The 57671-nt window shown below is 73.6% G+C and carries 52 protein-coding genes (2 of these 52 running past the window's edge); 27 read left to right on the forward strand and 25 right to left on the reverse strand.

Annotation, left to right across the window (positions count from 1 at the left end):
* Positions 1–654: the end of an endopeptidase La gene (gene lon / locus WHI96_RS21950; protein WP_345654843.1), read on the forward strand. 1689 nt of this gene lie to the left of the window's left edge; 654 of the gene's 2343 nt are visible here — the last part of the coding sequence; its start codon lies off the left edge, out of view; it ends in the stop codon at positions 652–654.
* A gap of 69 nt (positions 655–723) precedes the next feature.
* Here the strand turns inward: lon and WHI96_RS21955 are convergent, their stop codons facing one another.
* The 3 genes from WHI96_RS21955 to WHI96_RS21965 form a co-directional block, all read right to left on the reverse strand.
* Positions 724–1641 (reverse strand): type IV toxin-antitoxin system AbiEi family antitoxin, encoded by a 918-nt coding sequence (locus WHI96_RS21955; protein ID WP_345654845.1) that lies wholly within the window; start codon positions 1639–1641, stop codon positions 724–726.
* 191 nt (positions 1642–1832) lie between these two features.
* The gene (gene purU, locus WHI96_RS21960; RefSeq protein ID WP_345654848.1) at positions 1833–2705 is read right to left on the reverse strand and encodes a formyltetrahydrofolate deformylase; all 873 of its coding nucleotides are present in this window, start codon (positions 2703–2705) and stop codon (positions 1833–1835) included.
* Positions 2705–3202 (reverse strand): DUF2505 domain-containing protein, encoded by a 498-nt coding sequence (locus WHI96_RS21965; RefSeq protein WP_345654851.1) that lies wholly within the window; start codon positions 3200–3202, stop codon positions 2705–2707. Before WHI96_RS21965 ends, purU begins: the two co-directional genes overlap by 1 nt.
* A 56-nt stretch (positions 3203–3258) precedes the next feature.
* Here WHI96_RS21965 and WHI96_RS21970 point away from each other — a divergent pair, with 56 nt between their 5' ends.
* From WHI96_RS21970 to WHI96_RS21980, 3 genes are all read left to right on the forward strand, one after another.
* Positions 3259–4275, forward strand: coding sequence for a UDP-N-acetylmuramate dehydrogenase (locus WHI96_RS21970; RefSeq protein ID WP_345655041.1), 1017 nt, complete (start codon positions 3259–3261; stop codon positions 4273–4275).
* Positions 4276–4370: 95 nt separating this feature from the next.
* Positions 4371–5612, forward strand: coding sequence for a L,D-transpeptidase (locus tag WHI96_RS21975; protein ID WP_345654854.1), 1242 nt, complete (start codon positions 4371–4373; stop codon positions 5610–5612).
* 15 nt (positions 5613–5627) lie between these two features.
* On the forward strand, positions 5628–5801 hold the full coding sequence (locus WHI96_RS21980; protein ID WP_345654857.1) for a hypothetical protein: 174 nt from the start codon (positions 5628–5630) through the stop codon (positions 5799–5801).
* Here WHI96_RS21980 and WHI96_RS21985 read toward each other — a convergent pair.
* Together WHI96_RS21985 and WHI96_RS21990 are read right to left on the reverse strand one after the other, a co-directional pair.
* The gene (locus tag WHI96_RS21985) at positions 5798–6535 is read right to left on the reverse strand and encodes an SDR family NAD(P)-dependent oxidoreductase (protein WP_345654860.1); all 738 of its coding nucleotides are present in this window, start codon (positions 6533–6535) and stop codon (positions 5798–5800) included. The genes WHI96_RS21980 and WHI96_RS21985 overlap by 4 nt on opposite strands.
* Positions 6536–6552: 17 nt before the next feature.
* Entirely contained in the window at positions 6553–6861 is a 309-nt protein-coding gene (locus WHI96_RS21990) for a DUF2530 domain-containing protein (RefSeq protein WP_345654863.1), read from the reverse strand.
* 65 nt (positions 6862–6926) lie between these two features.
* Between WHI96_RS21990 and WHI96_RS21995 the strand changes: the two genes are divergently transcribed.
* Positions 6927–8360 (forward strand): NCS2 family permease, encoded by a 1434-nt coding sequence (locus WHI96_RS21995; RefSeq protein ID WP_345654866.1) that lies wholly within the window; start codon positions 6927–6929, stop codon positions 8358–8360.
* A gap of 159 nt (positions 8361–8519) precedes the next feature.
* Here the strand turns inward: WHI96_RS21995 and WHI96_RS22000 are convergent, their stop codons facing one another.
* From WHI96_RS22000 to WHI96_RS22030, 7 genes are all read right to left on the reverse strand, one after another.
* The gene (locus tag WHI96_RS22000; RefSeq protein ID WP_345654869.1) at positions 8520–9431 is read right to left on the reverse strand and encodes a glycoside hydrolase family 16 protein; all 912 of its coding nucleotides are present in this window, start codon (positions 9429–9431) and stop codon (positions 8520–8522) included.
* 146 nt (positions 9432–9577) lie between these two features.
* Positions 9578–11122: a glycoside hydrolase family 16 protein gene (locus WHI96_RS22005; RefSeq protein ID WP_345654872.1), complete on the reverse strand. Its 1545-nt coding sequence runs from the start codon at positions 11120–11122 to the stop codon at positions 9578–9580.
* 24 nt (positions 11123–11146) lie between these two features.
* A complete protein-coding gene (locus WHI96_RS22010) occupies positions 11147–11713 on the reverse strand; it encodes a hypothetical protein (protein ID WP_345654874.1) in 567 nt (188 codons plus the stop codon).
* 4 nt (positions 11714–11717) lie between these two features.
* Positions 11718–12842: a VldE C-terminal domain-containing protein gene (locus tag WHI96_RS22015; RefSeq protein WP_345654877.1), complete on the reverse strand. Its 1125-nt coding sequence runs from the start codon at positions 12840–12842 to the stop codon at positions 11718–11720.
* A gap of 3 nt (positions 12843–12845) precedes the next feature.
* Positions 12846–13361 (reverse strand): hypothetical protein, encoded by a 516-nt coding sequence (locus WHI96_RS22020; protein WP_345654879.1) that lies wholly within the window; start codon positions 13359–13361, stop codon positions 12846–12848.
* The gene (locus tag WHI96_RS22025) at positions 13358–14548 is read right to left on the reverse strand and encodes a hypothetical protein (protein ID WP_345654882.1); all 1191 of its coding nucleotides are present in this window, start codon (positions 14546–14548) and stop codon (positions 13358–13360) included. The genes WHI96_RS22020 and WHI96_RS22025 overlap by 4 nt, the downstream gene beginning before the upstream one ends.
* A 144-nt stretch (positions 14549–14692) precedes the next feature.
* Positions 14693–16180, reverse strand: a complete 1488-nt coding sequence (locus tag WHI96_RS22030) for a glutamate-cysteine ligase family protein (RefSeq protein WP_345654885.1) — start codon at positions 16178–16180, stop codon at positions 14693–14695.
* Positions 16181–16347: 167 nt separating this feature from the next.
* Here WHI96_RS22030 and WHI96_RS22035 point away from each other — a divergent pair, with 167 nt between their 5' ends.
* Complete coding sequence (locus WHI96_RS22035) at positions 16348–17157, forward strand: TrmH family RNA methyltransferase (RefSeq protein WP_345654888.1); 810 nt, start codon at positions 16348–16350, stop codon at positions 17155–17157.
* A 65-nt stretch (positions 17158–17222) separates the two neighbouring features.
* Here the strand turns inward: WHI96_RS22035 and sepH are convergent, their stop codons facing one another.
* From sepH to WHI96_RS22050, 3 genes are all read right to left on the reverse strand, one after another.
* A complete protein-coding gene (gene sepH / locus WHI96_RS22040) occupies positions 17223–19127 on the reverse strand; it encodes a septation protein SepH (protein ID WP_345654891.1) in 1905 nt (634 codons plus the stop codon).
* 318 nt (positions 19128–19445) lie between these two features.
* Complete coding sequence (gene serC, locus WHI96_RS22045) at positions 19446–20579, reverse strand: phosphoserine transaminase (protein WP_345654894.1); 1134 nt, start codon at positions 20577–20579, stop codon at positions 19446–19448.
* A 63-nt stretch (positions 20580–20642) separates the two neighbouring features.
* Positions 20643–21605 carry a GlxA family transcriptional regulator gene (locus WHI96_RS22050; protein ID WP_345654897.1) on the reverse strand — a complete coding sequence of 321 codons (963 nt, stop codon included), beginning with the start codon at positions 21603–21605 and terminating at the stop codon, positions 20643–20645.
* Positions 21606–21675: 70 nt separating this feature from the next.
* Between WHI96_RS22050 and WHI96_RS22055 the strand changes: the two genes are divergently transcribed.
* From WHI96_RS22055 to WHI96_RS22070, 4 genes are all read left to right on the forward strand, one after another.
* Positions 21676–22953 carry an MFS transporter gene (locus tag WHI96_RS22055; RefSeq protein WP_345654900.1) on the forward strand — a complete coding sequence of 426 codons (1278 nt, stop codon included), beginning with the start codon at positions 21676–21678 and terminating at the stop codon, positions 22951–22953.
* A gap of 74 nt (positions 22954–23027) precedes the next feature.
* Positions 23028–24431 carry a sensor histidine kinase gene (locus WHI96_RS22060; RefSeq protein WP_345654902.1) on the forward strand — a complete coding sequence of 468 codons (1404 nt, stop codon included), beginning with the start codon at positions 23028–23030 and terminating at the stop codon, positions 24429–24431.
* Positions 24428–25084, forward strand: coding sequence for a response regulator (locus tag WHI96_RS22065; RefSeq protein WP_345654905.1), 657 nt, complete (start codon positions 24428–24430; stop codon positions 25082–25084). Before WHI96_RS22060 ends, WHI96_RS22065 begins: the two co-directional genes overlap by 4 nt.
* A gap of 115 nt (positions 25085–25199) precedes the next feature.
* On the forward strand, positions 25200–25967 hold the full coding sequence (locus WHI96_RS22070; protein ID WP_345654907.1) for a cupredoxin domain-containing protein: 768 nt from the start codon (positions 25200–25202) through the stop codon (positions 25965–25967).
* Positions 25968–26071: 104 nt separating this feature from the next.
* Here WHI96_RS22070 and WHI96_RS22075 read toward each other — a convergent pair whose 3' ends face one another.
* Positions 26072–27211, reverse strand: coding sequence for a citrate synthase 2 (locus WHI96_RS22075; protein ID WP_345654910.1), 1140 nt, complete (start codon positions 27209–27211; stop codon positions 26072–26074).
* A gap of 199 nt (positions 27212–27410) precedes the next feature.
* Here WHI96_RS22075 and pdxH point away from each other — a divergent pair, with 199 nt between their 5' ends.
* From pdxH to WHI96_RS22095, 4 genes are all read left to right on the forward strand, one after another.
* Positions 27411–28064, forward strand: coding sequence for a pyridoxamine 5'-phosphate oxidase (pdxH, locus tag WHI96_RS22080; protein ID WP_345654912.1), 654 nt, complete (start codon positions 27411–27413; stop codon positions 28062–28064).
* Between the two features lie 50 nt (positions 28065–28114).
* Positions 28115–29509, forward strand: a complete 1395-nt coding sequence (locus WHI96_RS22085; protein WP_345654915.1) for an MFS transporter — start codon at positions 28115–28117, stop codon at positions 29507–29509.
* Between the two features lie 89 nt (positions 29510–29598).
* A complete protein-coding gene (locus WHI96_RS22090) occupies positions 29599–30909 on the forward strand; it encodes a citrate synthase (RefSeq protein ID WP_345654918.1) in 1311 nt (436 codons plus the stop codon).
* A 108-nt stretch (positions 30910–31017) separates the two neighbouring features.
* Positions 31018–32409: a cryptochrome/photolyase family protein gene (locus tag WHI96_RS22095; RefSeq protein ID WP_345654921.1), complete on the forward strand. Its 1392-nt coding sequence runs from the start codon at positions 31018–31020 to the stop codon at positions 32407–32409.
* On the opposite strand, the gene WHI96_RS22100 is transcribed toward WHI96_RS22095, so the two are convergent.
* Positions 32390–33562, reverse strand: a complete 1173-nt coding sequence (locus tag WHI96_RS22100; RefSeq protein ID WP_345654924.1) for an ABC transporter permease — start codon at positions 33560–33562, stop codon at positions 32390–32392. The two genes, WHI96_RS22095 and WHI96_RS22100, sit on opposite strands and share 20 nt — an antisense overlap.
* On the reverse strand, positions 33559–34470 hold the full coding sequence (locus tag WHI96_RS22105; protein WP_345654927.1) for an ABC transporter ATP-binding protein: 912 nt from the start codon (positions 34468–34470) through the stop codon (positions 33559–33561). The genes WHI96_RS22100 and WHI96_RS22105 overlap by 4 nt, the downstream gene beginning before the upstream one ends.
* A 226-nt stretch (positions 34471–34696) precedes the next feature.
* Between WHI96_RS22105 and WHI96_RS22110 the strand changes: the two genes are divergently transcribed.
* Positions 34697–36022, forward strand: coding sequence for an MFS transporter (locus tag WHI96_RS22110; RefSeq protein WP_345654930.1), 1326 nt, complete (start codon positions 34697–34699; stop codon positions 36020–36022).
* 58 nt (positions 36023–36080) lie between these two features.
* On the opposite strand, the gene WHI96_RS22115 is transcribed toward WHI96_RS22110, so the two are convergent.
* Genes WHI96_RS22115 through WHI96_RS22125 form a run of 3 tightly spaced genes read right to left on the reverse strand, consistent with a single transcriptional unit; the run spans position 36081 to position 39398 of the window.
* Positions 36081–37163: a gamma-glutamylcyclotransferase gene (locus WHI96_RS22115; RefSeq protein ID WP_345654933.1), complete on the reverse strand. Its 1083-nt coding sequence runs from the start codon at positions 37161–37163 to the stop codon at positions 36081–36083.
* A 44-nt stretch (positions 37164–37207) separates the two neighbouring features.
* A complete protein-coding gene (locus WHI96_RS22120; protein WP_345654935.1) occupies positions 37208–37456 on the reverse strand; it encodes a hypothetical protein in 249 nt (82 codons plus the stop codon).
* 10 nt (positions 37457–37466) lie between these two features.
* Positions 37467–39398, reverse strand: coding sequence for a sigma-54-dependent Fis family transcriptional regulator (locus tag WHI96_RS22125; protein WP_345654937.1), 1932 nt, complete (start codon positions 39396–39398; stop codon positions 37467–37469).
* 345 nt (positions 39399–39743) lie between these two features.
* On the opposite strand from WHI96_RS22125, the gene WHI96_RS22130 reads away from it, so the two are divergent.
* The 9 genes from WHI96_RS22130 (at position 39744) to WHI96_RS22170 (ending at position 51072) form a co-directional block, all read left to right on the forward strand.
* Positions 39744–41381: a ferritin family protein gene (locus WHI96_RS22130; RefSeq protein WP_345655044.1), complete on the forward strand. Its 1638-nt coding sequence runs from the start codon at positions 39744–39746 to the stop codon at positions 41379–41381.
* 206 nt (positions 41382–41587) lie between these two features.
* Positions 41588–42649 (forward strand): FAD-binding oxidoreductase, encoded by a 1062-nt coding sequence (locus tag WHI96_RS22135; RefSeq protein ID WP_345654940.1) that lies wholly within the window; start codon positions 41588–41590, stop codon positions 42647–42649.
* On the forward strand, positions 42646–43854 hold the full coding sequence (locus WHI96_RS22140; RefSeq protein WP_345654942.1) for a ferritin family protein: 1209 nt from the start codon (positions 42646–42648) through the stop codon (positions 43852–43854). Before WHI96_RS22135 ends, WHI96_RS22140 begins: the two co-directional genes overlap by 4 nt.
* Positions 43851–44207 carry a propane 2-monooxygenase effector subunit MimD gene (gene mimD, locus WHI96_RS22145; protein ID WP_349302437.1) on the forward strand — a complete coding sequence of 119 codons (357 nt, stop codon included), beginning with the start codon at positions 43851–43853 and terminating at the stop codon, positions 44205–44207. The genes WHI96_RS22140 and mimD overlap by 4 nt, the downstream gene beginning before the upstream one ends.
* Before the next feature lie 179 nt (positions 44208–44386).
* Positions 44387–46075: a chaperonin GroEL gene (gene groL, locus WHI96_RS22150; RefSeq protein ID WP_345654945.1), complete on the forward strand. Its 1689-nt coding sequence runs from the start codon at positions 44387–44389 to the stop codon at positions 46073–46075.
* Between the two features lie 93 nt (positions 46076–46168).
* Positions 46169–47326, forward strand: a complete 1158-nt coding sequence (locus WHI96_RS22155) for an amidohydrolase family protein (RefSeq protein ID WP_345654948.1) — start codon at positions 46169–46171, stop codon at positions 47324–47326.
* A gap of 64 nt (positions 47327–47390) precedes the next feature.
* Complete coding sequence (locus WHI96_RS22160; protein ID WP_345654951.1) at positions 47391–48407, forward strand: iron-siderophore ABC transporter substrate-binding protein; 1017 nt, start codon at positions 47391–47393, stop codon at positions 48405–48407.
* A gap of 44 nt (positions 48408–48451) precedes the next feature.
* On the forward strand, positions 48452–49831 hold the full coding sequence (locus WHI96_RS22165; protein ID WP_345654954.1) for a carotenoid oxygenase family protein: 1380 nt from the start codon (positions 48452–48454) through the stop codon (positions 49829–49831).
* Between the two features lie 20 nt (positions 49832–49851).
* Positions 49852–51072 carry an MFS transporter gene (locus WHI96_RS22170; RefSeq protein WP_345654957.1) on the forward strand — a complete coding sequence of 407 codons (1221 nt, stop codon included), beginning with the start codon at positions 49852–49854 and terminating at the stop codon, positions 51070–51072.
* Between the two features lie 116 nt (positions 51073–51188).
* Here the strand turns inward: WHI96_RS22170 and WHI96_RS22175 are convergent, their stop codons facing one another.
* Entirely contained in the window at positions 51189–51815 is a 627-nt protein-coding gene (locus tag WHI96_RS22175; RefSeq protein ID WP_345654960.1) for an MBL fold metallo-hydrolase, read from the reverse strand.
* Positions 51815–52903 (reverse strand): S-(hydroxymethyl)mycothiol dehydrogenase, encoded by a 1089-nt coding sequence (locus tag WHI96_RS22180; protein ID WP_345654963.1) that lies wholly within the window; start codon positions 52901–52903, stop codon positions 51815–51817. The genes WHI96_RS22175 and WHI96_RS22180 overlap by 1 nt, the downstream gene beginning before the upstream one ends.
* Before the next feature lie 267 nt (positions 52904–53170).
* Between WHI96_RS22180 and WHI96_RS22185 the strand changes: the two genes are divergently transcribed.
* Positions 53171–54346, forward strand: a complete 1176-nt coding sequence (locus WHI96_RS22185) for a fumarylacetoacetate hydrolase family protein (RefSeq protein WP_345654965.1) — start codon at positions 53171–53173, stop codon at positions 54344–54346.
* A gap of 33 nt (positions 54347–54379) precedes the next feature.
* Here WHI96_RS22185 and WHI96_RS22190 read toward each other — a convergent pair whose 3' ends face one another.
* Positions 54380–54817 carry an acyl-CoA thioesterase gene (locus tag WHI96_RS22190; RefSeq protein WP_345654968.1) on the reverse strand — a complete coding sequence of 146 codons (438 nt, stop codon included), beginning with the start codon at positions 54815–54817 and terminating at the stop codon, positions 54380–54382.
* Between the two features lie 29 nt (positions 54818–54846).
* Positions 54847–55635: a MerR family transcriptional regulator gene (locus WHI96_RS22195; protein WP_345654971.1), complete on the reverse strand. Its 789-nt coding sequence runs from the start codon at positions 55633–55635 to the stop codon at positions 54847–54849.
* A 179-nt stretch (positions 55636–55814) separates the two neighbouring features.
* Here WHI96_RS22195 and WHI96_RS22200 point away from each other — a divergent pair, with 179 nt between their 5' ends.
* Together WHI96_RS22200 and WHI96_RS22205 are read left to right on the forward strand one after the other, a co-directional pair.
* Positions 55815–57035, forward strand: coding sequence for an acetyl-CoA C-acetyltransferase (locus WHI96_RS22200; protein ID WP_345654974.1), 1221 nt, complete (start codon positions 55815–55817; stop codon positions 57033–57035).
* A gap of 14 nt (positions 57036–57049) precedes the next feature.
* Positions 57050–57671: the beginning of a 3-hydroxyacyl-CoA dehydrogenase NAD-binding domain-containing protein gene (locus tag WHI96_RS22205; protein WP_345654977.1), read on the forward strand. The gene runs 1556 nt beyond the window's last position; only the first 622 of its 2178 coding nucleotides appear in the window; the start codon lies at positions 57050–57052; its stop codon lies off the right edge, out of view.

Below are 57671 nucleotides of genomic sequence, written 5' to 3' on the forward strand. Positions count from 1 at the left end.
GCGCAGCGCCCGGTGCACGTCGACGCGGACGCGCTGGTCACCTACCTCGGCCGGCCGCGGTTCACGCCGGAGTCCGCGGAGCGGACCTCGGTGCCGGGCGTCGCGACCGGGCTGGCGGTGACCGGTACCGGTGGGGACGTGCTGTTCATCGAGGCCACCGCGATGGACGGCGAGCCGGGCCTGCAGATCACCGGGCAGCTGGGCGAGGTGATGACCGAGTCCGTCTCGATCGCGCTGTCCTACCTGCGCTCGCGCGGGCTGGCCGGTGACCTCGCGTCGCGCAAGCTGCACGTCCACGTGCCCGCGGGCGCGGTCCCGAAGGACGGCCCGTCCGCCGGCGTCACCATGACGACGGCGCTCGCGTCGCTGGCCTCCGGGCGCCCGGTCCGGTCGAGTGTCGGCATGACCGGCGAGGTGACGCTGCAGGGCAAGGTCCTGCCCATCGGCGGGGTGAAGCAGAAGCTGCTCGCCGCGCACCGGGCCGGACTGACCGACGTGATCATCCCGAAGCGCAACGAGCCGGACCTGGACGACGTCCCGGCCTCGGTCCGCGAGGAGCTGCGGGTGCACCCGGTCGCCGACGTCTCCGAGGTCCTGGCGATCGCACTGGAGCCCGCCCACGACGCGGCGACGGCCGGGCAGTCCGCGGCCTGACCCCCGTCCGACCCGCGGCGCGCCCCATCCACGCGCAGCTGCTCGCCGGGTAGTTCGCCGAGATGCAGCTCAGTGGGAATTGTCGATCTTCGCGCCCCGCTGAGCTGCATCTCGGCGAGTGTGGTCGAGGGCCCGGCCCACCTCGGCGACGATCTCGTCAGGCCGTCGATGCATGTCCAGGGCGGTGTAGCGCAGCACCCGCCACCCCGCCGCGACGAGGCGGGTGTGCCGTCGGGCGTCGGCGCGGGCCGCCTCGGGCGTCGCGAAATGGCCGCCGCCGTCGTACTCGACGCCGAGGTGGTGGTCCGGGTAGGCCAGGTCCAGCCACAGCGCCGTGCGCCGGGCGTCGTCGAGGACCGGGTGCTGGGGTACCGGCCGCGGGAGGCCACCCCGGACGAGGACCAGCCGGAGCCGGGTCTCGGGCGGGGAGCCGGCGCGCGGGTCGGCCCACACCGACGCGTCGACCACCCGCCGGACACCCCGGGCGTGGGCGTGCCGGACCGCGAGGTTCAGCAGCACGTCCGGTGCGAAGGAGCCGCGGGACAGCGCGTCGACGGCGACGACACCCTCGGTCGGGGACAGGCGCCGCGCGAGGTCGAACGCGGTGCGGACTCGTGTGGTGACCCGGACGCCGCGGACCTCGGTCACCTCGTCGGGACGCAGGACGTCGCGGCGGACGAGCACACCGTCACGGGAGCGGGCTCCGGGGTGCGCCGCACCGACGGTCACCTCGGCCGGTGCAGCCCGCGGGGCGCACGACGCGCCGAGCAGCTCGGCGGCGGAGTACCCGCTGAGCACGGCGTCCGGTCCCGCCCAGCGGTGCGCCGCGAGCGAGCGGAGCCGCAGGTCGGGGCGCAGGTCGGCCGGTGCGTAGGTGTCCGGCAGCAGCCGGCGGTAGCGGGGCCCACGCAGGAGGTCGGGTCTGACGAGACCCGCCACCACGGCCGCGGTCCCGCGGAACACCTCGGGCCATCCGGGGATCGTCACGCGCCGATGGTGCGCCGGGTGCGGTGACCGTCGGACCGGATCGGCCGGACTCCGTCGCCATCGCGAACGAGGACGTACGCCGAGATGCAGCTCAGCGGGCCACAGAGATCCACAATTCCCGCTGAGCTGCATCTCGGCGACGTTCCGCCGCGCGCGACCCGGCCGGGCGAGCGGCGCGCAGGGCTGCGGGCTCAGCGGAAGACGACGGTCCGGTTGCCCTGGATCAGCACCCGGTCCTCCAGGTGCCACCGCAGCCCCCGGGCCAGCACCAGGCGCTCGATGTCGCGTCCCCGTCGCACCATGTCGGTCGCGGTGTCCCCGTGGTCGACGCGGGCGACGTCCTGCTCGATGATCGGACCGGCGTCGAGGTCGGCGGTCGCGTAGTGGCAGGTCGCGCCGATCAGCTTCACCCCGCGCCGGTGGGCCTGGTGGTAGGGCCGCGCCCCGGCGAAGGACGGCAGGAAGCTGTGGTGGATGTTGATCGCCCGCCCGGCCCACGCCTCGCACAGGTGTGCGGGCAGGACCTGCATGAAGCGGGCGAGGACGATCGCGTCGGGGGAGTCGTCGTCGACGAGCTTGCGGATCTCCTCGAACGCGGTGACCTTGCCCTGCTCGCGGGCCGGGTCGCCGGGTGCGGGGAAGGGCACGTGGTGGAACGGCACCCCGTGCGCGGCGACGACCGGCTCCAGCGACGTGTGGTTGCCGATCACGCGGGTGATCTCCACCGGCAGCTCGTCGGCCCACACCCGGCCGAGGATGTCGTGCAGGCAGTGCTGGTCGCGGGTCACCAGCAGCACGGCGCGCTTGCGGACGCCGGTGTCGGAGATGCGGTGCTCACCGCCCAGCTCGGCGGCGACCGGGGCGAACCGGGCGCGGAGCTCGTCGAGGCCGCAGGGGACCGACGCGGCGTCGACGACCTGGCGGGTGCAGAACACCCCGGCCTCGACGTCGGCGTGGTAGGCGGCCTCGGTGATCGAGGCGCCGAGCTCGGCGAGGAACGTGCTGATCCGCGCGACGATGCCGGTGCGGTCCGGGCAGGACAGGGTGATCACGTAGTGGGACATCAGGAGATCCGGGAGAGGGTGAACTCGGTCTCGGCCGCCATCAGCTGCTCGATCTGCCCGGCGACGGCCTGCTCGATCTTCGCCCCGATCAGCGGGACCTTCACCGTGACCTCGGCCCGGATCCGGATCTCGGAGCCGCCGTCGACGTCGGCGATCCGCATGACCGACCGTGCGGTGGCGGGGGTGCCGATGACCTTCACGGACCCCGTGCCGTCGTAGACGCCCGCGTCGCCGGCCCGCCACTGCTCGCTGCGGTCGATCTGCAGGTCCCCACCGGGCACGAACGACGACACGATCGACGGCAGGTGCTCGCCGGGGATCCCGTGCCGCAGCGTGTAGCGGACGCCCTCGGCGGTGGTCTCGTACGCGGTCACCCCGGCCCCGGGGCCGCCGATGTGACGCAGCTGCTCCTCCAGGAGATCGCGGTCGACCATCGCCGCGTAGACGGTCGAGGCCGGGTGCGCGGACGTTGCGCGGTAGTCGATCGAGCGCGGCATGGGCGAAGGCTACCGTTGCGGTCGTGAGTTCCCCCGCTCCGACAACGGTCGACCCGATGCTCAGTGCGCACACCACGCTGCGCCTCGGCGGACCGGCCTCCCGCATCGTGCGCACCGAGGGCGCGGCCGAGGTGGTCGACGCCGTCGCCGCGGCCGACCGGGCCGGGGAGCGGGTGCTGCTGGTCGGCGGCGGGTCGAACCTCGTCGTCGCCGACGCCGGGTTCGACGGCACCGTCGTGCTGCTGGCCGGGCGCGGGATCGGTCACGAGCGCGACGGCGACCGGGTGCTGCTGACCGTCGAGGCCGGCGAGGACTGGGACGACGTCGTCGCCGCGACCGTCGCCGACGGGCTCGGCGGGCTGGAGTGCCTGTCCGGGATCCCCGGGCGGACCGGCGCGACCCCGGTGCAGAACGTGGGCGCCTACGGCGTCGAGGTCGCCGACCTGCTCGTCGACGTCGACCTGTACGACCGGCGCACCGGTACCGTCCGCGAGCACGTGCCCGCCTCCGACCTGGGGCTCGCCTACCGCACCAGCGTCCTCAAGGGCGGCGACGACGCGATCGTCCTGCGGGTGCGCTTCGCGCTGCACGCCGACGGCCGGTCCGCCCCGATCCGCTACGGCGAGCTCGCCCGCACCCTCGGGGTCGACCCGGAGACGCGGACCGACCCGGCCGCCGTCCGCGAGGCGGTGCTCGGGCTGCGCCGCGGCAAGGGCATGGTCCTCGACGCCGACGACCACGACACCTGGTCGGCCGGCTCGTTCTTCACCAACCCGATCCTGCCCGCCGACCGCGCGCCGCAGGTCGACGGCCTGGCGGCCTGGCCCGCGGCGGAGGGCCGGGTCAAGCTCAGCGCCGCCGGGTTGATCCAGAACGCCGGGTTCGGCCGCGGTCACGCCGGCCCCGGCGGGCGGGTGTCGCTGTCGACGCGGCACGTCCTGGCCCTGACCCACCGCGGCGGCGGGACGACGGCCGACCTGCTGGCCCTGGCCCACGAGGTGCAGGCCGGCGTCGCCGAGCGGTTCGGCGTCACCCTGCATCCCGAGCCGGTGCTGGTGGGCTGCACCGTCTGAGACCCTCTGTGCGTGTGCGTCCGGTTCGTGTTGCGCCGCACGGGGGAGCACCGTCCTCCTGCCGATCACACGTACCGGATCTCGGCGTACGGTCGGTGCGCAACGCACGGATCGAGTACGCGGGGGAACGGTTGCGACGGGTACTGATCGTCGTGGTGGCGCTGATCGGCGCGCTGGGCATCGTCGGGGCGGTGGCCCTCGCGGCCTCGCCGCAGGACCCGGCGGCGTCGCAGGCCGCACCGGCCCCGGCCGGGCCGCTGGTGAGCTACCAGCCGCCCGTGCGCGGCGCAGACGGAGCGGGCATCGACACGGTCTCGGCCGCGACGGCGAACCCGGCGCAGCCGGTCTCGGTCCGGGCGGCGGGCGGCATGCTGGACGGGGTGTCGCTGACCGACCCGGACGGCCACGCCGTCGACGGCGCGCTGTCCCCGGACCGCAGCACCTGGACCAGCAGTGGTGACCTGGACTTCGCGACCACCTACAGCTGGCACGGGCGCGCCGTCGCCCCGGACGGCACGGCGACCCCGGTGCAGGGCACCGTCGCGACGCTGAAGCCCGCCCACACCGTGCGCGGCACCCTGAACATCGGCGACGGCCGCACCGTCGGCGTCGCCGCGCCGATCGAGATCCAGTTCGACCGGCACGTCGAGGACCGCGCCGCGATCGAGAAGGTCCTGAAGGTCACGACCTCGAAGGAGGTCGAGGGCGCGTGGGGCTGGCTGCCCGACGAGAACGGTGGTTCGCGCGTGCACTGGCGGCCGAAGGAGTACTGGCCGTCGGGCACGAAGGTCACCGTGGACGCACCGCTCGAGGGCGTCGACTACGGCGGCGGCAGCTACGGCGCCGAGGACCTGGCCACGTCGTTCGCGATCGGCCGCGCCCAGATCGTCAAGGCCGACGCCCGCTCGTTCCGGATGATCGTGATCCGCGACGGCAGGCAGATCGCGGACTACCCGGCGTCCTACGGCCTGGCCGACGACCCGAACCGCAACACGCGCTCGGGCATCCACGTCGTCACCGAGAAGTTCACCGACAAGCGGATGGTCTCGCAGCAGTACGGCTACGACGTCGTCGAGAAGTGGGCCGTCCGGATGAGCAACAACGGTGAGTTCATCCACGCCAACCCGGTGTCGGCCGCCGCGCAGGGGGCCGCGAACGTCACCCACGGCTGCGTGAACCTGTCGATCGAGAACGCCGAGGCGTACTACGACACCGTCCTCTACGGCGACCCGGTCGAGGTCACCGGCACCCCGGTGCAGCTCTCCGCGCGCGACGGCGACCTGTGGGACTGGACGCTGTCCTGGGAGAGGTGGAAGGGGTTGTCTGCGCTGCCCTAGCGGGTACCCGCGGGCATGACCGCCCCCGAGAACCCCGACCGGCCCGACGGCGACCGCCCGACCCCGCTCCAGGAGGAGGGGGCCGAGCAGATCCTGCGCGAGTCCGAGGAACGGATCGCCGGCGCCGCCCGTGGCGACAGCCCCGGTGACGACGCCGACCAGAACCGCCGGTCGGAGGAGACCCTCTAGCGCCGGTGCCGCCGCGTGCCCGACGCCTGGTCACGCGGCTTGAGCACGATCTGGTCCAGGTTGACGTGCGACGGCCGGGTCGCGGCGAAGACGATCGTGTCGGCGACGTCGTCGGCGGTCAGCGGGGTCAGGCCCTCGTAGACCTTCGCCGCCTTCTCGGCGTCGCCGAGCCGCACTTCGGAGAACTCGGTCTCCACCATGCCGGGGCAGATCTCGGTGATCCGGATCGGCTCGCCGAGCAGCTCCCCGCGCAGGGTGCGGTGCAGCATCGCCTGGGCGTGCTTGGCGCCGGTGTAGCCGGCGCCGTTGTCGTAGAAGTCCAGCGCGGCGATCGAGGTCACGGTGACGATGTGCCCGTCGCCCGACGCCCGCAGCCTCGGCAGGAACGCCTGGGTGAGGCGCAGCGTGCCGGCGACGTTGGTCTCCCACATCCAGCGCCAGTCGTCCTCGTCGGCGTCCGCGACGGGCTCCAGACCCTTCGCGCCGCCGGCGTTGTTGACCAGCAGCTTCGCCTCGGGCACGGCGTCGGCGAACGCGCGGACGGACTCCCGGTCGGTGACGTCGAGGGTCAGCGCGGTGCCGTCGATCTCCTTCGCGATCTCCTCGCAGCGCTCCACCCGGCGGGCTCCCAGCACCACGTGGAAGCCCGCGGCACCGAGTGCGCGGGCGGTGGCGGCGCCGATCCCGGAGGAGGCGCCGGTGACGACGGCGGTCGGACGGTCGTTCGCTGTCATGCCGCCGAGCCTATGACCTACCTCGGCTCGACGCCGCGCTGCGCCGACCGGTCCCCGCGCCGGGCCGCGGCCCGCTGCGCCGAGAACACCGCGGCGCCGAACAGGCCCACCCCGACCCCGGCGATGCAGGTCCAGAACCAGGCGCCGGCACCGTTCGCCGGATCGAACCCGGAGCCGGTGACCATCGCGAACACGGCGGCGACGCCCGCGCCGACGGCCCACAGCAGCATCCCGCCGAGGATCACCGGCGGGGACTCGTAGAGGCGCGCCGGCAACGGCGGCGGGGGCGGTGGGTCGCTCGCGCGCTCGCTCTCGTGGGCCGTCACGGGGCCGTAGCCTAAACGGTGCACGGACGGAACCCGCAGCGTTGCGCCGCGTCTAGGGTGTCGCCGTGATCGAGCGCCTGTTCCGCGTGTCCGAGCGCGGCTCCACCGTCTCCCGCGAGCTGCGCGGGGGTCTCGTCACGTTCATGGCGATGGCCTACATCATCGTCCTGAACCCGCTGATCCTCGGAAGCGTCACGCCGGGCGACCCGTCGGCCAAGGCCGACGCGCTGGGCGGGATCCTCCCGGTCGCGCAGGTCGCCGCGGTGACCGCCCTGGTCGCGGGCGTGATGACCATCCTCTTCGGCGTCGTCGCGAACTACCCGTTCGCGATCGCCACCGGCCTGGGGATCAACACCCTGCTGGCCGTGACCATCGCGCCGCTGATGACCTGGCCCGAGGCGATGGGCCTGGTGGTCGTCAACGGCGTCATCATCGTGATCCTCGCCCTGACCGGCTTCCGGACGGCGGTGTTCAACGCCGTACCCACCGAGCTCAAGACGGCGATCGCGGTCGGCATCGGCGCGTTCATCGCGCTGATCGGCCTGGTCGACTCCGGCTTCGTGCGCCGGCTGCCCGACGCGGCGAACACGACGGTCCCGGTCGGGCTGGGCACCGGCGGCTCCATCGCCTCATGGCCGACGTTCGTCTTCGTCGTCGGGTTGATCATCGTCGGCGTGCTCGTCGCCCGCGGTGTCCGTGCGGGCATCCTCATCGGCGTCGTGGTGAACACGATCATCGCGATCGTCGTCGAGGCGATCGTCCGGGTCGGCCCGGGCGGCCCGACCAACCCCGGCGGCTGGTCGCTGGCCGTGCCCGCCATCCCGGACCGGATCGTGGGGCTGCCGGACCTGTCGCTGGTCGGGCAGGTCTCGCTCGGGGCGTTCACCCGGCTCGACGTCATCACGGTCGTCCTGCTGGTCTTCACCCTCGTGCTGGCGAACTTCTTCGACGCCATGGGCACGCTCACCGGCCTCGGCCGCCAGGCGGGCCTGACCGACTCCGACGACAAGCTCCCGAACGTCGGGAAGGCGCTGGTCGTCGAGGGTGCGGGTGCGGTCGCCGGTGGTGTGGGGTCGGCGTCGTCGAACACGATCTTCGTCGAGTCCGCGGCCGGCATCGCCGAGGGCGCACGGACGGGTCTGGCGAACGTCCTGACCGGTGTCCTGTTCCTGCTGGCGATGTTCTTCACGCCGCTGTACTCCATCGTCCCGGTGGAGGCCGCGGCCCCGGCGCTGGTCGTCGTCGGAGCGCTGATGTTCCGGCAGATCACCTCGGTCTCCCTCGACGACCTGCGCACCGCGATCCCGGTGTTCCTGACGATCACCGTCATGCCGTTCACCTACTCGATCGCCAACGGCATCGGCGCCGGTTTCATCAGCTACGTCGCGCTCGCCGCGGCCACCGGGCGCGCGCGGCAGGTCCACCCGCTGATGTGGGTCGTGGCGGTGCTGTTCGTGGGCTACTTCGGCGTGGGACCGTTGCGGGAGCTGCTCGGCTGAGAACGCGCCCTTGCGAGTCGACGAAGGTTAGGCTAACCTCAATCTCGTCGCTTCGTGGTGGGAGCGGCGCGTCAGTTCGGGACAGGAGAAGGCCCCGGACCCCACAGGGTCCGGGGCCTCCTTCTTTCCCCAGTCACACCCGACCCGCCGCCGAGCGGGTCAGGGCGCGTAGATGCGGACCCAGTCGACCTGGAAGTCCAGCGTCTCGGGCGAGGTCGCGTCCGGCGCCGGGATCCAGTCGTCGCCGTAGGGGCCGATGTCCTGCTGCATCGCCAGGTGCATCGACCGCGGCGGGATCTGCTCCGGGTCGGTGGTGCGGAAGACCTCGGCGCCGTCGATGTAGAACACGACCCGGTCGGGCAGCCACTCGACGGCGTAGGTGTGCCACTGCGTGAAGTCGCCGCGGACGGTCTTGCCGACCTGGCTGTTGTCCTCGCCGTAGTGGACGATCGTGTGCGTCTCGGCGCGCTCGGGCTTCGGGATCTCCATGAAGTTGAGCTCGCCGCCCTCGGGCCAGTCCTCGGCGTCCGGCCAGAGCAGCGCGACGTCGCCGTAGCCGACGCCGGGGTTGGTCTTGGCCCGGATCTCCCAGCGGCCGTACTGCTGTCCGCCGCGCCAGGCCAGGCCGGCGGAGGTGCGCCCGCGGCTGGTGAGGACGAGCTCGCCGTCGCGGACCGAGATGTTCTCGGCCCGGTGCCGGCCGTTGCCCCCGGTGGTCTCCCCGGTGTACGGGCTCCAGCGCGTGCGGTCGAGCGCGGTGCCGTCGAACTCGTCGTGGTCGGTGAGGCGCCAGCCGTTGCGCACCGCCGCCTCGGTGTCCGAGCGGGACGCGGGGTCGAGCTCGCCGACCTCGGTCGGGCGTTCCTGGTCGTGCATCCCGCCCGGTCCCGGCGGCGCCGCCGGTGCGGGCGTCGGGCCGGACGAGCCGGTCAGCAGGGTCGGGTCCACGGCGACCGTGACGACCCCGGCCAGGACGGCCAGACCCGCCACGAGCCCGACGACGGCGGGCCAGCGGCGTCGCGAGGGGGCCTCGGGGTCGTGCTCGGGCTCCTGCTCCGTCTGTTCCGGCACGACCCCCTCCTCAATCGTCGACGGCGGGTCGTCGGCAGCCTAGGAGGGGACGGCTGTGGGGCAGCTGAGAGGGGCCCGGCGCCCGAAGATCGACCGTTGTGGAGGATCCGGCCCGCTGAGCGAGCGCCGCGCCCCACAACCGGTGATCATGAACCGCTCGACGCCTGACCCGACCCGGTCCCGGCGCCGGCGGCGCCCCCGTCGAGGGTGTACTGGCGGACCCAGTCGACCTGCATCTGCGTCTCCTTCCCCGACCCGCCCTGGGGGAACCAGTCGAGCTGGATGCACAGGTGCATCGGCCCCGGCGGCTGCACCTTCTGCTCGGTGGTCTCGAACCACTCCTCGCCGTCGACGTAGGCGGTGATCCGGTCCGGCGTCCACTCCAGGGCCCAGTTGTGCCACTGCGTCGCGTCGACCTCGACCGAGCCCTCGACCTGGGAGTTGTCCGCGCCGTAGTGGAAGAACGCGTTGGTCTTCTGCCGCTCGGGGTCCATCATCTCCATGAAGTCGAGCTCGCCGCCCTCGGGCCAGTTCTCCGCGGTGGGCCAGAGCAGCAGCAGGGCGTTGTACGACGGGTCCCCGACCGGCGCGCGCACCCGGCCCTCCCAGCGGCCGTACTGCTGGGAGCCCTCCTTCCACGCCATGCCCGCGGTGTTGCCCTGGCCGTCCCCGGTGATCGTCAGGACGCCGTCCGCCACCGCGGCCGCGTCCGGGGTGCGACGGCCGTTGCCCGCGTGCCCGGCGCCGTCGTAGATGCTCCAGCCGTCGGTGCCGTTGTCGAACTCGTCGGCGCGGACCGGCTGTCCCCAGCCCAGCGTCGCCGCCGCGGTGGTGCCCTCGCCCGCCGTCGCACCGTCCGCCGTCGGGGCGCTCCCGGTGGCGGGTGCGGGCGCGGCCGCGCCGCCCGAGCCGGTGGGGCAGGGCGCGGGGGTGGTCCGGTCGCCGGTGCCGGTGCCGCCGGTGAGGAGGCCGGCGGCGGCGTCGTCGCTGGTGCCGTAGGCGGTGGCACCGGACTCGTCGGGAGCGCCGGAGGCGGTGGCGCTGCCGGACGAGCCGCTTCCCGACGGGGTGCCGCCGCTTCCCGAACCGGTGTCGCCGGAGGCGCCGTCGTCGGAGCCGCTGCCCCCGAAGCCGCTGCCCCCCGAGCCGCTGCCCCCCGAACCGCTGTCGTCCGAGCTGCTCTCGCCGCGGGAGCCGTCCGAGCTACCGGACCGGCGTTCGCCGTCCGGGTCCCCCGACCCGTCGGACCCACCGTCACGACCGTCCTCCGACCCGCCGGACCCGGAGCCGCCGGAATCGCCGGATCCGGACGCGGCGGAGGACCCGCCGGACCCGGAGCCGCCGGAACCGTCGCTGCCGTCCCCACCGTCGCGCTCGCGGTCCACGCCGCCGGAGCCGTCGGAGCCCGACCCGGAGCCGCTCCCCGACCCGGACCCGCCGGAGCCCGAGCCGGTACCGTCCCCGGACCCCGAGGACCCGCCCGACCCGACGCACACCCCGCCGTCTGCCCCCAGCTCCAGGTCCGGACGCGGCGCACCGGCGGCGTCCTGCCCCGAGCTCACCGACGGCGTCGCGGGGCCCCCGGGTTCCACCCCGGCCAGCTCCCCGGCAGGCCCCAGTGCCAGCAGGACGACCGTGACCCCCTTGGCCAGCAGGGACTTGAGCAGCTGCTCCAGCTCGTCGGCGGTCATCGCCCACTCCAAGGTTCGGTCACGTCAGTCGTCCACGTCGGGGGTGTCGGTGGTGATGGGGGTGTCGGCGGTGACCAGCCAGTGGCCCGCCGCGTCGAGCTGCAGGACCACGCGGGTGCGCCAGCGCCGGACCTCGGGGGCCGCGCCGGGCCCGGCCGTCGTCGTGCGGACGGTCGCGACGAGCCCGGTGCGCCCGCGGGCCCAGTCGGTGGCGCCCTCGTCGAGGTCCTCGACCTCGGCGGTCCGTCCCGCGCCGGGCGGCGGCGGGTCGAGGACGGGCGCTCCGGCCGCGGCCGGGCTGCCGGGCAGCGCGTACGGGGTGCCGTCGAGGGTGGTGCCCGCGGCCGCGCCGGCCCGGGTGCCGTGCGCGGCGACCAGGTAGGCGCGTGCCACCGCCCCGGGCGACGACGGCCGTGTCGCCGGCACGGGTGGCTCCGCCCCGCGGACGGGACCGGGATCGCCGAGGGCGTCCCGGTCGGCCGAGGTCAGCACGGCCTGCGACGGCGGTCCGGGCAGCAGCGCCGGCACCAGCAGGGCCAGGGGCACCGCGAGGACCGCGGCGAGCACGAGCAGCGGCAGGGAACGTCGCACGGGGTCACTCCGCGAAGCTGATGTGGACATGGTCGTAGTGGCCGCCGGTCGCGTCGGAGGTGTCGTAGACCCCGCCGCCGGTGTAGCGACGGCCCCAGCCGGAGCCGTCGCCGCGCACCGAGGGGTCCCAGTAGCGGCCCTGCCAGATCAGGTACTGGACCTTCAGCGGGGCCGCGTTGCGTTCCAGCCAGCGTGCGATCGCCCAGCCCTCGTCGAGGTCGGCGCCCGTCGCGAACGCCCCGGCCTTCCCGGTGAACACGTCGCAGGCCCTGCCCTTCGGATGGTCCGACCGCGGGTTCTGCAGGTGCTCGTCCCAGCAACCGACCGTCTCGATGGTCGGGCCGAAGACCGCCCGGACCGCGTCGAGACCGTGCTTCGTCGCGCCGGTCAGGCAGCCGCCGGAGCGCACCGGATCGGGTTCGTGGCAGCCCGTCGCGCCGCCGGTCCAGGCGGGTGCCGGTGCCGCCGCGGCGTCCTTCGCCGGGGCGGCCTTCTGCGGCGGTGGCGGGGACGACTCGCGGTCGTCGACGGTCGTCGTGCCGGAGTAGTCCGCGACGAAGCCGTGCACCGCGTCGAGGTAGCGCCGGATCGCCGACGCGCACGCCTGCGAGCAGTCCGCCTCCCCGCCCGTCGGCACCCCCGACGCCGAACCGGTGACCCGGCTGCAGCCCGCGATGTGGCAGACCAACATCGCGTCGAGCACCGGCACGTCCTTCGGGGTCGTCGCCAGGTACCCGGCGGCGGCGCGCAGCGTCGAGCAGAGCCACGGCACGACGACGCGCAGGTGCCCCTCGGGCTCGGTCAGCGCCGCGTCCGGCCACGGTGCGCCCCCGGCCGCGACCCAGGTCCGTTCCGAGACCTGCAGCAGCCCGGCGGCGGTGTCGGTGCGCAGCTCCGGGTCCCAGCCCGACTCGGCCTGCACCTGGGCGACCACCCAGGCCGGCGGCAGCTCCGGGCAGCCCTGCGAGGTCATGTCCGTGACCAGGTCGAGGTGCGGCCGCGCCGCCTCCGGCACCCGCGCCGCGTCGACGCCCGAGGTGACCGGTTCCGCGGCCGGTGCGGCCAGGACCTGTCCCGCCGTCCCCAGCAGGAGTGCGACGACTACCGGCACGATCAGCAGCGCTCGCACGGGTCACCGGACCGGTCCGGTCGGAACGGCCAGCACCCCGCGCATCGGTCGCAGCCCACCGACGCCGGCCGGGGTGAGCGGCCGGTCGAGCCGGCCGGACGTCGTCAGCGCGGCGACGATCCGTCCGATCGCCTCGGCGTAGCGGCGGACCGCGGCCGAAGGGCCGGGACGGGTGAGGACCCCGGCCGCGTCCGACCACGGGTCGGCCGAGCGTGCCCAGCCCGGCACCGCGGGCAGCGCGACGACGGCCGCCCACCCGGGACCCGCGGCGTCGGCGTCGATGCCGTCCGGGTCGGCGGTGCCGGGGTGCAGGACGAGGACCGGAGCGTCCGGCCCGGGTGCCGGGGCGACGCGGGCGGCGGCGGCCAGCCCGGCCGCGGTGTCCCGGGTGACGACGACGTCGGACAGCAGGTCCGGCCCGCACACCCGCCCCAGGTCACGGCCGTGCAGGGCCCGGGCGACGGTCGTCGTCCCGACCCCGCCGGCCAGACCCCCGACGACCGGGATCCGCCCGTTCACCGCGCACCGCCCCGGGCGAGGTCGACCGGCGACGGCCGCCGGGCCGGTTCGGCCGCGGGCCCCGCGTCGACGACGAGCCCGTCGCCGGTGAGGACCACGCCCACCTCCAGCCGGACCCACCGCGCGGCCAGCCCGCGCCAGCCGCGCGCGGCCGGGGCCGGGGCTCCGGCGGGCGCCCCGATCGGGTCGTCGGGCTCGGGTTCCGGCGCGGCCGTCCCGCGGGCGTCGACGCGGCGGTAGGGCACGACCCGCACCCGGACGTCGACGACGGCGCGGTCGCCGTCGGTGCGGACGCGGCCCGGCAGCACGAGGTCGGCCCGCTGGCGTCCGGTCCCGGTCCAGCCGAGCAGCCCGTCGGCCGCGCCCGTGGGCAGGTGGGCGGCGAGGACGCGGCCGCGGCGGGCGACGTCGTCCTCGTCCCAGGACAGCAGGTCCGCGGCGAAGGCCCCGGCCAGCGCGGACGCCTCGGCGGGATCGACGAGCGGCGAGGGGACGGTCCCGGCGGGGGCGTCGGCGGGCCGTGCCTCGTGGTGGTGGGGATCCGGGCCGGGCGCCCGGACCGCCGTGCCCGGTGCGGCCTCGGGGGCCGGGACGCCGGGGTCGGCGAGTTCCGGACCCGCGGTCGCGAGTCCCGGGGCGGGTGACCCGGACGCCCGGTCGGCCGGCCCGCCGCGACCGGACGGTGCCGGCGAGCCCGGGGCAGCGGGTGCCGAACCGGGCGCAGTGGCCGCGGTGTCGGGTACGGACGGCGACACCCCGGGATCCGCGCTGCTCTGCGTGCCGTCGGCCCGCGTCGTCGCGGCAGGCGCCCACGCCGCCCAGGCCGCGGCGACCTCGTCGGAGACGGGGGCGAGGGCCGGGGTGACGGCAGGGGGCGGCACCGGCGGGAAGCCGAAGGGATCGGTGACCGGCTCCGGCTCGGCGACCGGCTCCTGCGGCGGCCTCCGCGGTGTCCAGGCCGCCGGTCGTGCCGACGCGGTCGCGGGGCCCTCCGCCACCGGAGCCGCGGGCGTCCCACCGGTCGACGGGGCCGGGGCGGCCTCCCGGGCCCGGGGCGCGGCGGGGCGCGGAGCCGGGCCGGGGACCGGGTCGTCGAGCCAGGGGTCGGGGCCGTCGTCGAGGGGGCGCTCGTCGCGGGCGGTGCGGCCGAACAGCCGGAACGGGGACATCGTCGTCGTGCGGGTCATCGACGCCGGTCGTGGTGGTGCTGGATGGACATGTCCCTCCGTCCCGTACGCGCACCCGGGGCGGGTGTGCGGAGGGGGACGGTAGGAACGTGAGGGCGGTGAGCGGGCCCGGTCGCGCAGAACGCTTCGCGATGGCGAAGCCGATCAGCCGGGGATCTCCCAGGTGTGGACGGGCTGGTTGGCGGCCGAGTGCGCCAGGTAGCGCTCGAGCATGCCGCGCAGCGCGCCCATCCGGTCCGCGCCCCGCGCCTCCAGCGCGGCGACGGTGTCGATCTGCCACGACGACCCGGTCTGACGCGTGACGCAGCGCCGCTCCAGCACTGTCAGGTACCGGTCGCAGACCGCGCCGGAGACGCCCCAGCGGGCGAGTCCGTCGTGGGCCAGGGGGAGCAGTTTGCGCAGGGCGAGCTCGTCGGGGAGCACCCAGCCGGTGCCGGGCCAGTACAGGGGGGCGTGCATGCCGTGCTTGGCCGCCGTCTGGAAGTTCTCGCGCGCCGCCTCGAACGACACCGACCGCCACAGCTGCTGGTCGGCCTCGACCAGGGTGCGCAGCAGACCGTAGAAGAACAGCGCGTTGGCGACCATGTCGACGGTCGTCGGCCCCGCGGGGAGCACCCGGTTCTCGAGCCGGACGTGCGGGGTGTCGCCCGTACTGTCGTAGATCGGCCGGTTCCAGCGCCAGATCGTGCCGTTGTGCAGGGTCAGCTCGGGCAGGTCCGGGAAGCCCTTGTCGCGCATCTGGGCCGCCGGGTCCACGTCGGACGTCAGCGGCATCAGCGCGGGGAAGTAGCGGGCGTTCTCGGAGAACAGGTCCAGCACCGAGTCGATCCAGCGCTCACCGAACCAGACCCGCGGCCGTACCCCCTGGTTGTGGAACTCGGGGGTGCGCACGTCGCAGGACTGCTCGAACAGCGGGATCCGCGTCTCCGACCACAGCTGCGACCCGAGCAGGAACGGCGAGTTCGAACCGAGCCCCAGCTGGACACCGGCCAGGCACTGCGCGGCGTTCCAGTAGCGCCCGAAGTTCGCGGGGGACACCTGCAGGTGCAGCTGCATCGACGTGCAGGCCGCTTCGGGGATGATCGTGTCGAAGTCGGCGTTGACCCGCTCCTCGGGCGAGCTACCGGCGATGTCGATCCGGATCGGCTCGCCCCGGGCGTTGAGCATCTGGTCGTTGAGCGCCTCGTAGCGGTCCTCGGGGGAGATCGCCTCGCCGGTCATGTGGCCCGGGTCCAGCGTCGGCAGGATCCCGATCATGACCAGCTGGGTGCGCAGGTCACCGGCCTTCGCCCCGGCGCCCGCGAGCAGGTCGAGCAGTTCGTGCTCCAGCTGGCGCCACTGGTCGCCGGGCAGGGGCCGTGGCGGCAGGTTGAGCTCGAGGTTCCAACGGCCGAGCTCGGTCTGCCACTCGCCCGAGTTGATCGTGTCCAGCACGTCGCTCCCGTTGAACGACGGCGCCAGCTCCGGATCCACCAGGTTGAACTCGATCTCGACGCCGGTCATCGGCTCCGTGTCGGAGAACGGGTAGCTGCCGAGCAGGTCACCGAGAGTGTCCAGACAGCGCTGCACCTTGATCCGGTACCGCTGGCGGTCGCGCCGGCTGAACGTCGTCCGGTCGACCACCTGACCCATGCGCGAACCGACCTCCATCGAACGGGGAGCGCCTTCTCACTCGCACGGCGGAGGACCGTGCCGAAGGAGGCGGCACTACACCGTGTCATATCGCTGGACCGGGCGGTACCGGCTGACCGGGCGACCGGGCGCGGCGAACGGTCAGTGACGTGGGACGATCGGACGTCGTGGCCATACTCACCACGGTTGAGCACCCCGATGACCCCCGCATCGACGACTACCGCGACCTCACGACCGCCGATCGGCGCCCCGATCGGCCCGGTGGGCGCGGGCTGGTGATCGCGGAGGGTGTCGTCGTCGTGCGCCGCCTGCTCGACTCGCCGTATCCGGTGCGCTCCCTGCTGGGGGTCCCGCGGCGCCTCGACGAGCTCTCCGACGACCTCGCCGGCGTCGACGTGCCCGCCTACGCGACCGACGCCGACACCATGGCCCGAGCCGTCGGGTTCCACCTGAACCGGGGGGTGCTCGCCGTCGCCGACCGGGCTGCTGCTCCGTCCCTCGACGCCGTCCTGGCCCGCGCCCGCACGCTGGCCGTCTGCGAGGGGGTGGGGGACCACGAGAACCTGGGGTCGTTGTTCCGCAATGCCGCCGCCCTCGGTGTCGACGCGATCCTGCTCGGCCCCGGCTGCTCGGACCCGCTCTACCGGCGCAGCGTCCGCGTCTCGATGGGGCACGTGCTCCGGGTCCCGTTCACGACCCTCGACGGCGCGTGGCCCGCCGCGCTGGAGCGGCTGCGGGAGACGGGGTTCACCGTCGCCGCCCTCACTCCCTCCGCCGACGCCGAGCCCCTCGCCACGGCGGGCCTGGGCGGCCGGAGGGTCGCCCTGCTGCTGGGCGCGGAGGGTCCCGGCCTCACCGCCGAGGCCCTGGCCGCCGCCGACCGCCGGGTCCGGATCCCGATGGCGAGCGGCGTGGACTCGCTCAACGTCGCGACGGCCGCCGCCGTCGCCTTCCACGCCGTCACCGGCGGAGGCTGACCGCGGGCGTGGTCCCACACGGGACCGGATCCGGTGTGGGAGACCGGAACCCGTGCGGGAACGTGTCAGCGCTGGCCGCGGACGCCGAGCAGGACCTCGTCCCACGACGGCATGACCGGCTTGCCCTTCTTCGTCCGCCGCGATCCGGCCGTGGACGGGCGGCGTGGGGCCGCGCTCTCGGTGTCCTGTGCCGGAGCGGGGTCCGTCTCCTGCTCCGAGCCGTTCGACGACGACGTGGCCGGCGCGTCGGTGGTGGTCGCGGCGGCCCCGGTGGGTGCGTCGGTCCGCTCGCCGGGGGCGTCGCCCGATGCGGTGGGGGAGGCCTCGCCGTGGTCGGCGGGAGTGCTCGTGGATCCCGCGACAGTGCCCGCGGACGCCGCGGTGGTCGGCGCGGTGGTCGCGCGGTCCTGCGCCGCCGTGCCCGAGTCCGCCGTGCCCGAGTCCGGGGTGGTCGGGTCCGTAGGGGCCGGTGTGGCGGTGGCCGGCGCGGAGGCCGCTTCCGACGAGGTCGTCGCCGACGACACGGCCGGGCTCGTCGCGTCGCCCGCCGACCCGGAGTCCGTGGCGGACGTACGTGCACCGGTCGCCGTGGCAACGCCCGCGGCCGTGGCGGCCGGGGGCGGGAGGGTCGAGTCCGCGGCGTCCGAGCCGGCCGTGTTCGTGGCGGCCGTGTTCGTGCCGGTCCCGTTCGGGCCGGTGGAGCCGGTGCCTGCCGACACCGGGGCGCCCGGGGCCGCGGCGGCCGCGTCCGAGCCGGTCGACTCCCGGCCGGTCGAGCCCGTGGCCGGCGCGTCCGAGCGGGTCGGGCCCGCAACGCCCGATACCTCGGAGACGCCGCTCGAGGAGGTGCCGGTCGGCGAGGTGCCGGTCGGGCCTGCGCCGGTCGTGCCCGTCCCCGTGCCGGCCGTCGCGGTCGTGTCGGCACCGGGGAGGTTCGCCGTGGCGGTCGAGGCAGCCGCGCCGTCAGTGTCCGCGGAGTCGGTCGTCGCGGAGCTGCTCTGCGCGGAGTCGGTCGTCGCGGAGCTGCTCTGCCCGGCGTCGGTCTGCCCGGCGTCGGTCTGCGCGGTGTCGGCCACGGCGGACGACCCGGTGTCGTCGGTGTCCCCGACCTGCTCGACGCGCTTCGGGACCACGGGCGCCGCGGCGGCCGGGGCCCGGGTGTCGTCCGGGCGGGTGCCCACGGTGCGGCCGGGGGTCTCGACGCGGGTCCGGGGCGGCGGTGGGCTCGCCCGGCGCTGCTCGGGCGCGATCCCGCGCCCGGCCCAGGCCTCGGGCTGCTGCCCCCCGGCGGCCGCGACGGCGCGCGCCGGAGCGGCGGTCGTCGGCGCCTGAGGCGTGTGGTCCTCGTCGCGGGCCATGTCGACCACCGCGCCGAGCGGGCGCAGCGGACGTGCGGGCAGACCCTCGACGAGGTCGGAGGCGTGCTCGTCCAGCGCGACGACGGTGCCGCCGTGCGCGCCGGGCTGGAACGCCCAGTGCGCGGCGTTGTCCGAGCGGCCGGTCTGCCAGGTCAGGACGACGACCCACTTGCCGTCCTCACCCTTCCAGGAGTCCCAGCCGGCCCCGCCGTAGTCCTGTCCGCGCAGGCCGAAGGTGTGCGCGACGGTCTCACCGAGCGTGCGCGAGTCGGGCCCGTCGGCGCGCTGCGGGTGGGCACCCTGGGCCAGCTCGGCGGTCCGCGACCGTTCGAGCAGGACGGGGTAGGCGAAGCGTTCGATCTTCTGGGTCGGGACGCCGGCCGCGGCGGCGACCTCGTCGACCGACGCGCCACCCCGGATGCGGGCCTGGATCTCCCGTGGGCGCAACTGGCTCTCCAACTCGATCGCGATCTGGCCGAGCCGGGTCACATCACCCCGTGCCGCGGCCCGCAGCTGCTCGTCGGCCGGCACCGTGTAGCGCTCGCGACGCCCCGGGTCCTCGAGGACGACCGAGCCGTCCCCGGTCACCCCCACGACCCGCAACGCGCGCATCGACCTGACCTCCTGCTGTCGTCCCCGTCCGGGTGACGGTAGATGGCGAGGGGTCCGTGCCGGGTGAGGCGCGCCGGGCGAGTTCTGCCTGGTCGACAACACCTACTCGCCCGGGGGACCGCCGAGCCGTTCTCACTCACCGTGCGCAGCGTCGCACAGTATGTGACTCATGAGGAAACTGGGGCAAGTGATGCGGATGTGACTACAACGAGTTGCTATCGATCACGCAACGACGCCGCGCGGCGACGCAACCCCTCACACACGACGGCGGCCGCCCCCGAGCGGGGACGGCCGCCGTGCGTCGTCGACGAGCGGGTGTCAGGAACCCAGTCGCTCCACGACCCAGTCGACGCAGGCGGTCAGCGCCGAGACGTCCGACGGCTCCACGGCCGGGAACATCCCGATCCGCAGCTGGTTGCGGCCCAGCTTCCGGTACGGCTCGGTGTCCACGATCCCGTTCGCGCGCAGCGCCGTCGCCACCGCGGCGGCGTCGACGGCGTCGTCGAAGTCGATCGTGCCGACGACCAGGCTCCGGTGCGCCGGGTCGGTGACGAACGGCGTCGCGAAGCTGCTCTTGTCGGCCCAGGTGTAGAGCCGGTCGGAGGAATCGCGGGTGCGCGCGACGCAGCCGTCGAGCCCGCCCAGCGCGTTCATCCAGCGGACCTGGTCCTCGAGCAGGAACAGCGTCGCCAGCGACGGCGTGTTGTAGGTCTGGTCCTTGCCGGAGTTGTCGACGGCGGTGGCCAGCGACAGGAACGGCGGGATCCAGCGGTCCGACGCGGCCAGCTCGGCGACCCGCTCCAGGGCCTTCGGGCTCATGATCGCGAGGAACAGGCCGCCGTCGGAGGCGAAGCCCTTCTGCGGGGCGAAGTAGTAGACGTCGGACTGGGTGATGTCGACCGGCAGCCCGCCGGCGCCGGAGGTCGCGTCGATCAGCACGAGCTGGTCGTCGGTGGTGCCCGCGGGCCGGACGACCGGCACCGCGACGCCGGTCGAGGTCTCGTTGTGCGCCCACGCGATGACGTCGACCGACGGGTCGCCCACCGGCTCCGGCGCGCTGCCCGGGTCGGCCTTGACGACGACGGGGTCGGCCAGGAACGGCGCGCCGGTGGTGGTGTCGGCGAACTTCTGGGAGAACTCGCCGTAGGTCAGGTGCAGCGAGCGCTCACGGACCAGGCCGAACGCGGCCGCGTCCCAGAACGCGGTGGAGCCACCGTTTCCGAGGACGACTTCGTAGCCGTCGGGCAGTGAGAACAGCTCGGCCAGCCCGGACCGCACCCGTCCGACGAGCTCCTTCACCGGCTTCTGCCGGTGCGAGGTGCCCATCAGGGAGTCGCCGGTCGCGGCGAGGGCGGACAGCTGCTCGGGGCGCACCTTGGACGGACCGCATCCGAAGCGGCCGTCCTGCGGAAGGAGATCGCCGGGGATCTTCAGATCGGCAGGGGAGGTCACCGCACCAGTGTCGCAGCCGGACCGGTGTGACGTGCGACGAGTGCTGCGCGCCACCCGCCGGCGTCACCGGGTGACGGCGGGGGCGCGGTGCGAGCGCCGGTAGGCGAGCGGGGCCATCCCGATGTCGGCGTGCAGCCGCTGGCGCAGCGCGGCGGTGGTGCCGAAGCCGGAGCGGGCCGCGACCTGCTCGACGGGGAGGTCGGTGGTCTCCAGCAGGCGTCGCACGAGGTCGAGGCGGCGCGCGGACAGCCAGCGCCCCGGGCTGGTGCCGGTCTCGGCGCGGAAGCGGCGGGTGAAGGTCCGCACGCTCATCGACGCCCGTTCCGCCAGATCCTCGATGCCGAGCGGCCGGTCGAGGTGCTGCAACGCCCACTCGCGCACGGCGCGGGTGTCGGGGCCGCCGCCGGGGTCGGGGACGTGGGACTCCACGAACTGCGCCTGCCCGCCCTCCCGCCACGGCGCGACGACGTTGCGCCGGGCCGTCGCCGCGGCGGTCCCGGCGCCGTGGTCGCGGCGCACCAGGTGCAGGCAGAGGTCGATGCCCGCGGCGACGCCCGCCGAGGTGAGGATGTCGCCGTCGTCGACGAACAGCACGTCCGGATTCACTTCGACCTGCGGGAACATCCGGCGCAGGCGCCCGGCGTGGGCCCAGTGCGTGGTGGCGCGACGGCCGTCGAGCACCCCGGCGGCGGCGAGGGTGAAGGCGCCGGTGCAGATCCCGACGACGCGCGCCCCGCGCGCCACGGCCCGGCGCACCACCGCGAGTGCCGCGTCGTCGTCGCCGACGCCGGAGCCCCGGATCGCCGGGACGACCAGCGTCCCGGCGCGCTCCAGGGCGTCGAGCCCGTGTTCGGGCAGCACCCGGTAACCGGCGCTCGTGCGGACCGGGCCGCCGTCGACCGAGGCGACCCGCACGTCGTAGAGGGGGGTGCCGTCGGGGGTGGTCGTGGTGCCCAGGATCCGCTCGGGGATCGCCAGCTCGAACGCGATCACCCCGTCGACGGCGAGGACCCCCACCCGGTGCATGGCCGAATTCTTGCACATATCGTCTCGACGGCCACTGTTGCGCGGCGCAGGGACCCCGCACGATGAGCCCATGACGACGGCGCCGACGACACCGGCCACGCGACGACGCCGGGTGCACCCGGCCTGGTGGGCCGCGGCCGCGACGTTCCTCGCGCTGCTCGGCGCGGCCGGGTTCCGGTCCACGCCCGGGGTGCTGGTCGAACCCCTGCACACCGAGTTCGGCTGGGGCATCGGGCCCATCTCCTCCGCGCTCGCGGTGAACCTCGCCCTGTTCGGGGTGACCGCGCCGTTCGCGGCGGCGCTGATGGAGCGCTTCGGCGTGCGCCGTGTGGTCGCGACCGCACTGGTCATGGTGGCGGTCGGCGCGGGCACGACCGTGTTCATGACGGCGGTCTGGCAGCTGGTGCTGCTGTGGGGCGTCGTGGTCGGGCTGGGCACCGGGTCGATGGCGATGGCGCTGGTCGCGACCATGGTGAACCGCTGGTTCGTCGCCCGCCGCGGCCTGGTCTCCGGGGTCCTCACCGCCGCCACCGCCACCGGGCAGCTGGTGTTCCTGCCCCTGGTCGCGGCCGTCGTCGAGTCGGGCGGGTGGCGGCCGGCGGCGCTGATCACCGCGGGCGCGGCGCTGGCCGTGGTGCCGGTCGTGCTGCTGTTCCTGAAGGACCGCCCCGCCGACGCCGGGGTCCTGCCCTACGGCGGTACGGAGGCCGACGTCGTCGCGCCGCAGCGCACGGGTGCCGCGCGGCTGGCGGTGCGGGCGCTGGCCGACGCCTCGCGCACCGGCACGTTCTGGCTGCTCGTCGGCGGGTTCTTCATCTGCGGCGCGACGACGGCCGGGCTGGTCCAGTCCCACTTCGTCCCGGCCGCGCACGACCACGGCATGCCCGCGACGACGGCGGCCTCCCTGCTCGCCCTGGTCGGCATCTTCGACCTGCTCGGGACGATCTGCTCCGGCTGGCTGACCGACCGGGTCGACCCGCGGCTCCTGCTGGGCGCCTACTACGCGCTGCGCGGGCTGTCGCTGTTCCTGCTCCCGCCGCTGTTCGGGACCGACCCGGGCGCCAGCATGCTCGCGTTCGTCGTGTTCTACGGCCTGGACTGGGTCGCGACCGTCCCGCCGACGATGGCGCTGGCCCGCGAGGCGTTCGGCGCCCGCTCGGCGGTGGTGTTCGGCTGGATCTTCGCCTCGCACCAGATCGGGGCGGCGTTCGCCGCACTCGTCGCGGGGCTGGTCCGCGACGCGCTGGGCAGCTACGACATGGCCTGGTACGGCGGCGCCGTCCTCTGCGTCGTCGCGGCCGGGCTGTCGCTGGCGATCCGGCGGACCCGGACCGTCCCGGCCGCCTGACACCCCTGGCGTCCCCGGTCGGCCGGGGCGTCCGTCCCTGGCCATCGGGACGTCCCGGCTGCGATCCTCGGCGGGTGCTCCGGATCCGTCCGCGCGCCGTCCCCGCCTCCGTGGTCGCCTGGCCGGTCGCGGTGTGTTCGCTCGCCCTGGGCGTGGTCGCCCTCGTGCTGCACGCCCGCACCGAGGGCGGCCTGCGCGACACCACCGACCTCCACCTGGCCGACCTCTGGCTCGCGGTCCTCGGGCCCACCGTCGGCGCGGCCCTGGTGGCACGGGACCGCGCGACCGGGCTCGTGCTGCTCGGCACCGCGCCGATCGCCGTCGGCGCCGCCGCCGGGTCCTACGCCGTGTGGGCGGCCGAGGTGGGCGGCGCGCCCGGTGCGACGGCGGCGGCGTGGCTCGCGACCTGGACGTGGGTGCCGTACTTCCTCCCCGTCCTGCTGCTCCCGGTCGTCTTCCGGGCCGGCGCCCGCCTCGTCCGGCTCGCCGTCCCGATCGCCGCGGCGCTGGTGGTGATCGCGGTGCTCTGTGCGTTCACGCCCGGACCGGCCGGGGCGTTCACCGCGGTGCCGAACCCGCTCGGCGTCGAGCGGGCGCCCTGGCTGGGGCCGGTGTCCGGAGTGGTGATCGGGCTGACCGCCGTGGTGCTCGTCCCGGCGGCGGCGGTGCTGGCGGTCGTCCGCTGGCGCCAGGCCGACGGCGACGACCGGTGGCAGCTCGGGATGCTGGCCGCGGGGGAGGCCGCGTTCGTCGCCGCGCACCTGTCGCCGGTCACCGAGCAGCCGCTCGCGGACGTCCTGGTCGCGGTGGGGGCGACCGCCCTGCTCGGCAGCGTGGCGCTCGCGGTGCACATGAGCGGGGTCACCGCAGGTCTGCGCCGGGAACGGGAGCTGCTGGCGACGGCCCGGGAGACCGAGCGGCTGCGGCTGCACCGGGACCTGCACGACGGCGTCGGGCCCGAGCTCGCCGGGATCGCGCTGCGGCTCGGCGCGCACGCCGGGGACGAGCCGGTGCTGCGGGACCTGGAGGCGCGGCTGCGCGGCGTCGTCGGCGAGATCCGCCGGGTGGTGGACGACCTGCGGCCCGCCGGGCTGGACGCCGCCGGGCTGGCCGGGGCGCTGCGCGACCGCGCCCGCACGTTCTCGTCCGGTGCGCTGGCCTGCGACGTCGTCACCGACATCCCGGACGCCCTGCCGCCGGCGGTCGAGGTGGCCGCCTACCGGATCGCGACCGAGGCGCTCACGAACGCGGCCCGGCACGCGGGCGCCCGGACCTGTGCCCTGCGGCTGTCGGCGGACCCGGGGACGCTCGTCGTCGAGGTGGAGGACGACGGCTGCGGGATCGCGGCCGACCCCCGCCCCGGCGTCGGGCTGCCGAGCATGCGCCGGCGGGCCGAGGAACTCGGCGGCACGCTGCGGATCGGCCTCGGGTCGGCCGGCGGGACGCTGGTGCGCGCGACCCTGCCGGTCGGGCGATGAACGACGTCACCGTGGTCGTGGTCGACGACCACCCGACGTTCCGTACGGGGGTCCGGGCGGTGCTCGCCGCGGGCGCGGGCGTCGCGGTGGTGGGGGAGGGCGAGTCCGGTGAGCAGGCGCTCGAGCTGGTCGTGCACACCGATCCCGACGTCGTGCTGATGGATCTCACGATGCCCGGCATCGGCGGTCTGGAGGCGACCCGGCGGCTGGTCGCGGCCGGGAGCAGGACGGCCGTCGTCGTGCTCAGCATGAGCGGCACCGACGACAGCGTGTTCGCGGCGCTGCGCTCGGGAGCCCGCGGCTACCTGCTGAAGGAGGCCCCGCCCGAGGAGATTCTCACCGCGGTGCGGGCCGCGGCCGCCGGACAGGGCTTCTTCGGCTCGGGGGTCGCGGGCCGGATCTCGGCCTTCTTCGCGGGGGCCGCCGCGTCGTCGGTGCGACCGTTCCCCGACCTGTCCGACCGGGAACGCGAGGTGCTCGCCCTGCTCGCCGACGGCGCCGGGAACGCCGCGATCGCGCACCGGCTCGTGCTGAGCCCCAAGACCGTCCGCAACCACGTGTCGAACGTGCTGGCGAAACTGCAGGTCGCCGACCGGGCCGAGGCCGGGGCCCGGGCCCGTCAGGCCGGTCTCGGGCGTGACCGGCCGGGCTGAACGCGGGGTCCCGGGGGGCGTCCCGGCGGCACCGGGACCGCGGTCCGATGCGGCCGGGACCGCGGGTCGCGTGGGGTCGGTGCGACACACCGACCCCGTACGGACGGAGACCCCGATGGACGTCACCACCACCCGCGCCGCGACCGGCGTGCCCTGGCCGCGGTTGCTCGCGTTCTGCGCCGGGCTGACCCTGGCCGGCACGGTGCTGCTGCAGGCCGCGGGCCGCTTCGTCGGGTTCCCGTCGCTGGTCCTGGTCGACCTGGCGATGCTGACCGGCCTGCTCCTGCTGCGCGGCAGACGGCGTGCGGTCCGGTCCGGCGCCGTCGTCATCGGGCTGTTCTCACTGCTCAACAACGTCCATGCCGGACTCTTCCTCGCCGCGGTCGCCGCCCCCGCTGCCGACCCGGTCACCTTCCTGACCTGCCTCACGACCTGGATCGGCTCGCTGCTCGCGATCCCGGTCGCGGTCGCGGTCGTGCGTTCCCCGGACGGGCACGGGCCCGCGCTGCTGCGCCCGGCCGTCGCCGCCGTCCTCGTGGCGGTGACCGCCGCGGCCGCGGTGCTGTTCGTGACGATCGCCGACGACCCCGCGCAGCCCGGGGACCTCTCGGTCGTCCGGGAGCGCGACGGCTGGGGCCTGCTCACCGACCAAGCCGGACGTCGGTTCGCCCCCGACCGCCTCACTGCCGGCCCGGGGCCGGTGACCGTCGCGGTGACCAACACCGACCCCCTGGTGGGGCTCACCTTCGTCGTGCCCGACCTCGGGGTGAGCGAGCGCGTCGCGCCCGGTAGCACCGCCCGGATCACCTTTGACGCGCCTCCCGGCACGCACCGGCTTCTCGACGACACCTTCCTGGTCGAGGGCACGCTCACCGTCGGATGAGGCGACCGACGTCCGGACCTCAGCCGCCCTCGTGCGCGGAGTTCTCGCCCGCCCCGCTCCCGCTCGTGGCGGGAGGCCGGGGACGGACCCCGGCCAGGGGACGCTCAGCGTCCGACGACGGTGTCCCAGCCCTCGACGTCCTGGGGCTTGCGCGGCCCCGGGCCGATGTACTGCGCGCTCGGACGCACGAGCTTGGCCTCGCGCTTCTGCTCCATGACGTGCGCCGACCAGCCCGCGGTCCGGGCCGAGGTGAACATCGCGGGCATCATGTGCGGCGGGACCTCGGCGAAGTCGAGGATCACCGCAGCCCAGAACTCGACGTTGGTCTCGATCGGCCGGTCCGGACGCCGCTCGCGCAGCACGGCGAGCGCGGTCCGCTCCAGCTCGGCGGCCACCTCGTAGCGCGGGGCGTTCAGCTCCTGGCAGGTGCGGCGCAGCACGCGGGCCCGCGGGTCCTCGGCCCGGTAGACCCGGTGCCCGAAGCCCATGAGCTTCTCCTTGCGGTCCAGCAGTCCCGTGACCAGCGCCTCGGCGTCGCCGGTGCGCTCGACCTCGTCGATCATCGGGAGCACCCGGGCCGGGGCGCCGCCGTGCAGCGGGCCGGACATGGCGCCGATCGCGCCGGACAGCGACGCGGCCGCGTCGGCGCCGGTGGAGGCGATGACCCGGGCGGTGAAGGTGGAGGCGTTCATGCCGTGCTCGGCGGCGGACACCCAGTAGGCGTCGACGGCGGCGACGTGGCGCGGGTCGGGTTCGCCGCGCCAGCGGGTCATGAAGCGCTCGGTGATCGTCGAGCACTCGTCGATGCGCGACTGCGGCACCGCGGCGACGCCGATCCCGCGCGCGGACTGCGCGACGTAGGACAGCGCCATCACCGAGGCGCGGGCCAGGTTGTCGCGGGCCTCGGTGTCGTCGATGTCGAGCAGCGGGCGGTAGCCCCAGTACGGGGCGAGCATGGCCAGCGCCGCCTGCACGTCGACGCGGACGTCACCGGTGTGCACCGGGATCGGGAACGGCTCCGCCGGCGGCAGGCTCTGCCCGAACCGGCCGTCGACCAGCAGCGCCCAGACGTCGCCGAAGGTCACCGTGCCGGCGAGGTCCTCCAGGTCGACGCCGCGGTAGCGCAGCGACCCACCGTCCTTGTCCGGTTCGGCGATCTCGGTACGGAACGCGACGTGGCCCTCCAGACCGGACGTGAAGCCGGGCGGGGGCGGGGGCACCTCGTGCGCGAGCGTCTCGGTCACCGGGTCTCCTTCGGCTCTGGTGGACGTCGTCACCCTGCTCCGATCGAGTTGCCGGGGCAACGTGACCGGCCGGTGGCGTCGATCACGAACAGGACACCCGTGCGTGAACGACCGGGTCGGGCGCACCGAACGGCGGGTGCACACGCGGGGCCGTCCCCCTTACGGTCAGGGGCGCAGCACCTGCTCGGAAGGGGAACCGATGACCGACGCGCCCGCCCTCGAGAGGATGCGGACGGACTACTCGAGCCGCCCGCTCGACGTCGACGACCTGGCCCCGAACTGGCACGAACAGCTCACCGCGTGGCTGGAGCAGGCCCGTGAGGCCGGGCTGACCGAGCCGAACGCGATGGTGCTGGCGACCTCGGACCCGGACGGGCTGCCGTCGTCGCGCACCGTGCTGTGCAAGGGCCTCGACGCCGGCGGGATCGTCTTCTACACGAACTACACCTCGGCCAAGAGCCACGACCTGAACCGCACGCGCGTCGCCTCGGTGACCTTCCCCTGGTACGACCTCCAGCGGCAGGTGCAGCTCTCCGGCCGGGTGGAGCGCTGCTCCAACGCCCAGTCCGACGCCTACTGGGCGTTGCGCCCGCGCGGGTCGCAGCTGGGGGCGTGGGCGTCGGCGCAGTCGACGATCGTCGCCGGGCGCACCGTCCTCGACCAGGCGCTGGCCGGGGTGACCCGCCGGTTCGACGGCGTCACCGACATCCCGCGGCCGCCGCACTGGGGCGGCTGGCGGATCGTGCCGTGGCAGGTCGAGTTCTGGCAGGGCCGCACCGACCGCATGCACGACCGGCTGCGTTTCGAGGCCGGCCGCGACGACGCCTGGTCGGTCCGCAGGCTCGCCCCCTAGGAGGGAACCCGGAGGCGCACCGTCGGGGGGCCCGTGTACACCTTGACCTCGTGAGCAGTCGCAACGATCCGGGGGACGGGCCGACCCGACCGGTGCCCGGCGCGGAACGGGACTCCCCGACCCGGCCGGTCCCGTCCGCAACGGGTGACGGCCCGACCACCCGGACCCGCGCCGGCCGGGTCACCGGCCTGCTGCGGTCGACCTTCGCCGACACCACCCCGCTGCGCACGCCCGCCTACCGGAGGCTGTGGGTGGCCGGGATCGTGACGGTGATCGGTGCCCAGCTGTCGGTCGTCGCCGTGCCGATCCAGATCTTCCAGCTGACCGGCTCCTCGGCCTACGTCGGCCTCACCGGGCTGTTCGGCCTGGTCCCGCTGGTGGTGTTCGGGTTGTGGGGCGGCGCGGTCGCCGACGCGGTGGACCGGCGGGTGATGCTGCTCTTCACCGGTTCGGGCATCGCGCTGAGCTCGCTGGCGCTGTGGGTGGTGTCGGCCAGCGGCGCCGGCAACGTGTGGGTCGTGCTGGTGCTGTTCGCGTTCCAGTCGGCGATGCTCGCGATGAACCAGCCCACCCGCAGCGCGGTCATCCCGCGGCTGCTGCCGGCCGAGCAGCTGCCCGCGGCGAACGCGCTGAACATGACCGTCGTGCAGGTCGGCGCGGTGCTCGGGCCGCTGCTGGCCGGGGTACTGATCCCGTTCATCGGGCTGTCGACGCTGTACCTGATCGACGCGATCTTCCTGCTGGCGACGCTGTGGGCGACCTGGCGGCTGCCCGCGCTGCCCAGCTCCGCGCAACGGGCGGACGGCGCCCGCCCGAAGGTGGGGCTGCGCTCGGTCGTCGACGGCTTCCGCTACGTCGGGACGCAGCGCATCCTGCTCGTCTCGTTCCTGGTCGACGTGATCGCGATGGGCCTGGGCATGCCCCGGGTGCTGTTCCCGCAGATGGCGGTGGACACCTTCGGCGGGTCGGCCGACGGCGGCATCCAGCAGGGCCTGCTGTTCGCCGCGATCCCGATCGGGATGGTGGCCGGCGGCGTGCTGTCGGGCTGGCTGCAGAAGGTGCAGCGCCAGGGCGTCGCGGTCGTGGTCGCGGTGTGCGTGTGGGGCGGCGGGATCCTGGTGTTCGGCCTGACCGGGTCGCTGTTCCTCGCGGTGCTCGCGCTGGCCGTCGCCGGCGCGGGTGACCTGGTCAGCTCGGTCTACCGGTCCTCGATGCTGCAGACCGTCGCCACCGACGAGATGCGCGGCCGGATGCAGGGCGTGTTCATCGTCGTCGTCGCGGGCGGGCCCCGGCTGGCCGACATGTGGCACGGCTCGGCGGCGTCGCTGATCGGGCCCGGCATCACCGCGACGCTCGGCGGCGCCGCCGTGATCGTCGGCGTGCTGCTGTGCGTGTGGCGGTTCCCGGAGTTCCTCCGGTATCGCGCGCCCGGAGGTGGAGCGTGAGAATCGTCGCCGCGTTCTGCGGATTCCGCCCGGCGGGCTAGCGTGTGTCAGAGACCCGATTGATCCCCGCTGTGAGAGGGAACCTCCACATGTCCGACGAGACCGCCGCCAAGTCCGACACCGCCGTACTCCGGTACTCGGGCGGCGAGTTCGAGACCGCGGTGCACACCCCGACGGAGGGGTCGCAGGCCGTCGACGTCAGCAAGCTGCTCGGCAAGACCGGCCTGGTCACCTTCGACCCGGGCTTCACCAGCACCGCGGCCTGTTCCTCGGCGATCACCTACATCGACGGTGACGCCGGCATCCTCCGTTACCGCGGATACCCGATCGACCAGCTGGCCGGGAACTCCACGTTCCTCGAGGTCAGCTACCTGCTGATCTACGGCGAGCTGCCGAACCAGCAGCAGCTCGACGCCTTCACCAACCGGATCAGCCGGCACACCCTGCTGCACGAGGACCTGAAGCGCTTCTTCGAGGGCTTCCCGCGGGACGCGCACCCGATGCCGGTGCTGTCGTCGGCGGTCAGCGCGCTGTCGACCTTCTACCAGGACTCGCTGGACCCGCACGACCAGGAGGCCGTCGAGCTCTCCACCCTGCGGCTCATGGCGAAGGTCTTCACGATCGCCGCCTACGCCTACAAGAAGTCCGTCGGGCAGCCGTTCCTGTACCCGGACAACTCCCTCGGCCTCGTCGAGAACTTCCTGCGGATGACCTTCGGGTTCCCGGCCGAGCCCTACGAGCTGGACCCGGACATGGTCCGCGCGCTCGACACCCTGCTGATCCTGCACGCCGACCACGAGCAGAACTGCTCCACGTCGACGGTGCGGCTGGTCGGCTCCAGCCAGGCGAACCTGTTCGCCTCCATCTCCGCCGGCATCAACGCGCTGTTCGGCCCGCTGCACGGCGGCGCGAACCAGGCGGTCCTGGAGATGCTGACCCGCATCAAGGACGTCGAGGGCGGCAACGTCGACGACTTCGTGAACCGGGTCAAGAACAAGGAGCAGGGCGCGAAGCTGATGGGCTTCGGGCACCGGGTCTACAAGAACTACGACCCCCGCGCGAAGATCGTCAAGGAGCAGGCCGAGACGATCCTCAAGAAGCTCGGCGTCAACGACCCGCTGCTCGACATCGCCATGACGCTCGAGGAGAAGGCGCTGGCCGACGACTACTTCGTCGAGCGCAAGCTCTACCCGAACGTCGACTTCTACACCGGCGTCATCTACCGGGCGATGGGCTTCCCGGTGAAGATGTTCACCGTGCTCTTCGCGCTCGGCCGGCTCCCGGGCTGGATCGCGCACTGGCGCGAGATGATGAACGACCCGCAGAACAAGATCGGGCGCCCGCGCCAGCTCTACACCGGTTCCGCCGAGCGCCTCTACGTCCCGGTCGGCCAGCGCTGACCCCGTAGCTGCGCCGCTCCGTACGCACGGCCCCGCCGGACTCTCCGGCGGGGCCGTGCGCGTCCGCCGACGGGCGGGCCGCGGGCGGCGCCGCTAGCGTCGACCGGCATGGCGCCCAGCACTGCCGTCGTCTGGTTCCGGCGCGACCTCCGGGTCGCCGACCAGCCCACGTTCCTCGCCGCGGCCGACGCCGCCGACCGCGCGCTCGCGCTGTTCGTGCTGGATCCGGCCCTGTTGACCCCCTCCGGTACGGCCCGCGCGAACTTCCTCTTCGGGTGCCTGCGCGAGCTCGACCAGGCACTCGGCGGGAAGCTCCTCGTCGTGCAGGGCGACCCGGCCGACGTCGTCCCGCGGATCGCGACGGCGGTCGGCGCGCAGACCGTGCACGTCGCCGCGGACTACGGTCCCTACGGCCGCGAGCGCGACGAGCAGGTCGAGAAGGCGCTCGCCGAGGACGGTGTCGAGCTCGTCCGCACCGGCTCGCCCTACGCCGTCGCACCCGGCCGGGTGGAGAAGGGCACCGGCGGGCCGTTCAAGGTGTTCACCCCGTTCAGCCGCGCCTGGGCCGACCACGGCTGGCGCGCCCCCGCCGAGACCGACGCCGGCACCTGCACCTGGATGGACCCGTCCGACTCCGACGGTGGCCCGCGGGCCGTCGCGATCCCCGAGGACGGGGCGGTCGAGGCCGAGCTGCCCGAGGCGGGGGAGTCCGCGGCGCTGGCCCGCTGGGAGGACTTCCTCGACGAGGGCGTCGAGGACTACGGGTCCGCCCGCGACCTGCCGGCCGAGCGCGGCACCTCGGGCATGTCGCCGTACCTGAAGTACGGCTGCGTCCACCCGCGCACGCTGCTCGCGGACCTGGCGGAGCGCACGGGCGACTCGGTGAAGGCCTTCCGCACCGAGATCGCCTGGCGGGAGTTCTACGCCGACGTGCTGTACCGGCGCCCGGACTCCGCGCGGGGGAACTACGACACGGCCTTCGACCACCTGCCCCTGCGCACCGGGAAGGCCGCCGACGCCGACTTCGAGCGCTGGTGCGAGGGTCGGACGGGCTTCCCGATCGTCGACGCCGGCATGCGCCAGCTGCGCGGCGAGGCGTGGATGCACAACCGGGTGCGGATGATCGTCGCGTCGTTCCTGGTCAAGGACCTGCACATCCCGTGGTGGCGCGGCGCGCGGCACTTCATGGCGCTGCTCGTCGACGGCGACCTCGCGTCCAACCAGCACGGCTGGCAGTGGACGGCCGGGTCGGGGACGGACGCGTCGCCGTACTTCCGGATCTTCAACCCGATCACCCAGGGCGAGCGGTTCGACCCCGACGGGGACTACGTGCGCCGCTGGGTGCCCGAGCTCGCCCACGTCGAGGGCAAGGCCGTGCACCAGCCGTGGAAGCTGCGCGACGGCGTCCCGGAGGGCTACCCGGAGCCGATGGTCGACCACAAGGCCGAGCGGCAGGAGGCGTTGGAGCGCTACGAGAAGGTCAAGGCCGCCCGGTCCTGAGTGCGTCCCGCCAGCGGACCCGCGCCCCGGTGCGCAGCACCGAGTTCCGGTAGACCCGTGCCGCGAGCACCACCATCCCGGCCAGTGCGAGCAGCGCCAGTACGAACGCGACGACCGGCTCCCACCACGCGGTGACCCCCAGCGCGGTGCGGGCCGGCATGAGCGTCTGCGACAGGTACGGCACGAACGACAGCACCGTCGTGACGGGGTTGCGCGGGTCCACGGGCAGCACGGCGACGGCGAGCAGGAACGGCACGAGCAGCACGACGGCGATCGGCGCGGTCACCGACTGGAGCTCCTCCTGGCGGGACACCAGCGCCCCCGCCGCCGCGTAGAGCGTCGCGAACAGGAAGAACCCGACCAGGTACCAGGCCAGCGCCGACACCAGCGTCGGCAGTAGCAGTGCCGGGACGGCCACCGCGCCGGTGCCCACCGCGACGGTCGCGCCGACCCCGCCGAGGATCAGCAGCTGCAGCAGCCCGACCAGGCCGAGCCCGAGCACCTTGCCCGCGAGCAGCTGCCGCGCCGGGATGGTCGCGAGCAGCAGCTCGACCACGCGCCCGGCCTTCTCCTCGACCACCCCCTGCGCGACGGCGGCGCCGTAGGCGGTGACCGAGAAGAACAGCAGGAACGTCACCACGAACGCGGTGCCGATCCGCTGCCCGAGCTCGGTGTCGACCGGTTCGAGGGTGCGCACCCCCACCCCGGACAGCGCGCTGACCTGCTCGGGGTCGGCGCCGGCGGCGTACAGCGACTCGCGCACCGCCTGCTGCTCGACGACGTCGGCGACCAGCGACCGCAGCCCCGGTGCGACGTCGTCGAGGCCCACGAGCTGGTAGGTCCCCGGCGCCCCGGTGAGCATCGCGTCGGCCTCGCCGGTGCGGACCATCGACTCGGCGGTGTCCCGGTTCCCGGCCTCGGTCAGCCGCAGCGCGGTGCCCAGCCGGTCCGCGGTGCCCTGCAGCTCGCCGCGCAGCTCGCGGGCCGGCCCGTCGAGCACCAGCGACGACGACGAGTTCTGCGACCCGGCGAACACGATCACCGCGCCGTAGCCGCCGAACACCAGCAGCATGAGCAGGATCCCGACGACGAACGTCCGCGACCGCAGCTGGGTGGTGATCTCCCGCCGCGCGACGAGCAGTACCGCCCTCATCGGGCACCGTCGGTCGCCGGGACGGCGCGGTCGCGCACGGCGTCGCGGTACAGCTCGGTCAGCGGCGGCCGGTACGGCCCGAACGCGTGCACCGGCCCGGCGGCCAGCGCCGCGGCGAGCAGCACCTGGTCGTCGGTGCCCGGCGCCAGCTCGACGCGGGTGCGGTCGCCCTCGGTCCCGACGACCCGCACCCCGGCGAGGGCGTCGGCCCAGCCGGGCGGCGGGCCGGTGACGTCGTAGCGGTCGGGGGCTCCGGCGCGCAGGCCGTCGACCGTCCCGACCGCGACCATCCGGCCCGCCGAGATGATGCCGACCCGGTCGCAGAGCCGCTCCACCAGCTCCAGCTGGTGGGAGGAGAACACCACCGGCACCCCGGCCGCGGCGCGCTCGCGCAGCACCGTCCCGAGGGTGTCGACGGCCGCCGGGTCCAGCCCGGAGAACGGCTCGTCGAGCACCAGCAGGTCGGGGTCGTGCACCAGCGCGGCGCACAGCTGCACCCGCTGCTGGTTGCCCAGCGACAGCTTCTGCACCTCGTCGCCGCGGCGGTCGGCGAGCCCGACCCGGCCGGTCCAGGTCTCGGTGGAGGCGAGCGCGGCCGACCGGGACAGCCCGTGCAGCCGGGCCAGGTAGACGAGCTGCTCGGCGACCCGCATCCGCGGGTACAGACCGCGCTCCTCGGGCAGGTAGCCGATCCGGCGGCGTTCCGCGGGACCGAGCGGGGCGCCCCTCCAGCTGACCTCGCCGTCGTCGGCGTCGAGGACGCCGAGCACGATCCGCATCGTCGTCGTCTTGCCCGCCCCGTTGCCGCCGACGAAGCCGAACACCTCGCCCGCGCCGACCGTGAAGCTCACCCCGTCGAGGGCGGTGGCGGGGCCGAACCGCTTGGCGAGGCCGTCGATCGCCAGCACCCCGGCGACGCTACACGGGGCGGGTGTCGCGCACCGGTATCGATCACCGCGCGAGGGTGGCAGCCCCTCTTTCCGCTCTGTAAGCTCCGCACACCGCAATGGTGCTGGATATGTCGATCGTGTAACGAAATGCGCTTCCGGTAGCGGTTTACGCATTGCGTGAGTGGGGGGTCCTCGAATGTCATCGGTTCCGACAGGTGCTGGTCAGCAGAGTGGCGAGAACGAAGTGGAGCCCTCCGTACTGCGGAGGGCGGTCGCCGCGTCGGCGATCGGAAACGCGACGGAATGGTTCGACTACGGCATCTACGCCTACCTGACCGTCGAACTGACGAACGCGTTCTTCCCGGGCGAACTGGGCTACCTCGGAACGCTGCTCGGCTTCGCGATCTCGTTCGTCCTGCGACCGCTCGGCGGCTTCGTGTGGGGCCCGCTCGGTGACCGCATCGGCAGGCAGAAGGTCCTGTCGATGACGATCATCCTGATGGGTGTCGCGACGTTCCTGATCGGTGTCATCCCGTCCTACGAGACGATCGGCTGGGCCGCCCCGGCGCTGCTGTTCCTGCTGCGGATCATCCAGGGCTTCTCGACCGGCGGTGAGTACGGCGGCGCCGCCACGTTCATGGCGGAGTACGCGCCGGACCGCAAGCGCGGGTTCTGGGGCAGCTTCCTGGAGTTCGGCACCCTGGCCGGCTTCACGCTCGCGGTGCTGGTCGTCTTCGGTCTGGAGACCGCGATCGGCGAGCAGGCGATGCTCGACTACGGCTGGCGCATCCCGTTCATGATCGCCCTGCCGCTGGCGATGATCGGTCTCTACATCCGGACCAAGCTCGAGGACACCCCGGTGTTCCGCGACCTGGAGGCCGCCGGCGAGTCCGAGTCCGCCGCGACCGGTGCGCTCAAGGACCTCATCGTCCGCTACTGGCAGCCGATCCTGGCGCTGTTCGGCCTGGTCATCGCGCTGAACGTCATCAACTACACGCTGCTGACCTACATGCCGACCTACCTGCAGACGACGCTGTCGATGGACTCGGCGAGCGCCGACACCGTCGCCGTGGTCGGCCAGGTCGTGATGATGCTGCTGATCCCGTTCGCCGGTGCGCTGTCGGACCGGATCGGCCGCAAACCGTGCTGGTGGATCTCACTGGTCGGCATCTTCGTGCTGGCGATCCCGATGTACATGCTGATGGCGCAGAGCCTGCCACTGGCGATCCTCGGGTTCACCGTGCTCGGGCTGATCTACCTGCTGCAGCTCGGGACGATCTCCGCGACGTTCCCGGCGATGTTCCCGACCCACGTCCGGTTCGCCGGCATGGCGATCTCCTACAACGTGGCGACGGCGGCGTTCGGCGGCACCGCGCCGCTGATCAACGAGGCGGCCATCGAGGGCACCGGCGACGTCCTGTTCCCGGCCTACTACATGATGGGCGCCTGCGTGGTCGGCATGATCGCGCTCTACTTCGTCATCGAGACGAAGGGCGTGTCGATCGCCGGCCGGGACGTCCCGGGGCTCGCCGAGCACCGCGCACGGCAGGCCGCGAGGACCGGCTCCTGAGCCGTACCACCGGTCCGCACCGGGCCCGTCCCCGTCGGGGGCGGGCCCGGTCGGCGTCTCAGGGGACCGGCCACCCCTCCGGCAGCGGTACGTGCCCGTCCCGCGCGGCCGTCCACACCCAGGCCCAGCACACGGTGCCGTCGTCGAGGACCACCCGGGACCGCGTGTACTCCGGGCCCTCGTAGGCGTCGAGCGCGGCCAGCGCGGTCACCGGGTCGGCGAGCTCGACGACCCAGCCGGGTACCCCGTCGCCGGTGTCGAGGGTCAGCGCGGGGTATCCGAGGCCGGTGTCGGCGACCCCGCCGGTCGGCAGCACCACCGGCTGGGGCAGCACGTCGGAGGCGTGCCCACGCAGCATGCCGAAGGCCCGCCGGCCGGGCATGAGGGTGCCGTAGACGAACACCCGTGACGGCCACTGCTCCGGCACCGGCACACCGTCGACGGTCGACGCGTCCAGACCGTCCGGGCCGGGGGCACCGGTGAGCGCGACGGCGCCGGCCTGGTCGAGGTCGGCGCAGCGGACGGGTGCCCCGTCGACGTGCAGCGGGCGCCGGTCGGTGCGCGGGTCGCCGGTGGGGACCTCCGGGGCGAGGTAGGCCCACGGCCGGTCGAGCTCCCCGACGGCGTCGACGAGCGTGACCCGTCCGGTCGCGACCCGCGCCAGGCGGTAGCGCGGTGGGTCGGCGTCGCGGCCCTCGACGGTGTCGAGCGCGGCGAACTGCTCCGGGGCCGCCAGCCAGACCGCGTGCTCCTCGGTCACGCCGGGCACGGCTGCGAGCGTCGCGGGGCGCTGGTCGTCGACGACCCGGCGCCCGGCCGACCACACCGCGGCCGGCCCCTCGGTCCGGACCCGCAGCACGACGACCGGACCGGTCAGCCCGCGCTCCCCGCGCATCCAGGAGATCTTCGACGGGCAGGCGTTCGAGCCGTAGGCCAGCAGCGGGACGCGTCCGGCCAGCGGCGGGGCCCCGTGCCGGGCCAGGGCCGTGTCCAGGCACTCCCCGTCGACCCGCCACCCGGAGGGCGTCGCGGGGTCGGCGGTCAGCGGGTGCGACCGGCCGTCGACGTGCAGGAACGACCCGTCGGGCCGGGCCCCGGGGTAGGGGTCCGCCGGGAACGCCGAGTCCGGCCACGCATCCATGCGCACGCACCGTAGATCAACACCCGACCCGCGGCGAGGCCCGGTCAGGGGTCGCGCCGCTGCCCGCCCCGCGCCACGGCCCGGCGCAGCAGCGCCGCGGTCAGCACCATCAGCGCGAACACGACCAGGGCGGACAGCACCGCCCGCACCCACAGCGGCGTCGGCTCGGGCAGCAGGAGGGGCACGAAGAACACCCCGACCAGCGAGCTGCTGATGCCGATCAGCCCGAGCAGGGGCGCCGGGGTGCCGTCGGGGAAGCTCAGGGCCCGGACGAGCCGGCGGCGGGCGGTCACCCGCCCGACGCTACCGTGCGGCCCCCGCCACCTCCGGTGTCGCGATGCCGTAGCCGCGGATCTTGCGGTAGATCGTCGCCCGGCTCATCCCGAGCCGGCGCGCGGCCTCGGCCTTGTTGCCGTCGGCGTCGAGCAGGGCGTCGACGATGGCGTCGCACTCGATCGACTCGAGCGGGGTCAGCACCCGCCGGGCCAGCACCCGCGTCTCCGGCGGCAGGTCCTCCAGCCGGATCACCCCGGTCCGGCGACGGCTCACGACCTTGCGCAGCACCTGGTAGAGCTGCTCGACGTTGCCCGGCCACCGGTGCCGCATGAGCACCCGCAGGGCCTCCGGCGCACAGGTCAGGTCGGCGCCGCGGGTCAGCCGGGCGAGCAGGTACGGCACCAGCTCGGCGACGTCCTCCACGTGGTGGCGCAGCGGCGGGACCTCGATGGTGCGCGGGAAGCAGTCCAGCAGCGACGCCAGCTCGGGCGAGTCCGTCGTCCGGGAGCTGCCGCGGGTCGCGATCACCCAGGCCCGCTCCGGGTCGGTCGACTCGCGGTGCGGCTCGAGCACGTCGGCGAGCGCCGCCGCGGCGGCCGGGGGGAGCCGGTCGACCTCGCGCAGCACCAGCGTCCCGCCGCCGCCGTCGAGCTCGTCGGACACCTCGGCGAGCCAGCGCGGGCTCACGTCGCCGGCGTCGAGCACACGGACGTGCCCGGCGGGGGAGTGGAGGTGGTGGGTGGCGCGGGCCAGCGTGGTCCGGCCGGAGCCGTGCTCGCCCTGCAGCACCAGCCACTCGTTGGTGCGGAAGTGCCGGTCCACCGCCTGGGCGCACTTGGTCCACAGCGCCCCCGAGCCGACGGCGGTCGGCAGCGCGGTGGTGATCGTCGGGGTCGCGGAGCCGTGGCCGACGGTCTCGCGGTGGGTCAGGCTCACCTGCAGGATGCCGCCCGCCGAGCCCGCCTCGTTCCAGCTCGGCCGGCACTGCACGCGTGCGGTCGCCCCGCTCGGCAGGTCGACGACGAGCTGGCGGTTGCGTCCGGCCCGCAGCGCGTCGGTCGCCCCGGCGAGCAGCGGGACCTGGTCGCCGGGTGCGATGAGCTCGCGGGCGCGGTCGTTCATCATCACGAGGTCGTCGCCGACGGCGAGCACCGCGGAGTCGCCCCCGCGCTGGACCGCGGTCAGGTAGTCGTGCAGCAGCGTCAGCTCGTGCCGACCGGACGCTGCGAGCAACGCCTCCTCGATGCGGCGGGCCGTCGTCGCGGCGGTGGCGACCATCAGCGCGTTGGCCTCGCTCCGCCAGCAGGTCAGGTCGACGACGCCGAGGATCTTGCCGGTCACCGGGTGCCGGATCGGGGCACCGGCGCAGGCCAGGTCCTCCAGGTGCTCGACGAAGTGCTCGTGCCCGAACACCTCGGTCGGGCGCCTGCCCTCCAGCGCGGTGCCGATGCCGTTGGTGCCGACGTGCTGCTCGGCGTAGGAGAAGCCGGGGACGAGCCACACCCGGTCCAGATGCTGGCGCAGCGCGGAGTCACCGGTCCGGCGGTCGAGGACGACACCGTCGCCGTCGCAGAGGATGAGGCTGGCCGGCTCGGTGGCGAACTGGTCGCACAGCTCGGAGACGATCGGCGTGGCCGCCCGTACCAGCGGGCTGTCGGTCTCGCGGCCGATCTCGGGCAGGTCGATCGAGTCGGGCGCCACGTCGCTGTCCCGTGACCGGATCCACGACGCCAGGATCGGTGGGCGGACCGCGTCCTCACGCATCTGCTCGTGGTGCAGGAACGCGTCGCGGGCCGCCGCGATCCGTTCGGCCGTGGCGCTGGTGGTGGTCCTGGTGGCGGGTGTGGGCGCCGAGCCGGTGGCGGGACACACCCGTCCGTCCCCGGGGCGTCGCGGGCCCACCGGCGTCGGCCGGCCCGCCCGGGTGGCGCCCTGCGCGCCGTCGGGCAGGGGTCTCACACACGGCCTCCTCGCCTGTGTCGAGCTCGGAACACGACCATCGGAGACCCGCGTGCGGCAGCGGTGACCTGCCCGGATCCCGTGGTCACGGCGACGGTACGCGCCGTGCGAGCAAGATCACCACAGGTGACGGGCCGGAAGAGTCTCATATTGAGACCTCGAATGCCTCCCCGACGATGTGTGATTCGCAGCACGGAGGAGAGACGGCATCGCCGGGCGTGGCAACCAGCCACGCCGCCGGGTCGTCCGTCCTCCGCGTTCGACCACGACATCGGGCTACCCGCGCTCGCCCGCTGATCCGACCACAACCCACCACCGTGAGGAGACGACGTGAGTCGGCAGAGTTTGGCGAAGGCTCACCAGAAGATCCAGGAGCTTTCCTGGGAGCCGCAGTACCACGAGCCGTACATGAAGTACGGAACCGACTACACCTTCAAGAAGGCGGCGAAGAAGGACCCGCTCAAGCAGGTCCTGCGCTCGTACTTCCCGATGGAGGAGGAGAAGGACCACCGCGTCTACGGCGCCCAGGACGGTGCCATCCGCGGCAACATGTTCCGGCAGGTGCAGGAGCGCTGGCTGGAGTGGCAGAAGCTCTTCCTGTCGATCATCCCGTTGCCGGAGATCTCGGCGGCGCGCTCGATGCCGATGCTGTTCCACGTGGTTCCGAACCCGGAGCTGCACAACGGCCAGGCGATCCAGATGATCGACGAGGTTCGGCACAGCACGATCCAGCAGAACCTCAAGCGCCTGTACATGAACAACTACATCGACCCGGCGGGCTTCAACAACTCGCTGCGGAACTTCCAGAGCGACTACTGCGGCACGATCGGCCGCCAGTTCGCGGAGGGGTTCATCACCGGTGACGCCATCACCGCCGCGTCGATCTACCTGACCATCGTCGCGGAGACCGCGTTCACGAACACCCTGTTCGTGGCGATGCCGGCGGAGGCGGCCGCCAACGGCGACTACCTGCTGCCGACGGTGTTCCACTCGGTGCAGTCCGACGAGTCGCGGCACATCTCCAACGGCTACGCCACGCTCCTGATGGCGCTGTCGGACGAGGACAACCGCCAGCTGCTCGAGCGCGACCTGCGCTATGCGTGGTGGAACAACCACCGCGTCGTCGACGCCGCCATCGGCACCTTCATCGAGTACGGCACGAAGGACCGCCGCAAGGACCGCGAGTCCTACGCGGAGATGTGGCGCCGCTGGATCTACGACGACTACTACCGCAGCTACCTGCTGCCGCTCGAGAAGTACGGCCTGGTGATACCGCACGACCTGGTCGAGGAGTCCTGGAACCAGATCTGGAACAAGGGCTACGTCCACGAGGTCGCGCAGTTCTTCGCCACCGGCTGGTGCGCCAACTACTGGCGCATCGACGGCATGACCGACACCGACTTCGAGTGGTTCGAGTACAAGTACCCGGGCTGGTACGACCGGTACGGCAAGTGGTGGGAGAACTACAACCGCCTCGCCAAGCCGAACGGTCACCACGCCATCGTGGCCGAGGACGTCGACTACGTGTACCCGCACCGCTGCTGGACCTGCATGGTCCCGTGTCTGGTGCGCGAGGACATGGTCGTCGACAAGGTGGACGGCCAGTGGCGCACGTACTGCCACGAGGTCTGCCGCTGGACCGACGCCGAGGCCTTCCGGCCCGTGTACCAGGGTCGCGAGACCCCGAACATGGGCAAGCTCGTGGGGCACCGCGAGTGGGAGACGCTCTACCACGGCTGGAACTGGGCCGACGTCATCCAGGACATGGGTTTCGTCCGGGACGACGGCAAGACCCTCACCGCTCAGCCGCACCTCGATCTCGACCCGAAGAAGATGTGGACGCTGGACCACATGCGGCGCATGCCGCACCTGGCCAGCCCCAACGTCATCCTCAACGAGATGAGCGACGCCGAGCGCGAGGCGTTCGTGGCGGACTACAACCGCCAGGGGCCGGCAGGCAGGCCCGCGCCCACCGACGCCTGAGCGCGGGTCAGGCGAGGGGAGGGGTTCCCGTCACGCCATGACGGGTCCCTCTTCCCGCGGCCCGGCCGGGGGGTCGTCTTCCCCGGCCGGGCCACCCCGGGACTCCCGTCCGCCGGGCGGGGCCCGGGGCGACGCCTGCCCACATCTGTCCGATTGGTCTTTTTTCTCACGCTATTTCGTCACGCCAAGAGAGGTGGTCTGCGCTCGTGGGCGACAAACACGTCGTGCGGTTCGAGCCCGTCGGCATCGAGATCGAGGTCGACGAGGACCAGAACATCCTCCGCGCCGCGGCCGAGCAGGGCGTCCAGCTCATGCACGGCTGCAAGGAGGGCCAGTGCTCGGCCTGCAAGTCCTTCGTGCTCGAGGGCGAGGACATCGAGTACGACAGCTACTCGACCTTCGCGCTCCCGGACTACGAGAAGGAGGAGGGCTCGACCCTGCTCTGCCGGGCACACGCCTACGAGGACCTGGTCATCGAGCTCCTCAACTACGACGAGGAGATCATCCGCTCCGGCCTGCCCCTCACCAAGGGCGTGGTCGAGGTCGTGTCGGTCGAGGCCGTCACCCACGACATGCGGCACCTGACCGTCAAGCTGGTCGAGCCGTCGGAGATCAAGTTCTTCCCCGGGCAGTACATGGACCTCGTCTGCCCCGGGACCGGGGAGAGCCGTTCGTTCTCCATGGCCAACACCCCCAACCGGGACGGCACCTACGAGTTCGTCATCAAGGTCTACCCGGGTGGGCTGTTCGGGACCTGGCTCGACGAGAAGGCCGCTCCCGGTGACCGGCTCGACGTCGAGGCGCCCTTCGGCACCTTCACCCTCCGCCAGAACCGCAGCTCGCCGATCGTCTTCGTCGGCGGTGGCGCCGGCATGGCGCCGGTACTGGGCCTGCTGCGGGCGATGGCCGAGGGCGGCGTCGAACGACGGGCCACCTTCTACTACGGCGCGCGCACCGCGGCCGATCTCTGCTTCGAGAAGGAGATCGCCGAACTGGCGCCCCAGCTGGGCGGCTTCCGGTACGTACCCGCCCTGTCCGACGTCGACGGCGACGGCGGGGACTGGGCCGGCGAGACCGGCCTGATCACAGAGGTGGTCAGGCGGAACGAATCCGATCTGAAGGGAGCGGATGCCTACGTCTGCGGTCCCCCGCCGATGGTCGACGCGGCGATCGCGACGCTGACCCAGCTGGGTGTGAGTGAGACCAACATCTTCTACGACAAGTTCACCACGACCGGTGAGCAAGAAGGCGAGGACGGACAGCAATGACTCAGTCCCCCACCACGCAGGACACGTCGTCCGGTTCGCAGCGCAGCGTTCCCAAGCCCGTCTTCACCGACGCGGAGGCCGGGGCGCGGGAGTTCCCCGACTCGAGCTCGAGCGCGCGCCGCTACAACTACTACGCGCCCGCCAAGCGCAAGCAGACGCTCTACGAGGACACCACCGTCGAGGTCCAGCCGGACCCGCGGCACTACCTCGCGCAGGGCTGGATCTACGGCTTCGCCAACGGCGAGGGCGGCTACCCGCTGCACTGGACCAAGCTCAAGGCCTGGGGCGTCGACGAGCCCGAGCCGCAGCGCGGGATCGGCACCGGCGGCATGCACGTGAAGAACTGGCCGGCGCACGGCTGGCACGAGTTCCGCGACCCGAACGAGGAGTGGGAGCAGAGCCTCTACCGGTACAACGCGAACGTCGTCCGGCAGCTCACCCAGAACATCGAGAACGCCCGCAACGCGAAGGCGTTCGAGCTGTGGAACTCGAACTGGATCCGGTTCGTCGAGCGCAACGTCGGCGCCTGGATGCACATCGAGCACATCCTCGGCCTCTACGTCTTCGCGTCCAACGAGCGGTCCGCGCCGACCAACATGCACAACACGGCGCTCGCGGCGAACTCCACCCGCAAGATCCGCTTCGCCCAGGACCTCGCGCTCTACAACCTGACGCTCTCCGAGGAGATCGACGGGTTCGACGGCGCCGCCCACCTCGACGCGTGGGACAACGCGCCGGAGTGGCAGGGCGCCCGCAGGTTCACCGAGGCCCTCACCGCGGTCCAGGACGACTGGGGCGAGGCCGTCTTCGCGGCCAACTGCGTCTTCGAGCCGCTGGTCGGTGAGCTGTTCCGGTCGAACCTGGTCATGCAGTCCGCCGCCACCAACGGCGACTACGTGACCCCGACGGTCATGGGTGCCGGCGAGTACGACTACGCCCAGCGCGACCTGCGCTGGTCGATCGCCTGCTTCGCGCCGCTCACCCAGGACCGCGAGTTCGCCGAGCACAACCGCTCGCTGATGAGCGGCTGGCTGCGGACCTACGTCCCGCAGGCGCTCGAGGCCGCCCGGACCATGCAGCCGATGTGGTCCCAGTCGGACTCGAAGCCCCCGACGTTCGAGGACTCCCTCGACCGCGCCAAGAACCGGTTCGCCGGGATCTGCAGCGATCTCGGTCTCGACGTCCCCGAGGAGCTGAAGCAGTGACGAGCACCAGTCCGTTCAAGCAGGACAGCACCGCGTCGAACATGTGCGGCTTCACGCTGATGAACAACCAGATCGGCGCGGTCATCGCGACCGTCCTGGACCGTCAGGACAACGTGACCGTGCAGCACCTGCCGTCGATGATCCGCGTCGACGGCCGGGGCAAGTTCGAGCTCGACTACGTCGCGATGGACGAGGAGGCCGGCCAGGAGGAGGGCTGGTTCGACGCCGCCCAGTTCGAGGAGAACATGTCCACCCACTACGGGCGGATGGTCCACCTCGACGACAAGACGATCATGTTCGCCAATCCCGAGGACGCCGCCGAGTACATCGACTTCGACCTGAAGCCGCTCTAGGGACCCGCTCCTCACCCGGATCGCACCGCCCGGGACGACGACCCGTCCCCGGCCCACCACGGCCGGCGACGGCCCGGGCGGTGCGCTCCACCCGCGCAGCGCGCCTCCGCGGCGCACGGCTGCGCACGTTGATCCACACCCGCGCACCTGGACCGACTCTTTCTCCGGGAGGACCCACCATGGCCAAGGAACTCCGCTTCGGCGCCGAGGGCCGTCATCTGCTGCAGGCCGGCGTCGACCAGCTGGCCGAAGCCGTCAAGAGCACGCTCGGCCCGAAGGGCCGCAACGTCATCCTGGAGAAGATCACGGGCTCGCCCGAGGTCACGAACGACGGCGTCACGATCGCCCGCGAGATCCACCTGCGCGACCCCTTCGAGAACATGGGCGCCCAGCTGGTCAAGGAAGCGGCGGTCAAGACCAACGACACGGTCGGTGACGGCACCACGACCGCGACCGTCATCGCCCAGGCCATCGTCAAGCAGGGCATGAGCGCCATCGAGCGCGGTGGCAACCCGGTGCTGGTCAAGCGGGGCATCGACATCGCGGTCAACGCGCTGGTCGACCGCCTGCAGACGGTGTCGCACCCGGTCAGCACCGAGGAGGACTACGCCCGCGTCGCCTCCATCTCGGCCAACGACGACTACACGATCGGCCGGGTCGTCGCGAAGGCGCTGCACACCGTCGGCGACGACGGCGTCGTCACCGTCGACGACACCCCGCTGCCGGGGGTCTCGGTGGACTTCGTCGAGGACTTCGAGTTCGACAACGGGTACGTCTCGCCCTACATGGTGACCAACCCCGGCACGCTCGAGGCGATCGTCGACGACCCCTACATCCTGTTCACCGCCCACAAGATCAAGGACGTCCAGCAGATCATGCCGGTGCTGGACCGGATCATGCGCAACGACCGGCGCCCGCTCGTCATCGTCGCGGAGACGGTCGAGGGCACCGCCCTGCAGATGCTGGTCCACAACCACGTCAACGGGCACTTCCAGGCCGTCGCGATCAAGGCGCCCGGCTTCGGTGAGAAGCGCATCCACCTGCTGGAGGACATGGCCGCGCTCTGCGGCGGGCAGGTGCACTCCAAGAGCTCCTCGTTCTCGCTCGAGCAGATCGACGTCGAGCACCTCGGGCGCGCCGTGCAGGTGCAGGTCACCAGCGAGGGCACCACGATCATCGGCGGGCACGGCGACAAGCAGAAGCTGGAGTACCGGCTGTCGCAGCTGCGCGCCGAGCTGGCCCGCGCCACGATCGGCACCGACGAGGACTTCTTCTCCGACCGCATCGCCCGGCTGTCCGGCAAGGCCGCGATCATCTCGGTCGGTGCGCCGACCAACGCCGAGGCCCGCGAGATCCGGCACCGGGTGGACGACTCGCTGCAGGCGACCCGGGCCGCGGTGGCCGAGGGCATCGTCGCCGGTGGCGGCTCGGCGCTGCTGCACGCCGAGCCCGCGCTCGACGAGCTGGACGTGACCGGGGACTACCGGATCGGCGTCGAGATCGTCCGGCACGCGCTCACCGAGCCCGTGCACCTCATCGCCTCCAACGCCGGCTACGACGGCGACGAGGTGGTCAAGCAGGTCACGACCATGGGCGTCGACGAGGGCTTCGACGCCCTGGAGGGCCGCTTCGGGGACATGGTCGAGATGGGCATCATCGACCCGCTGCGGGTCGTGCGCTCCGCACTGCAGAACGGCGCCTCGGTCGCCGGGCTGATCCTCACCACCAACTCGCTGGTGGCCGAGGAGGTCACGCCCTGGAACAAGGCGCTCATGACCGAGTTCGGCCAGCTCGACGAGGGCATCCCGCAGCCCAGCCCGGACTCGAGCACGCCCCAGTCGATGGGGCTCGGCCCGTCGGTCGGATAGGTACCGGCCCGTCCGGTCGGAGGAACAGTGGGAAGCGGCCCGGCACGCGCTGCGTGTGCCGGGCCGCTCCGCGACAGTGGAGAGGTGGTCGTCGTGGACCGGTGCTGCGGAGCGCCCCGGGGGCGTGGTGGTCTCCCGGCGGTCGTCGACGCCCAGGTGCACGGCTGGGACGGCCGGCCGCACAACCAGGCGGGCCCGGCGGGGGAGCAGTTCGTCGCCGACCTGCTGCACCGCCACCGGATGGTCGACCCGTCGCCGCGCCCGCTGTCCGCGGACGCGTTCGAGCTGGTCACGCCGCAGGCGCTGGCCGCGCACGTGCTCTCCGCGGTGGACCGCGCGGTGCTCGTCCCGGCCGGCTTCGAGGACCTGTTCGTGCTCGGGTTCGCCGCACCGGCCTGGCACGCCGAGCTCGCCGCCGAGCACCCCGGGCGGCTCGCGCTGGCGGGTGAGCTCGACCCCGCCGACCGGGCCCGCGCCCGCGGCATCGGGGCCCGGGTCGGCCGCGACGGTCTGCGCGCGCTGACCGTGCTGCCCGCCCGTCGTCCGGAGACCGCGCTGTCGCTGCGGGCGCCGTGGCTGCGCCGCACCCTGATCCGGGCCGAGCAGGCCGGCGCCGGGGTGGTCCACATCGGGATCGCGCCGACCGCGCGACCGTCGCGCGCGGCACCGGACTGGGCGCACGCGGGCGTCGTCGCCGAGGGCGACGCCGTGCCGCGGCCCCGGTGGCCGGAGTGGGCCGAGCCGGTCCGCGCCGGGTCCGCGCTCCCGGTCCGGGTGCGCAGCGCCGGACCGCTGCCGGCCGGTGCCGTCGACGTCACCGAGGTCGCCGCGCTGGCCACGGCCCTGCCCAAGATCCGGTTCGTGGTCGGCGCCGCCTGCGCCCCGACCGCGTCGCTGGTCCGGCTGGCCCGCCTGCCCAACGTCTACGTGCTGCTCACCGACCTGCTGATCGCGTTGCGCCGGCACCGGGTGCCCGCCGCCGAGGCGCTCGGCGAGCTGCTGGCCGCCTACGGCCCGGACCGGCTGATGTTCGGCAGTGGCTACCCGCTGGTGCGTCCGGCGCGCCTGATCCGAGACCTCATGACCTTCCGCTACCCCGACGAGCTGCGCGGACGGTTCCCCGAGCTCGACGACGACGTCCGCGCCGCCCTGCTCGGCGGCACCGCGGCACGGGTCCACGGGTTCGACCTCGGCTGCGCCACGGGCCGCACCGCCCGCCCACGCCGTAGGGGTGTGTTGAGCCCCACCTGAATGCAGCAGAGGCAATCCTAAGTCGATGTCCTAGCATTCCGCCGGACGAGCGGAAGGAACGGACATGGGACTCACCCGGCGACAGATGCTCCTCGGGACGCTGGCGGCGGCCGGTGGCGCCGCGCTGGCCGGCTGCGGCGGTGGCGGCGGGCAGGCGGGCGGCCCGGCCCCGGAGGGGACGGCGGCCGAGGGCTTCCCGGTCACCCTGGACCACCGGTTCGGCAGGACGACGGTCCCGGGGCCGCCGCAGCGCGTCGTGAGCATCGGGTACAGCGACCACGACACCGTCCTCGCGCTCGGGGTGCCGGTGGTCGGCGTCCGCTACTGGTACGGCGACGAGAAGCAGGCCGTGCAGCCGTGGGCGACGGCGGCGGCGCAGCAGACCGGCTCGCAGCCGACCGTGCTGAACATGAGCTCGCCGGAGCCGGAGAAGATCGCCGCGCTGCGCCCGGACCTGATCGTCGCGGTCTACTCCGACCTGGACCAGCAGAGCTACGACCAGATCAGCGCGATCGCGCCGATCGTCGCCGCGCCGGCCGAGTACAACGACTACGGCGTCCCCTGGCAGGACACGACCCGCATCATCGGGCGGGCCCTCGGCCGGTCCGGGCAGGCGGACGAGCTGGTCACCGGCCTCGAGGCCCGCTTCAGCACGGCGCGCGAGGCGAACCCGCAGTGGGCGGGCAAGCAGGTCGCCGTCGCCACCTACGGCGCGGACACGCTCTCGGTGTTCGCCTCGCAGGACCCGCGGGCCCGGTTCTTCACCTCACTCGGGTTCGCCGTCCCGCCCCGCTACGACGAGCTCGCCGGTGAGAAGTTCTACGCCGACATCAGCTTCGAGCAGGCCACCGAGCTGGACAAGGACCTCCTCGTGTGGGACCAGCTGTCCTTCACTCCCGGCGGGCGCGCGACCGTGGAGAAGAACCCGCTGGTCACCCGGCTCGCGGCGACCCGGGAGGGCCGGAACGTCCTCCTGGAGGGCGCGACGGAGAACGCCTTCGGCTGGCAGACGGTGCTGAGCCTGCCCGCCGCGCTCGACGGCGTCGTGCCGATGGTGGAGAAGGCGCTGCCCCGGACCTGACCGACCTACTGGCGCGGGACCGCCCGCGGGCGCACCCTCGGGGGATGACGACGACCGAGGGCACGCCCGGCTACCTGCGCGGCCACCTGGCGCCGGTGGCCGACGAGATCACCGTGCGGGACCTGCCGGTGACCGGGGCGCTGCCCCCGGAGCTGTGCGGGCGGTACCTGCGCAACGGGCCGAACCCGCTGCCCGGGGAGGACCCCGGGCACTGGTTCGCCGGGCACGGGATGCTGCACGGCGTCCGGCTCCGCGACGGGCGCGCGGAGTGGTACCGCAACCGCTGGGTGCGCACCCGGCAGCTCGAGGGGCACCCCTTCGTGCGCCCGGAGGGCACCTTCGACCTGACCGCGGTGCCGGCGAACACGCACGTCGTCGAGCACGCGGGACGGATCCTCGCGCTGGTGGAGAACGGGCTGCCCCACGTCGTCACCCCGCAGCTGGACACGGTCGGCGCGGAGGACTTCGGCGGGCGGCTCACCACCGCCATGACCGCGCACCCGAAGACCGACCCGCAGACCGGGGACCTGCACTTCTTCGGCTACGGCATGGTGCCGCCGTACCTGACCTACCACCGGCTCTCCGCGTCCGGCGAGCTCGTGACCAGCGCGGAGATCGCCGTCGGCGGGCCGACGATGATGCACGACTTCGCCGTCACCGACCGGCACGCGGTGTTCCTGGACCTGCCGATGGCGTTCAGCATCGAGGCCGCGATGCGCGGCGGGATGCCGTTCGGCTGGGACGACGGCTACGGCGCGCGCCTCGGTGTGATGCCGCTCGACCGCCCGGGCGAGGTGCGCTGGTTCGAGGTCGACCCCTGCTACGTCTTCCACGTCGCGAACGCCTGCACCGACGAGCGGGGCCGCGTCGTGGTCGACGGGGCCCGCTACACCCCGGCGGACGTGGCGGTCGTGTGGCCGTCGCTGGGCGGGGACCCCGCGGGGCCCGCGGCGACGGCCGCCGCCACCGGGCGGGCGACCCTGCACCGGTGGACGCTCGACCCGGCCGACGGCTCGGTCACCGAGACCGCGCTGTCGGACACCGGCTGCGAGTTCCCGACCGTCGACGACGCCCGCGTCGGCCGCCCCTACCGCTACACCTACGCCGTCGCCGACCACGGCCGCGGCGGCGACGCCCGGTCCGCGGTGCTGCGCCACGACCGCGCCCGCGACGAGCTCGTCGAGCACGACCTCGGCCGCGACGTCGTCGCCGGCGAGGCGGTGTTCGTGCCGTCGGGCGACCCGGACCGGGCCGAGGACGACGGCTGGCTGCTGTCGATCACCACGAGCCGGGACGGGGCGGCCTCGGAGCTGCTGGTGCTCGACGCGCGGGACGTCGCGGGCGAGCCGGTGGCCCGGGTGGGGCTGCCGCGCGGGGTGCCCACCGGGTTCCACGGCTCCTGGCTCGCCGACGCGCCCGCCTGAGCGTCTGCGACGGTGGGCGCGTGCCGTCCCGATCGCTGCGCTCCCCGTCGTTCCTGGTGCTCCTGGCGGCCACCGCCCTCGGCTTCGGCGGCTACGCCCTGTTGCTGCCGGTCGTGCCGTTGTGGGTGGCCCGCGGTGGGGCCGGGGAGTTCGGCGCGGGCCTGACGACCGGTGTGCTCATGGCCGTCACCGTCGGGACCCAGCTGCTGGTGCCCGCGATGCTCCGGCGGGTCGGGCACCGGCCCGTGCTCGTGACCGGGTCCCTGCTGCTCGGTCTCCCGACCCCGCTGCTCGCGCTCACCGCGGAGCTCGGCCCGGTGCTCGCGGTCTCCGCGGTGCGGGGGGTCGGGTTCGGCATGGCGACGGTCGCGGGCAGCGCCCTGGTGGCGGAGCTGGTGGAGCCCTCGGCGCACGGACGTGCCTCGGCCCGGTACGGCTACGCCGTCGGCCTGCCGCAGCTGCTGTTCCTGCCGGCCGGGGTGGCGGTCGTCGACGTCCTGGGCTTCGCGGGGGTGTTCCTGGTCGCCGGGATCACGCCGGCGGTCGGGGCGGTGGTGGTCGCGTTCGTGCGGGGGCCGGCGCGGACGTCCCGCCCGCGCCGCGTCCCGGCGGTGGTGCGGGCGCGCGACGGCGCCGGTGCGGCGACCGGTCTCGGCGCCGGTCCGGCCGCCGGGCCCGGGCCCGGTGCGCACCCGCGGGAGCGGCGCCGCCGGCTCCCGGCCGCGCCCGTGCTCGCGATGCTGGTCTGCTCCACCGCGCAGGGCGGTGTGATCACCTTCGCCCCGCTCGCCGCCCCCGGCGCCCGGCTCGCGGTCCCGGCGGCGCTGTTCGCGACGGCGCTCGGCGCGCTGCTCGGCCGCGGCGTCGCGGGCACGCTCACCGACCGCAGCGGGCGTCCGGGGGCGCTGCTGCCCGTCGGGACCCTGTGCGCGGCGGTGGGGCTGTGCGGCGTGCTCGCCGCACCGTTCACGCCCGCGGCGCTGGTGGCGGGGGCTGCGGTCGTCGGCGCCGGGTTCGGGCTGGTGCAGAACGACGCGATGGTCGCGCTGTTCGCCGTCGCGGGTCCGCTGCACTACGGCGCGGCCAGCGCCGCATGGAACATCGCCTACGACGCCGGGACCGGCCTCGGCGCGACCGGGCTCGGCGCGATCGCCGAGCCCTTCGGGTTCGCCGCCGCCTTCGGGGCGGCCGCGGTCGCCCTGCTCCTGCTGACCCCCGCCGTCCGCCGCCGCGCGACCTGACGCGGCGCACCCGCACCTCCGCCGAGATGCAGCTCAGCGGGAATCGTGGATCTCCCCGGCCCGCTGAGGTGCATCTCGGTGCGGGAACGGGCCGCGTCGTGCGTCGAGGGGCGGGGTCAGGATCCGTTGCGGATCCATTCCTCCAGGTGGGGTGCCTCGTCGCCGATCTTCGTGGAGTCGCCGTGGCCGGTGCGGACCTGCGTGTCGCCGGGCAGCGGGAGCAGGGTGGTGCGGATGGACTCGATGATCGTGTCGAAGCTGGAGTAGGAGCGTCCGGTGGCGCCGGGTCCGCCCTGGAACAGGGTGTCGCCGGTGAAGACGATGCCGAGCTCGGGGGCGTAGAGGCAGGACGAGCCGGGCGAGTGGCCGGGGGTCTGCAGCACCCGCAGGTCGATCCCGCCCGCGGTGAGGACCTGGCCGTCGGCGAGTTCCTGGTCGGGCTTGCGGTCGGGCCAGGTCATGTCCCAGAGGACCATCTCGGCCGGGTTGAGCAGGATCGGCGCGGAGAACCGGTCGGCGAGGGCGGGTGCCTGGTTGACGTGGTCGTCGTGGGCGTGGGTGCACACGACGGCTGTGACGGTGCGGTCGCCGACGGCGGCGGCGATGGCGTCGGCGTCGTGGGCGGCGTCGATGACGATGACCTCGCGGTCGTCGCCGACGATCCACACGTTGTTGTCGACGTCGAAGGAACCGCCGTCGAGGTTGAAGGTGCCGGAGGTGACGACGTGGTCGACCGGGGCCATCAGAGGATCACCACCGAGCGGAGGACCTCACCGGCGTGCATCTTCTCGAAGGCCTGCTCGACGCCGTCGATCCCGATCTCCTCGGTGACGAACTTGTCGAGCGGGAAGCGGCCCTGCAGGAACAGGTCCACATACATCGGGAAGTCGCGGCTGGGCAGGCAGTCGCCGTACCAGGAGGACTTCAGCGCCCCGCCGCGGCCGAAGTAGTCGATCAGCGGGATCTCCGGTGCCTGCAGGTCCGGGGTCGGGACGCCGACCAGGACCACGGTGCCGGCGAGGTCGCGGGCGTAGAACGCCTGCTTGTAGGTCTCGGGGCGCCCGACGGCCTCGATGACGACGTCGGCGCCGTTGCCGTCGGTCACGCTCTGGATGAACTCGACCGGGTCGGTCTCCTTGGCGTTGACGGTGTGGGTCGCGCCGAACTCCTCGGCCCACTTCAGCTTCCGCGGATCGGTGTCGACGGCGATGATCGTCGTCGCGCCGGCGAGCTTCGCCCCGGCGATGGCGGCGTCACCGACGCCGCCGCAGCCGATGACGGCCATGGAGTCGCCGCGGCCGATCTGGCCGGTGTTGACCGCGGCGCCCAGCCCGGCCATGACGCCGCAGCCGAGCAGGCCCGCGACCTTGGCGGGGGCATCGGGGTTGACCTTGGTGCACTGTCCGGAGTGGACGAGGGTCTTCTCGATGAACGCGCCGATCCCGAGTGCGGGGGAGAGCTCGGTGCCGTCCTCGAGGGTCATCTTCTGGGTGGCGTTGTGGGTGTCGAAGCAGTACTGGGGCTTGCCCTTCTTGCAGGCCCGGCACTGGCCGCAGACGGCGCGCCAGTTGAGGACGACGTAGTCGCCGGGTGCGACGTCGGTGACGCCGTCGCCGACGGACTCGACGATGCCGGCGGCCTCGTGGCCGAGCAGGAAGGGGAACTCGTCGTTGATGCCGCCGAGCTTGTAGTGCAGGTCGGTGTGGCAGACCCCGCAGGCCTGGATCCTCACCACGGCCTCACCGGGACCGGGGTCGGGCACGATGATCGTCTCGACGGTGACCGGCTCACCCTTGGCGCGGGCCACGACGCCGCGTACCTGCTGTGCCATTGCTCGTACTCCACTCGTCATCGACGCCGTCAGCCCGGGACATGCTCGGATGGCGACTCTGGCATGGGTGACCGGACGCTGCCAGGTCGACTCCGGCCCTGCAACAGGTGTTTCGGCATGTGGGGGAACGGGGCGGCCTCGGAGGTCGATGTCGCCGTCGTCGAAGCCGGGGCCCTCGGCCGGGGGCCGGGCACACCGGTCGAACACGTGACGACCGGGACGAGTTCCCACCCCACGCCGTCGCCGGATCGCCTACGGTCGGGGACCGTGACGACTGCGCCACCGCCGACGACCGTTCCCGCCCTCGCGCTCGGCGCCGTGGCAGGGAAGGGGCGTCCCGGTGGCTCGCGCATCGCCTGCCCGCTGCCCGACGGCGGCCTGCTCGACGTCGGCTCGCTGGCCACCGCGCAGCGCGGCCCGTACCCGGACCTGCTGACCGCGCCGGACCTGACCCGGCTGCTGGACGCCGGCGCCCCGGCCTGGCGCGAGGTCGTCGAGTGGCTGCGCGGCTGGCGCGAGGACCACGAGCGGGCCGCCGCGTACCGCCTGCCCGACGAGGGACTGGTCCCGGTGCTGCCCTTCGCCGTCGCCGACTACGTCGACTTCTACGCCTGCGAGCAGCACGCCCGGAACGCCGGACTGATCTTCCGTCCGGACGCCGAGGACCCGCTCACCCCGAACTGGCGGCGGATTCCGCTCGGGTACCACGGCCGATCCGGCACGGTCCGGGTCACCGGCACCCCGGTCGCACGCCCGTCGGGGCAGCGCGGGCCCGACGACTTCGGTCCCTGCGCCAAGCTCGACTTCGAGGCCGAGCTCGGCTTCGTCCTCGGCGGGCCGGTCCCGGGGCCGGTCGGGATCGACGACGCCGCCGACCACGTCCTCGGCGTCGTGCTGCTCAACGACTGGTCCGCGCGCGACATCCAGTTCTTCGAGTCCCGCCCGCTCGGCCCGCACCTGGGCAAGTCCTTCGCGACGTCGATCTCCGCGTGGGTGACACCGCTCGACGAGCTGTCCGCGGCCCGGGTCCCGCTGCCCGCGCACGACCCCGCGCCGCTGCCCTACCTCACCCCGGGCGAGCCCGCGCTCGGCCTCGACCTCGACCTCGCCGTGCGCGTCAACGGCGAGCTGGTCGCGTCCCCGCCCGCGCGGGACCTGTACTGGTCCCCGGAGCAGATGGTGGCCCACCTGACCTCGGGCGGCGCCGGGCTGCGCGCCGGTGACCTGCTCGGCTCGGGCACCGTCTCCGGTCCGGAGCGCAGCGGGTTCGGCTCGATGCTGGAGCTGTCCTGGAACGGCCGCGACCCGGTCGCGCTCGCCGGTGGCGCCACGCGCACCTGGCTGGAGGACGGCGACGAGGTCGTGATGACCGCGACCGCACCCGCCCGCGACGGCGGCCGGATCGCCCTCGGCGAGGTCCGCGGCCGGATCCGGGGCGCCTGAGGGCCGGAGCCGACCGGGCGGCGCCCGGGGTGCTCAGGGGCGCAGGGGCATCAGCGGCTCGGGGACGCCGAGCGCGTTCAGGATCAGCGCCGGCACCTCCTGCTTGCCGCTGCCGTCGACGGCGATGACCACGTAGACGGTGCGGCAGTCGCAGGTGACGATGCGCTCGCCCGCGTCGTCGAGGGCGCGGACCTGGAAGTCGAGCGCGAAGCTGGTCCGGCCGATCCGCGCCGTCGACACCGCGACGACGACGTCCTCGCCCCACCCGACCCCGGCCCGCCAGTCGAGCTCGGTGTGGACGAGCTGGACGTCGTAGCCGGCGTCGAGCATCGCCCGGTAGGTGAGGCCGCGGGACTCGAGGAACTCGGTCATCGCCTCGTCGAACCAGGCCAGGTACCAGGCGTTGAAGACGACGCCCTGGGCGTCGACCTCGTGGTAGCGCACCCGGACCGGGAACTCGAAGCTCGCCATGGCCCGATGCTACGACCGCCCGGCGCCGCTCACCCCTCCTGCCGGTCGGGACCCGGCCCGGAGTCGACGCGCTCGCGGATGGCCCGGTTGACCGCCCGCCCGAACGCCGCGACGACGCCCTGCACGGTGATCGGCTTGAGCCGGGAGAAGGCGGCGGCGAGCCGTCGTCGCTCGTCGGCGGGGCGGCCGCGGTCCCGGTAGGGCTGCAGGACCTCGTCCTGGAACAGCGTCATCAGGTCCTCGGCGAGCGCGGCGGTGTGCCGCTCGATGAGGTCGTGCGAACGCTTCCACAGCTCGGGGGGCAGGCCGGAGTCCAGTGCCTCCAGCGCCGAGCCGAGCGCGACCGCCCCGTGCAGCCGGACGGTCGCCGGGCCGTCGCCGGGCAGCCGGGTCAGGGCACCGAGCCGTTCGAGGGTGGTGACGTCGTCGTCGGACAGGCGGCGGCCGGCGCGCCGGTCGAGCCCGGCCCGGTCCAGCTCCTCGTCGACCTCGGGCAGCCAGGGCGTGAGCAGCGCGCGTTGCAGGGCCAGCTCCTCCGGCGCGGTCTCCAGCGGCACCCGTTCCAGCTGCCGTTCGATCGCGGCGAGGGTGAAGCCCAGCCCGGTGAGCTCGCCGATCAGCTCCAGCCGGGCGCGGTGCGCGGCGTCGTAGAGACCGGTGCGGCCGCGCAGCCGGGGTGCGGGGATGAGCCCCTTGCTCGCGTAGAAGCGGATGGTGCGCACCGACATCCCGGTCCGCTCGGCGAGCTGGTCGACGGTGAGGAGATCCCCGTCGTCGGGGGTCGGGCTCCCCGCGGAGCTGTCGATGGCGGCGGACATGGCGAGCAGGTTACGGGTCGCCCGCTCGGTATGACAGTCCCGGTGTGACATCATCCGTGTCACATGAACGGCGGTCCGTCTTGACCCATGTGACAGTGCTGCTGTAACAAAAGCTACCAGCAAGTAGGGGCAGTGCCGCCGGTACCGCCCCGGTGCCGACCACCCCACGAGAGGTTCGGATGAGCGAGATTCCCGAGGCCTACATCTACGACGCGATCCGTACACCGCGCGGACGGGGCAAGGCCTCCGGTTCGCTGCACGAGGTCAAGCCGATCTCGCTGGTGACCGGCCTGATCGACGCGGTCCGCGAACGTCACCCGGACCTGGACACCACCACCATCGACGACCTCGTGCTGGGTGTCGTCTCGCCGGTCGGCGACCAGGGCGGCGACATCGCCAAGACCGCCGCGATCGCGTCCGGGCTGCCCGACACCGTCGCCGGTGTGCAGCTCAACCGCTTCTGCGCCTCCGGCCTGGAGGCCGTGAACACCGCCGCGCAGAAGGTCCGCTCCGGCATGGAGGAGCTCGTCCTCGCCGGTGGCGTCGAGGGCATGAGCCGGGTGCCGATGGGCTCCGACGGCGGCGCCTGGGCGATGGACCCCGACACCGCCTACGCGACCGGCTTCGTGCCCCAGGGCATCGGCGCCGACCTCATCGCGACGCTCGAGGGCTGGTCCCGCACCGACGTCGACACCTTCGCCATCGAGTCGCAGACCCGGGCCGCCAAGGCGTGGGCCGACGGCCGCTTCGCGAACTCGGTCATCCCGGTCAAGGACCGCAACGGCCTGACCGTCCTCGACCGCGACGAGCACATCCGTGCCGGCGCGACCGTCGAGGCGCTCGGCGGACTCACGCCGTCCTTCGAGATGATGGGCCGCGACGGCGGGTTCGACGCCGTGGCGCTGCAGAAGTACCACTGGGTCGAGAAGATCGACCACGTCCACCACGCGGGCAACAGCTCCGGCATCGTCGACGGCGCCGCGCTCACCCTGATCGGCACCGAGGCCGCGGGCACGGCCAACGGCCTGACCCCGCGCGCCCGCATCGTCGCCACCGCGCTGTCCGGCGCCGACCCGACGATCATGCTGACCGGTCCGGCGCCCGCCGCCCGCAAGGCGCTGGCCAAGGCCGGGCTGTCGGTCGGCGACATCGACCTGTTCGAGATCAACGAGGCCTTCGCGGCCGTCGCCCTGCGCTTCATGCGCGACATGGACATCTCGCACGAGATCACCAACGTCAACGGCGGCGCCATCGCGATGGGCCACCCGCTCGGCGCCACCGGCGCGATGATCCTCGGCACGCTGGTCGACGAGCTGGAGCGTCGTGACCTGCGCCGCGGTCTGGCCACGCTGTGCGTGGGCGGCGGCATGGGCATCGCCACCATCGTCGAGCGCGTCTGAAAGGGACTGGATCAGTGACTGAGCAGAAGGCCGTCCGTTGGGACGCCGACGCCGACGGCATCGCCGTCGTCACCCTCGACGACCCGGGCAGCAGCGCCAACACGATGAACGACGCCTACCGCGTGTCCATGCGCGAGGTCGTCGACGACCTGGAGAAGAACAAGGACGACATCGTCGGTGTCGTCGTCACCTCGGCGAAGAAGACCTTCTTCGCCGGCGGCAACCTGGAGCAGCTCTCGGCCGCCGGCCCGGACGACGCCGGGAAGATCGTCGAGCTGGTCACCGAGGTCAAGGCCCAGCTGCGCAAGCTGGAGACCTTCGGCCGCCCGGTCGCCTCCGCGCTGGTCGGCACCGCGCTCGGTGGCGGCCTGGAGATCGCGCTGGCCACCCACCACCGGGTCGGCGTCGACGCGAAGGGCGTCGTCTACGGCCTGCCCGAGGTCACCCTGGGCCTGCTGCCCGGGGGCGGCGGGGTCACCCGGATCACCCGCATGCTGGGCATCGCGAACGGCTTCATGAACGTCCTCGCGCAGGGCCAGCGGCACAAGCCGGCCAAGGCGCTGGAGCTCGGCCTGGTCGACGAGCTCGCGGCCACCCGCGAGGAGGCCTTCGACAAGGCGCGCGCCTGGGTGCTCG

It is taken from the genome of Pseudonocardia tropica, assembly GCF_040105315.1.
GTDB lineage: Bacteria > Actinomycetota > Actinomycetes > Mycobacteriales > Pseudonocardiaceae > Pseudonocardia > Pseudonocardia alni.

Coding starts and splice junctions, on each gene's coding strand:
- purU (WP_345654848.1), bottom strand. CDS start 2,705: ATGTCCCACTACGTGATCACCCTGTCCTGCCCGGACCGCACCGGCATC.
- WHI96_RS21965 (WP_345654851.1), bottom strand. CDS start 3,202: ATGCCGCGCTCGATCGACTACCGCGCAACGTCCGCGCACCCGGCCTCG.
- WHI96_RS21970 (WP_345655041.1), top strand. CDS start 3,259: ATGCTCAGTGCGCACACCACGCTGCGCCTCGGCGGACCGGCCTCCCGC.
- WHI96_RS21980 (WP_345654857.1), top strand. CDS start 5,628: ATGACCGCCCCCGAGAACCCCGACCGGCCCGACGGCGACCGCCCGACC.
- WHI96_RS21985 (WP_345654860.1), bottom strand. CDS start 6,535: ATGACAGCGAACGACCGTCCGACCGCCGTCGTCACCGGCGCCTCCTCC.
- WHI96_RS22005 (WP_345654872.1), bottom strand. CDS start 11,122: ATGACCGCCGACGAGCTGGAGCAGCTGCTCAAGTCCCTGCTGGCCAAG.
- WHI96_RS22025 (WP_345654882.1), bottom strand. CDS start 14,548: ATGACCCGCACGACGACGATGTCCCCGTTCCGGCTGTTCGGCCGCACC.
- WHI96_RS22030 (WP_345654885.1), bottom strand. CDS start 16,180: ATGGGTCAGGTGGTCGACCGGACGACGTTCAGCCGGCGCGACCGCCAG.
- sepH (WP_345654891.1), bottom strand. CDS start 19,127: ATGCGCGCGTTGCGGGTCGTGGGGGTGACCGGGGACGGCTCGGTCGTC.
- WHI96_RS22050 (WP_345654897.1), bottom strand. CDS start 21,605: ATGCACCGGGTGGGGGTCCTCGCCGTCGACGGGGTGATCGCGTTCGAG.
- WHI96_RS22055 (WP_345654900.1), top strand. CDS start 21,676: ATGACGACGGCGCCGACGACACCGGCCACGCGACGACGCCGGGTGCAC.
- WHI96_RS22065 (WP_345654905.1), top strand. CDS start 24,428: ATGAACGACGTCACCGTGGTCGTGGTCGACGACCACCCGACGTTCCGT.
- WHI96_RS22070 (WP_345654907.1), top strand. CDS start 25,200: ATGGACGTCACCACCACCCGCGCCGCGACCGGCGTGCCCTGGCCGCGG.
- pdxH (WP_345654912.1), top strand. CDS start 27,411: ATGACCGACGCGCCCGCCCTCGAGAGGATGCGGACGGACTACTCGAGC.
- WHI96_RS22090 (WP_345654918.1), top strand. CDS start 29,599: ATGTCCGACGAGACCGCCGCCAAGTCCGACACCGCCGTACTCCGGTAC.
- WHI96_RS22095 (WP_345654921.1), top strand. CDS start 31,018: ATGGCGCCCAGCACTGCCGTCGTCTGGTTCCGGCGCGACCTCCGGGTC.
- WHI96_RS22100 (WP_345654924.1), bottom strand. CDS start 33,562: ATGAGGGCGGTACTGCTCGTCGCGCGGCGGGAGATCACCACCCAGCTG.
- WHI96_RS22115 (WP_345654933.1), bottom strand. CDS start 37,163: ATGGATGCGTGGCCGGACTCGGCGTTCCCGGCGGACCCCTACCCCGGG.
- WHI96_RS22140 (WP_345654942.1), top strand. CDS start 42,646: ATGACTCAGTCCCCCACCACGCAGGACACGTCGTCCGGTTCGCAGCGC.
- groL (WP_345654945.1), top strand. CDS start 44,387: ATGGCCAAGGAACTCCGCTTCGGCGCCGAGGGCCGTCATCTGCTGCAG.
- WHI96_RS22160 (WP_345654951.1), top strand. CDS start 47,391: ATGGGACTCACCCGGCGACAGATGCTCCTCGGGACGCTGGCGGCGGCC.
- WHI96_RS22165 (WP_345654954.1), top strand. CDS start 48,452: ATGACGACGACCGAGGGCACGCCCGGCTACCTGCGCGGCCACCTGGCG.
- WHI96_RS22175 (WP_345654960.1), bottom strand. CDS start 51,815: ATGGCCCCGGTCGACCACGTCGTCACCTCCGGCACCTTCAACCTCGAC.
- WHI96_RS22180 (WP_345654963.1), bottom strand. CDS start 52,903: ATGGCACAGCAGGTACGCGGCGTCGTGGCCCGCGCCAAGGGTGAGCCG.
- WHI96_RS22190 (WP_345654968.1), bottom strand. CDS start 54,817: ATGGCGAGCTTCGAGTTCCCGGTCCGGGTGCGCTACCACGAGGTCGAC.
- WHI96_RS22195 (WP_345654971.1), bottom strand. CDS start 55,635: ATGTCCGCCGCCATCGACAGCTCCGCGGGGAGCCCGACCCCCGACGAC.
- WHI96_RS22200 (WP_345654974.1), top strand. CDS start 55,815: ATGAGCGAGATTCCCGAGGCCTACATCTACGACGCGATCCGTACACCG.